The sequence below is a fragment of the Wolbachia endosymbiont (group A) of Myopa testacea genome (genome assembly GCF_964027115.1).
Classification (GTDB): Bacteria; Pseudomonadota; Alphaproteobacteria; order Rickettsiales; family Anaplasmataceae; genus Wolbachia.
Window position 1 is genome coordinate 230,687 of record NZ_OZ034729.1, and the last position, 57,671, is coordinate 288,357.

A 57,671-nucleotide genomic window follows, 5' to 3' on the forward strand; every position below is an offset into this window, starting at 1 on the left:
CCCATTTACTGATTGAACTTCATCTTCTTTGTCTTTCAACTGATCATTTAAGCTCTTTATTACATCATTTTTATCCTGTAGTTCTTTCTCTATCTTTTGTGTTAACTGCTCAATATTTTGATCCTTCCAAGCTAATTCTTGCGTCATCCTTTTCAATTCAGCTTTAAGTCTTTCAGCTTCTTCTTCCCCAGTTTGCTTTCCCTCACTTAATGCGCTTATTTGTGTATCACCTTCTTTTTCTATCTTTTGATTAAGTTCTTCTAATTTTTCGAGTTTCTCTATAAGTGACTCAATAGAAGCATCTTGTTCCTTTATTTTTTGATCTCTTTCAAATATCGCTCGCTGTTGTTCATTAACTTTATCTCTCAAGGAGTCACGTTCTAATCTTAGATCCTCAAGCTGCTTTGCCTGCGCTGCAAAATATTTAGCAAATGTTTCTTTTTCTTTCTCTAATTCCTCAATTTCGTCTACTTCACCTTTTGCTCTTTCTTGTTCATGCTCTTCTTCATCACTAGACATATCATCCTCAAATATTTCATCTTCATCACTAAATTCACTAACACTAGAGAAAGAACTTCTACGTGAAGAAGGTGTGCTAGGAGAGGAATACCCACTGCTGCTTGGTGTAGGTGACTGTGGTGATATATGTGGATCTTTTGTAAATATTTCCTCTGCTGGTACTTGCTGATCGTCTACACTCCTGGACATGTCAGTAAAAGCTTGATGCAGAGTTTTTCCATTGATAAAAACTTCTTTATTCTGCTCAACTAATTTTAATATTTTATCTTTTGTTTCCTCTGGTGTGAACTTTAAATCACCAAACTTTGGCTCACCAATGACACTTTTTATACCACCAGAATCCAATTTTACGGTCATGCTACAGTCTATGTTATTACCTTCAGAATCTTTAGCCTGACAGTTAATGGTCATTTCACATGAGCTTGAACCAGTAAAATCATAGTGCCTTTCACTGCCTTTTTTGGTCGCAGTTATTTGACTATCTTTCTCTAAAGATATGTTATAAACCTTACCTTCTCTGCTGGCTCTTAAAATATTGCTAATTTCTATTGGTTTTTCTTCATTTTCAAATCTAATTTTGAAGTCGTTATCTTTTGTTGAATACGCTAAGAAATTTTGACCAGGCAGAGACGACTTAAGTTCTTTATGCATTGTGTTTATTGATTGCTCAAATTTTTGGAACTCCTTTTCCCACTTTAAATTTATCTGTCCTGTAATGTCCTCATCTTTGCGTAAAGGACCAATAAAGTACCAGATTAAATTTTCTTCCTCCAGTCTTTTAATAAAATCCTGAAGATCGTTGCAAGATTCAATGACACTTAGAATATCATTTTTCTTCTGTTCATCTACATCTAAACTTTGACCTTCAGCTATAAATACACTTTCGTTCTCCCATGGCATAATTTTACACTTTTAGAAATATACTATAATACTAACAACTTTGATTAAAAAATCAACTAATTATGTGGGTAAATAAAGAAGAAACTTGAGCACTTGTCCACTATGCTATATAGTAGTTACTCCTTAAGCAGTGCAGTATGGACAATAGCATTATAAGAAAATACGATATTAGAGGTATAGTAGGCAAAGATTTGCAGATTAATGATGGGTACGAGATAGGCAGAAAGTTTGGCCAAACCGTAGCTAATGTTTGTGTCAGCTACGACAGCAGGATAGATTCACCAAGTATAGAAAGAGAATTAATCAGGGGCTTAACTTTATCTGGAGCAAATGTTATACGTGTTGGACTATGCTCGTCACCTATGCTCTACGCTGCAACGCAAATCACGCAGGCGGATCTTGGTATCATAATAACTGCCTCTCATAACCCCAGCGAATATAATGGCTTTAAATTTTTTAGTAATAAAAAAGTCTTCTCAGATCAAGAAATGAAGGAAATTATAAGCAGTCCAATTAAAAACAGTACAAGAATTGGAAGCTTAATTAACATAAATATATATGGTGAGTACATTCGCATATTAAAAGGTGCAGTGAAGAATAATACTACACAGAAATTAAAAATAGCCTGGGATTGTGGAAATAGTCCAGCAAGTGGAATTATAAGGTGTATTGAAAAGATCTTGCCTGGTCATACGCATATCGTAACCAATAACTCTATAGATGGGGCATTTCCACTGCATGATCCAGATCCCATAGAGGAAAAAAATCTCGCTCAATTAATTGACATTGTGAACGAATATGGATGTGATCTTGGCATTGCGCTAGATGGCGATAGCGATAGGGTGCGCTTAATTGATAATAAAGGCAACGTTGTTTCCAATGACCATTTATTTATAATTTTTGCACGTGAAGTGCTGGAGGAATATCCAGAAAGCAAAGTTATTGCCAACGTAAAAATGAGTATGAAGGTGCATGATTTTGTTAGTAAGTTAGGAGGGCAAGTTATTACCTGCGCTACTGGACATTCACTAGTTAAGAAGAAGATGGTAGAGGAAGAGGCAAAGTTTGCTGGTGAGTTAAGCGGGCACTTCTTCTTTTCTGAGCTAGGTTTTGATGATGGGCTATATTCTGCTGTTAAAGCAGTTGACATTTTGCTTAAGAAAAACCAAAGCTTATCTCAGGTGATTGAGGATTTACCGAAGTTATATATCACTCATGAAGTAAAGATTGTAGTGAAAGATGAGAAAAAATTTCAAATAATTGAATCAATAAAGAAAACACTAGAGAAGCAAAATATTGTATTTTCAGATCTTGACGGTGTTAAGGTAAATGATAACGATAATAAAGGTTGGTGGCTCCTTAGAGCATCAAATACACAAAACTGCATTACAGCAAGATGCGAAGGAGAGACTTTAGAAGGTTTTGAACTTACTAAAAAGGTTTTGTTCCATTACATTGATGAAGCAAGGTCTTTAAATTGTAGCTGCTCATAGAAAAATTAACCCTATCTCTTAAATAGAGCCACTTAGGGTGGCTGCTCCTGAAACCCGATTTCGAAGGGCCTTCCTTCATCTTCAATAAAACAAACATTACTTTGTTCGTTACTGCAGCACACCATTATTCTTAGGGTTGAAAAACTTAGAAAGAGCCATAAAAAAATTTTTAAATATATCTTTATATTATATATTCTTATTGATAATAATTTGTCATCTTTTTTGTTAACTTTACTGATGTTGCCAGAAGGAACGTTGTTGCCAAATTTTGTAAAATTTATTATCCTAAGGTTTCAAGTCCTCACAGGTTTATTGGAACTATATGTACAATGTGTTTATCAGTGAAAATCCGGAGAAAATGATGGGGGAAAAGTTAATACATTACTTTAGCCAGGGTAAATGCGAAGGCAATGCAGAAATGAAAAATCTGCTGGGAGGAAAGGGAGCAAATTTAGCAGAAATGTGCAATGTTGGCATTCCTGTTCCACCTGGTTTCACAATTTCCACCTCTGTTTGTCAGGCCTACTGTCAGGATAATGAATTGTCTAACGACCTACGTAACGAGATTAAAAACTACATGGCGATGCTCGAAAATGACATCGGTTGTAAATTCGGGGATTTAAATAACCCCTTATTAGTTTCAATACGCTCTGGTAGTGTTAGTTCAATGCCGGGCATGCTTGATACTATTTTAAATGTTGGTTTAAATGATGAAACAGTTATTGGGCTTGCAAAAAAAAGTGGAGAACGTTTTGCCTATGATAGCTACTGCCGTTTCATCATGATGTACTCCAATGTTGTACTACAGCTTGACCATCACCTATTTCAAGATGTTGTTGATAATAAGCAGCAAAAGAGTGGAGCAAAAAGCTTAGCTGATCTTGATGTTGATGTTTTAAAGAGAATTGTTAACAATTTCAAAAGGATAGTACATGAAAAAACAGGAAAACATTTTCCGCAGAACGTTGAAGAGCAATTGTTAAACTCAGTTAATGCAGTATTTACCTCTTGGAAAAATGATAGGGCTGTTTCCTATAGAAGAATACATAACATTCCTGAAAACCTTGGAACAGCGGTCAACGTGCAAGCAATGGTTTTCGGTAATTTAAATGATAATTCTGCAACTGGTGTGATATTTACACGAAATCCTTCAACTGGAGAAAAAAAGCTTTTTGGTGAGTTTTTGGTTAATGCTCAGGGTGAGGATGTGGTTTCTGGTGTTTATACTCCTATGCCAATTGACGGAGAGCAAGAAAACACCATGGAGAAGTTGCTGCCAAGTGTCTACCGAGAATTATATGTGGTATGTGAAAAACTTGAAAGGCATTATAAAGACATGCAGGATATCGAATTTACTGTGCAGGACGGTAAGTTATGGATTTTGCAGACTAGGTCTGGCAAGCGCACGGCTGAAGCTGCTATTCGCATAATAGTTGATATGGTAAACGAAGGAACGATTACAAAAGAAGAAGGAATATTGAGAATTGATCCAAAAACTTTTGACAATTTATTGCATCCAGTTCTTGACGTTAAGAGTGACCAAAAAGTAATAGGGAAGGGACTGCCGGCTTCTCCAGGGGTTGCTTCTGGATATGTAGTGTTTAGTGCAAGTGATGCTGAAAAAGCTGCAGAGCAGGGTAAAAAAGTGATTTTAGTAAGGTCAGAAACGAGTCCTGAAGATATTAATGGAATGAATGCTGCAAGTGGCATAGTAACAGCACGGGGAGGGATGACCTCGCATGCTGCTGTTGTAACCCGTGGAATGGGTAAGCCATGCATTTGCAGTGTAAGTGGACTTTATATCGATAAAGATGGAACTTTCTTTTCTGTGGGGGATACAAAAGTAAATAAAGGTGAACCAATTACCATCAACGGAGGAACAGGGGAGGTTATGCTTGGCATTCTTCCTACAATTTCACCTGAATTATCGCAAGAATTCAAAACGATAATCAACTGGATAGATGAAATCAAAACGGTCAAAGTGAGAGCGAACGCTGATACTCCAAAAGATGCAAAAATTGCAAAAGAATTCGGTGCAGAAGGTATAGGCTTATGTCGCACAGAACATATGTTTTTCGCTAGTGATAGAATCGAATTCATTCAAAAGTTGATAATAGCTGACGATGAAAATGAAAGGGCAAATGCGCTCATTAAACTGGAAGAAATGCAAAAGTCTGATTTCAAAGAAATATTTTCTATTATGGAGGGTAGGGAAGTCACTATACGGTTGCTTGATCCACCCTTACATGAATTTTTACCCAATAATCAGTCTACTATAGAAAAAATCGCCAAATCACTTAGTAAGTCAGTTGAATCAGTAAAAAATAAAATAGCACAGTTGTCAGAAAAGAACCCAATGCTTGGCCATCGAGGTTGTAGACTTGCCATTTCTCATCCTGAAATATATAGCATGCAGATTAGGGCAATACTTAGTGCTGCAAATGAGCTAAAAAAGGAAAAAAGTGTAGAAATCAAGCCTGAGATCATGATCCCTTTTATAATGAATGAGAAAGAATTTATTCTGATATGCGAGCTAGCAAAGAAAGAATCCTCTGTCATCTCAGCTGGAATCCAGACGCAGATTCCAGCGTCACGCGCTGGAATGACATCAGACAAGGCTTATTCAATTGGAACGATGATAGAACTACCAAGAGCAGCACTGATTGCTGATAAGTTAGCAAAACATGCAGAGTTTTTTAGTTTTGGCACTAATGATTTAACGCAAACAACCATGGGACTTTCAAGAGATGATTCAGTTAATTTCCTCGATTCTTATAAGGAAAGCAATATATTTGACAATGATCCATTTGAAGTGCTTGACATCGAAGGGGTAGGGGAGTTAATCAAGATAGCCATTGAAAGAGGCAAAAAAACCCGAAAAGAAATAAAACTAGGTATATGTGGAGAGCATGGAGCAGATCCAAAATCTATAGAGTTTCTCATCGAATCAGGGGTGGATTATGTTTCATGCTCACCCTATAGAGTACCGGTTGCAAAGTTAGTGGCAGCACAGTTTAGTGTAAAATCTAAGTTTGTTGGGTAAGTGAGAAATATAGCAATAATATAACCACTGGTGACTTTCCTCACTTAGACAACTGTGTCAAGCACTGGAATGACACCCTACTTAACCGTCATACCGCCGCGGTATCTCATCCGCTAACAAGTAGCGGGATGACGGTTGTCATGGTGTCATGAAAGTAGCTGACACTGGTTTCCATCCAAGAAGGTGTCATCCCAGTGCCCAGACACTGGTTCACTCTATAATGGCAGTGCCTCTATGATGTAAGGAATCCAGTTTTTATGCAATCTCATCAAGAACGTTGTGTTTTAACGTAAGGTTGGCTACTTTTACACTCACTAACTTAGCTAGATCCCAGTGTCTGGGCACTGGGATGACAAAAAAAGGAGCACTGGAATGACACCTTCCTGCCCAGTTCATGTTGCTATAAATATTAAGAAATTTACCAAGCGAAAAAAAAAGTAAAAGAAGCCCCGTGGTTATTATCCGCTTTAAAATATTGGCGTTTTTTATGTTTTAAACGCTTGACAAGCGAAATTCAGCTGCTTTTAATTGCAACTAACCTACGCTGCAAATGTTTAAGAAACTTACTAAGCAGAAAAAAAGACAAAGAATCCCCGAGTTAGCTAGTCTTTTACTATCTCTGTCGAGTATTGGCATTTTTTGATGTCTTGTAACGCTTTATAAGCGCGTTCAGCTTATTTAGATAAAAATCTAGATGTAGATGAAGTTTTGTAAAGACATACAGTATCTATATACTGCAAAAAATTAAACATAAGACGCCGATACATTAAGTAATCCTTACCTTTTAATCTGCAGATTGGCGAAAGCAAATACAATAGCTTCACTGTCATGATAAGGGGGCTGGAAGAGTTTGTCAAGTAATTCCGTTTCTTATGGGTAAAAAAAAGAGAAACTCTAAGTTGCAGCCGCACAATGTTTCTCTTTTCTGCTGTTGATGATTATTTCGCCTATTGTAACTGCCGCTAGAATAAAGCAGTAATATACCTGTGTTAATAAAGAAACAGGTGATACAGAAGCTATACTTCCTGCTAGCAATAGTTGAGAACCATAAGGTAAGATGCCTTTTGTAGCACAAGCAAAAACATCTAATAAGTATGCACTGCGGTATGGTACAATATCGTGTTTCTGTGCGAGTCTTTTTGCAATGCCACCACTTAGTAAAATAGCAATGGTATTATTGGCAACTAAGGTAGTAAACATAGACGCAATTCCTGCTATCAAAAATTCAGCTTTAGTTTTTGTGATATTGCTTTCATCGATGAGTTTATGCAACGCTTTTTGACCTTGTTTGTACATTATATGGCTCAACCCACCGATAAATAGAGCAAATATCACTATTTCGTTTACTTTTTTGAAACCGTCATACACGTCATGAGGAAATTGAACGATGGCATAATCAAAAAAAGCTATTCCTAGCACACCAGCAATAATTATGTTTACAGTTATTGTTACTAAAGTGGTGACTTCAAGCAGCCCCATGATTATTAAAGAAATATAAGGAATAATTTTTATTATAGAATAATAATCTAAATTTGATATAGAAATAATTTTTGTACTACTTGAAATCACTGCCAGATAGGTGAGTGTTATAATACCTGCAGTAAATGCAACCTTAGAGTTTATTTTAAGTTTATCTTTTGCTGAAGCTCCCTGTGAAGAAACAGATGCAATGGTGGTATCAGATATCATTGAGAGGTTGTCACCAAACACGGCACCACCTACTACAGTTGCAGTTCCTATTTCAAGGCCAAAAGCTCCACTTTTTGCCAGATTAACAGCTATAGGTACCATCAGCGCAACAACTCCCATAGATGTACCAATTGCAGTTGAAATAAAAGCAGAAGCCAAAAATACTCCAGGCAGCATTAATCTTGCTGGAAGGAAATTAAGAATTAAATTAGCAACAGTGTCTGCGCTACCAATTGATTGAGTAACCGCAGAAAATGCTCCAGAAAATAAAAAAATTAAACACATAGTAAGGGTATTTTTGTCACCCATGCCCTTGATAACAGTATCGATGTTATGCTGAATTTTATTTGTACCACGTGAGACAGCAAAAAATAGCGCTGGTAACAAGCAGATTACTGGTGAAACCTGATGAAGTGGATTATCAGTTCCGATAAAAGAAAAATAGGCACCACTTCCAAGGTACAAGATTAAAAAAATAATCAAAGGGACAAAAGCTGTCATTTTACTGTACCTCAAACTTACGACTATAACTAATTAAGTGGTTTTAAGCAAGTTTGGTTTTCACTAGTTTTGCAGGAAGTTGACAGCAGAGTTTTAAACTTCATATTTAATCTACTAAATAAATAGCACATGTAGCCGAAGGGTTTATATCTTGTGCTATACTTTATTTTATGTCATGCAAACGGTTAATATTAGCATATATCCAAATAAAGTAATGGAGAATATAAAAACCATATCAGTAAAAGACGATAACGTTAGGCTGGATAGGTACATCAGAAGAATCTTTCCTGATCTAAAGCAATCTGTAATTGAAAAATCTTTAAGGAAAGGGTTAATCAAAGTTGATGATTGCAAAGCAAAGTCTAGTGATAGAGTAAATTCTGGACAAACTATAACGCTGAAGCACTTGAATTATATTGAGAACGCTAATTCTGATCGCAAATATAATGAAAAGTTAGTGAATCTACTAAGAGAGAACATATTATATGAAGACGAATATATACTAGCTATAGACAAACCCGCAGGGGTCATCGTTCAAGGTGGCGTAAAAGTAAAGATTAGCATTAGTGATTTGCTTGACCAAATAAGAGAGGAAGAAACATTTAAAATTGTCCATAGGCTGGATAGAGATACGAGTGGAGTGATAATATTCGCACGCAATGCTAGTGTTGCCAGATACCTTATGGAGGAATTTAAAGGACGAAGGGTAAAAAAAACTTACTTGGCATTGACTTCTGGCATAACGAGCAAGGATAGTGGAACAATAGACTATCCATTGGTGAAAAAATATGTTTCAGGTCAAGAAAAAGTGGTCGTTGATGAAAATTCACCTCAGAATGCCACTACGCATTTTTCAATTATAGCAAGGTTAGAACATAATGTCGCTTATTTAAAATTACAACCAATTACCGGCAGGACCCATCAGTTACGTGCACATTTAGCTCATATAAATTGCCCTATTCTTGGTGACGGTAAATACGGTGGTAAAAAAGCTTTTATTAATGGGGTAGCAAATAAAATTCACCTTCATTCGCATTCTTTATCTTTAAAATTACCAAGCAATAAAGAAATCACTATTACTGCTCCTATCCCTAAGCACATTGAAAAGTCTATTGAAGTGCTATTTTTCGACTGAAACGATTTCACCAATCAACTTTTCTGTCTTTGGCTTTGATTTGAAGCACAGATATTAGGCTAATTAATGCGCAGGCAGTAAGATAAATACCTGCTGCAAGTTTTGTTTCGGTTTTTTCTATAAGCCACATGCATATGTATGGAGAAAGGCCACCAAAAATTCCTGCAGATATGTTATGTGCGAGGCTAAAGCCGGTGCACCTAACTTTCGTTGGAAATAACTCACAGGCAAGAGAATTATATATCCCAAAAGATGCACCTATCGGCACACTTATCAACAAAAAAGTGAGCGTTACAATATAGTGATTATCATACGATAATAGCGAAAGTACCGGCAAACCGGCGCAAGCTAGAGCTACTAATGTAGGAATCATTACATTTTTTCTTCCAACTTTATCAGACAGTATTGCAAACAGCACTGCAGACGCTCCAAATGTAATTTCAACTATAATCCTTAATACATTTTTAATATTGATGCCTGAGAGAATAAGTTCTTTTACAAATATGTTGTAAAACATGATTGCTGAATAAACGATTGCATTTTGGGCTATACCAAGTCCAATTGCTATCACAAATACTTTTTTATAGTCCCTGATTAATTCTAAAAATGGAGAATGAGATAAGCTTTTATTTTTATCGTGTGTTTTATATGCTAAGCTCTCTTCCATTATATATCTTGTTAAAAAGCCTATTATGCCCATAATGAAGCAGAAATAGAAGGGCAACCTCCAGCCCCAAATTTCATAATTTTCACCTGTAAACTTTTTGCAAACAGCTATCATTACAAAGCATGTAATAGAACCAAGAGCACCACTAAAAGCTTTCATGCTACCTAAAAAGCCTAGATTTTTTTTATCGCTTGAATGCTCTATTAAAAAAGCTGAATTGATACTTGTTTCTCCACCTGCTGCCATTCCTTGTGTTATTCTACAAAGCAGAAGCAGTATAGGAGAAAATATTCCTATTTCTTTAAAGCTTGGTATAATCGCAATTGCAGTAGATGATATCGAAGCTAATATTACGGAAGTCAGCAAAATTTTCCTTCTGCCGTATTTATCTCCAATGTAACCAAAAATAAATGCACCAAGTGGTCTAAATCCAAATCCAATTGCAAAACTACCAAGAAATTTGATTGTGCTTAAATAATCGCTTTCTGAAGGAAAAAAAACATTGCTTATTATATGTGTTAAAACTCCAAATAGAGTTAATTCATACCATATAATCATGTTGCAGATTATGCCCGATAGTATTGCCTTTTGGATGTTAGTCATAATCTTTCGATTTAACATAACCTAATATATCATTAACCGGTGCTCCTTGCTATAAGATTTTTCACTCAATGATCTGCAAAGACAACTCACGTAAATGCTTATCTTCCACCTTGGAAGGAGCACCCATTAGAACATCTTCACCTTGCTGGTTCATAGGAAAACAGATTACTTCACGAATATTTGGCTCATCAGCAAGCAGCATAACCATTCTGTCAACCCCTGGTGCTATACCGCCGTGAGGCGGCACTCCGAACCTGAATGCACGCACGAGCGCACCGAATTTTGTATCAACTTCTTCTTTGCTGTAGCCTGCAATGGCAAAGGCCTTATACATGATATCCAGCTTGTTACTACGAATCGCCCCGCTTGACAGTTCTATTCCATTGCAAACAAGATCATATTGGTAAGCAAGGATATCCAGTGGATTTTTGTCCTCTAAATCTTTCAAGCCGCCATGTGGCATGGAGAATGGGTTATGAAAGAAATCGATTTTTTTACTTTTATCTTCATATACAAAATAGGGAAAATCAATGATCCAACAAAACTTGAAGATATTATCATCTATAAGACCTAATTCTGACCCTAAAAGAGTGCGCACTTTTCCTGCAATTGTTGCTGCCTCATTCTCTTTGTCAGAAGCAAAAAACACGCTTTCTCCAGGCTTTATATCCGTTATTTCTTTTATGGAATTTAGCCTATTGTCATCGAGGAATTTAGCAATCGGTCCTTTCGCAGTTCCATCTTTATCAAACGTTATATATCCAAGACCCTTAGCACCGAATTCTCTTTGCGCATGTTCTATCTTTTTATCAAAGAAGCTGCGTGGTTCCTCTGCTGTTTTAGGTGCAGGTATGGCTCTCACTACCATACCGCGCTCAATATTGCTTTTGAAAATATTGAACCCTGAATCACGGAAAATTTCTGTAACATCGCTGATTAATAATGGATTGCGCAGATCTGGCTTATCAGAACCATATTTGAGCATTGCTTCTTTATATGTAATACGTGGAAAATCTTTATCGACAGACTTACGAGAAAATTTAGCAAACACTTTATATAAGGTAGACTCAATAATCTGAAAGATGTCTTCTTGAGTCACAAAAGACATTTCAAGATCTAGTTGATAAAACTCTCCCGGAGAACGGTCAGCCCTTGCGTCTTCGTCACGGAAACACGGTGCAATTTGAAAATATTTATCAAACCCTGAAACCATGAGCAATTGCTTAAAAATCTGTGGAGCTTGCGGCAATGCATAAAATTTACCAAGATTTAGTCTGCTTGGCACCAAATAATCACGTGCACCTTCAGGGGACGAAGCAGTAAGTATTGGAGTCTGAATTTCCAAAAACCCTTGCTCTATCATGAGCTTGCGGAGTTCTGCAATAATTTGTGAGCGCAGAATAATATTGTTGCGGGTGTTTTCTCGCCTTAAATCAAGAAAACGATATTTAAATCTCATATTTTCTGGGTATTCTTGTTCGCCAGTAATGCTCGCTAATATACTTCTTTCTTCTTTTGCTATTTCTTCATCACAGTGGAACTCAACTTCTGATTCAACGTGTAAATTGCTAACTACAACCTCAATTTTCCCGGTTGCGATAGAGCTGTTTACCGTATCTTCAGTTCTAGCTTCAACTATTCCTGTAACAGTAATTATACTCTCCAATTTTAAATTTGATGTCTCATCAAAAAAGTCTTTGTCATTATTCAATACTAGTTGAGTGATTCCATAGAAGTCTCTTAAATCAACAAAGATTAGGTTACCATGGTCGCGCTTACGGTATAACCATCCAGAGAGGGTAACTTCCTTTCCTACATCATTCTTCCTTAATTCATTGCACGTGTGAGTCTTGTAGCAGTTCATATTTGTTTTACTTCTAAATTCTTTAAGAAGTATAGAAATAAACCTTACTACATACAAGCCCATTCATTCGGGTATAGCTAAAGTAATTCAGGTTTACCTATAATTTGATAAGCGCAAAATCCTTCATTCCGCTACGTGTTAGCAGCTGAGATACCGCGGCGGTATGACGTAGGGAGACCTGATCTGTAGCTGTATTTGTCCAATTTACGAAATAGAGCAGTATTACTTTTATACTGTCTTTACCCGCAAAAAAATTGCACAATTTCTATAATTATGGTATAATAGTAAGGGTATTTTTAATGAATTAGATACAGGAAATGCCACTTACACAGATCATATTATATAGCGTAACATTACTTGCTGTAGCTGCAGTATTTCTCTTTTTGAGAAAAATATACAAAAATCGCATTAGAAAAATCATATTTCCTAGAAAAGTTTTTAAAGAAGAGTGGGAAGAAGACAGAAAATTCAATGAATTATATCAAAAAAATAAGCAAAAAGAGTTGATGAAACAACAAGAAACGCTACGCGAGAAACAAAAAGATGTGCAAGTTTATAAAGAAGATCCAGAAATAGTTGACATAGCAAAACCGGTAGGTAAATGGACAAAGATGGTTATTATGGGTAATGGTTTAATGCAGCGTTTTGCACAATTGATACATAGAGAAGGCGGAAAGAAAGGATTTTGGGAGCTGTTTGTAAAAGCTCAGGCTTCAACTCAAGGTAAACATAAGGGGAAGGGCAGATAATTCATGCTCGAATGTGAAAATTTATCCTGCGCTCGTAATAACAAAGTATTATTTAAACATCTCAGTTTTAAAGCTGAGCCAAAATCAAAGATGCTAATCACTGGTCCAAATGGTAGTGGTAAAACCAGCTTAATTAGAAGTTTATCTGGACTTTTACCGCCGTTATCAGGCAATATAAGGTACTGCGGAAAAGACATATATGATGATCCAAAATCCTATATACCTTCTATGGTCTATATAGGCCATAATAATGCCTGTAAAGATAGCTTAACTGTTGCTCAAAACATAGAATTCTGGGCAGGAATACGAAATACTAGGGAATTGATTGTGGCAGCTGTTTGTTGCTTGCAGTTGCAATCTGTACTTAATATTAGATATGGCGAACTTTCTGCAGGCTGGAAAAGAAGAGTTGCGCTTGCTCGCCTCTTGATTTCTAATGCAAACGTTTGGCTGATAGATGAACCATTTTGTAATCTTGATAGTGCAACGTGTGAATTAGTGCTGAACCTAATCTCAATACGCTCTGAGCAAAATGGTATAGTAATTATTACAGGGCATAGCTCTACAGAGCAATTGTGTGATTTTACAACGATTGATATACGCGATTTCAATAGACTTCTTGCATAGTTTTTGGCAGCACGTTAACAACCGTTAGAAACGAAAAAACTTCCTTGACAAACTCCACCAGCCCCCTTCTTATGACAATAAGGGTATTTCTGATTCAAAACTTGTTTTTGATCTGCGCAGGTTCAATGATAAAATTCAGTAAAAAACTTAGGGTATTTTTTGGCGGATTACATAAAATTATAGCGGCTGCATGTCTTTTAAATTTTTTCTACATTCAGCCAAACCGCGCTTAAACTAAGCGTCAGCACATTATTACAGCGCCAATTTAAAGTATTAGAGAGTCAAAACTCGCACCACGGGATTTCTTTGCCTTTTTTTTATTTGGTAAATTTCTTAAATATTTATGGCTAAAGTAATTTAAGAGACCGAAAATGGTGTCATTCCAGCGCATGATGCTGGTTCACTCTATGACGGTGTCATCCCAGTGCTTGAAACTGGGATGGCTTTGTTGCATCACACTTTATGAGATGGTGATTTATGGTAAATTCATGTAACTATCTCAAATTTAGCCATACCAATATCAGTGAATTTATTAAGCAAATAGCATTTGATTAGCAGTTCTTTTTCTCGATTTATCTCAGATTTATTCCTAAAACTAAATCCGAATATTTGCTTTAATCTTGAGAAAAACCCTTCAATATAAGATCTTTTCCCATAATTTACTTCTTTTTTCCATTCTTTCATGCCATCTTCACCGTATAATTTTATTAACGTAATAGCAGCATTCCTGTCAGACATATAATCTATTTCTGGATGTTCTGCCGCATTGTTTATTGGTGGAATTTTTGTCTTTATATCATATTCGTTACACAACTTATAAAACTTGTGCCTATCACATGCTCTATCTGCATATAGTGCTTTTATGGCATGCTGAAAATCAACTTCTTTTAGCAAATCACAAGCTCCATAGTGATCAGAGTAGACACCGTTACTGTATTTTACAGCTATGGCTTTTTTGTTGTTTATATTCAACATTACGTGCAATTTTCTCGTTTTCTCATAGTCACGATATTTTCTGTCAGTGCTATTTTCCTTGCTGTGTGTTGTTGTATATACTAATTCCTGTACTGTCTATAGCAATTTCGATATCTTCCATATTATTTTTATCAATTCTGCAATCATTTATCTTAATATTAAGTTTCTTTTGATGCTTGTGAATAGCTGATAACTGCCAAATCTCTTCCTATTTGTTGCAAATACCCTTTTATAAACCCGACTGTTTGTCTTAAACCAATTCTAAAGAAACTGACGATTATATGCACCAAAATCACAACTTTATCACTATAAATATAGTTGCCGCCCTGCATTTTTGGACAATTCTCGTACCAATTTTCTATGGCATCATTGATATAACAAAAAATGCTTCCTCTTTCTTGGAGAAATTTGTTATATTCATGGCAGTTACTGACTCTCATTTTTTGTGGCATATTTTTTCTTCAACAGCTAAATGGCTATTTATAATGAATTTTGTCAGTAACTGCCAGTTCTTTTTACTTGAGCGATGCAACAAAGCCATCCCAGCGTCACGCGCTGGAATGACAGGAGGTAACGCAAGAAGTCTATTGATTGTAGAAACAATAACTTTGCAAAATATTAATTGTTAGATAACATAATTAAAGTTTTTATCTTACATTCATCATGGTTAGAGCTATACAAATAAAAAAAACTGGGGGACCAGAAGTATTAGAATTTGTAGATAAGAATATAGGTGAGCCAAAAGGCGAGGAAGTCTTAATACGTCATACAACTATCGGCTTAAATCGTTATGATTTAGAGCACAGAAAAGGTACACGCAAAATTAAAAATTTACCATCAGTGCTTGGAGTGGAAGCAGTTGGGGTTATTGAAAAACTTGGTAAAAAAATCAGTGATGGATTCAAAGTTGGAGACAGAGTTGGATATTGCACAGCTCCTCCAGGGGCATATTGTGAAAAGCGCATTATACACCAGAAATATCTGATAAAAATTCCAGATGACATATCTGATGAAGTTGCTGCTGCAGTGCTGTTTAAAGGTATGACAGCTCACTATTTAGTTAATCAATCTTATAAAGTTAGGCCTGGTGCTTTCGTGCTAGTTCATGGGGCTAATGGTGGTTTAGGACAAATAATATGCCAATGGGCAAAGGATAAAAAAGGTGTAGTGATAGGTTCTGTAAGCTCTGATGAAAAAATGAAGATAGCTTTACAAAGTGGCTGCACATACGCAATAAACTACAATGATAAAGACTTCGTTTCTAAAGTTATGGAGATTACGCAAAACAGAGGAGTAGGTGCAGTGTATGACCCTATAGGTTACGCTACAAGCAAGCTTTCTTTTGAATCTTTAGGCAGGTTCGGCATATACGTTTCCTATGGGCAGATATCAGGTAACGCTCCTATTAGTTTTTCTTTACTTAGTTCACGTTCGTTATTTGCAACTGGAACCTCAATATACCATTATAAGCATGATAGATTCACATTAGTGCTTACCACAATGGAAATCTTCGAGATGATAAGAAAAAAACTTTTAACTGTACGGATCAGTAAAAAATATAAATTTGATGAAATAATTCAAGCTCATCGCGATATGGAAAATAGAAAAGCGAGTGGGTTAAATATTATCAAAATCTCTTAAATAAATTAGTAATTTAAACTAACCATTCATTAAATCATATCAACTAGAACTTCACATATTTAATTCTCCTTTTGGGGAATCAAAAGCATATAGCTAAACTGACTTAGGCTTACCAACAACCGTCATCCCGCTACTTGTTAGTGCCGCGGCGGTATGACGTCTTAGCTATAGATGCTGGTTTGTGTACTCCCAGTAATTTCAATAGAAGCTTAGTAGATAAGTTGTGTTTTAAACCAGATTCGGTATTTTAAACTGAACATTTTCAATAATACCACCTGGCATAACTGAAATTTTTACACTCAGGTTTACTTTTAGGTAGTCCATTAATTCATCAACCAATATGTCAGGAGCAGAAGCACCTGCAGTGATTCCTATCTTTTCTACGCCCTGAAACCAGCTTTTATTCACACAGCTGTAATTATCAATTAAGTAGGCTCTTTTTCCTCTGGCAGTGCACAGATCTAATAAGCGGTTTGAATTTGAGCTATTTTTACTTCCTACAACTAACACCATGTCTACAATTTCAGCTAGCTTTTTAACAGCATTTTGTCTGTTTTGCGTTGCATAGCATATGTCCTTTAAATCTGGACCTGTTATGCTTGGAAACCTGAGTTTCAGGGCAACAATAATTTCACGGGTATCGTCGATGCTTAACGTGGTTTGTGTAACATAAGATAGATTATCTGGATCTTTAACTTTTAAATTGCGTACGTCCTGTACAGTTTGCACTAAAATGATAGGATCATTTACTCTTCCTCTAATTCCCTTAACTTCTGGATGGTTTTCATGCCCAATGAGAATTAATTCTTTACCACTGTTTTCATACCTTTTTGCCTCTTTATGCACTTTGCTGACTAAAGGACATGTTGCATCAATCACTTGAATACCCTTTTTTTTTGCCTTATCTTCTATATTTTTTGATACTCCGTGCGCGCTGAAGATCAGTATTCCTCCATTATCTTCAATTTCCTCGATACTGTTCACAAAAACCACTCCTTGTCTCTTAAAGTCCTCTACTATATATTTATTGTGAACAATTTCGTGTAGCACATAAACTTTGCACTTGTTTTTGTATTTTTCTAAAGTAATAGCTAATATGTCCACAGCTCTTTTTACCCCGGCACAAAAACCTCGCGGCTCAGCTAAGATAATTTTCATTTTTGTCAAATCAAGTAAATATGCAAGCATTACTTAAAAATAAGCTCCGCTCACTGTGTTTTATAGTACCATTATTTACGTTTTATATAATAATTATTTTTCGCATATTCTCTTTAACATTTGATCAACCTACTACTTCAGAAAATTTTAGAAAAGATAATACAGTATATAAACAACCTGATATTTTAGATAGAAATGGAGTGGTAATAGCAACAAATGTGCCCACAACATCACTATATACAGATGCAACCAAAGTAAAGAATCCGGAAAGTATAACAGCACAACTGTGTTCTATTTTGAATGATCTTGAATACGAGAATTCATATAGAGTACTTACTTCAAAAAAGAAATTTGCTTGGGTAAAGCGGCACTTGACTCCAAAAGAACTGTTAGCAATAAAAAATGCCGGCGTGCCAGGAATAAACTTCTATAACGATGTAAAACGTATATATCCTCACAGTAATTTATTTTCACACGTGCTTGGTTACACTGACATAGATGGCAACGGTATTGCAGGAGTTGAGGCATATATAAGTAAAAACAAACAACATTCTGTTATCCAAGTAGCTGACACTGGGGTCCAGAAAAAAAATACGTGGATTCCAGCATTACGCGCTGGAATAACACCTTACCAGGGTATTCAACTATCCTTAGATACACGAGTGCAAAGCATAGTGCATGAAGAGCTAACTAAAGCTGTAAGCAGATATCAGGCACTCGGCGGAGTAGGAATTGTTTTAAATGTGAGAAATAGTGAAGTCATCTCAATGGTCAGTCTGCCTGATTTTAACCCCAACCTACAGAATAAGGCAGAAGACGTACAAAAGTTTAATCGCGCCAGTCTTGGGGTGTATGAGATGGGGTCGGTATTAAAATTCTTTACAATAGCCGCAGCGCTTGATGCAAACGTTGTAAAAATTGATGATTTATATGACGTGTCAAAGCCAATCACTGTTGGGAAATATAAAATTTATGATCTTCATGAATTTAAGATTCCGGAAATCACTGTGCAAGATATATTTGTGAAATCATCCAACATTGGTGCAGCAAAAATTGCAGTTAAATTAAGTATTGAAAAACAAGTAGAATACTTTAAAGCTATGAAGCTATTTTCTCCTTTGAAAATAGAAATACCAGAAAAATCTACACCGATAATCCCGGATAAATGGAGTGAAAACACTTTAATAACAGCATCTTATGGTTATGGCATAGCTGTAACTCCTATACATCTTGCACAAACTGCAGCAGCATTAATCAACAATGGGGTATTTCATAACGCAACCTTGATGTTGAATAAGAGAAGTATAGGAGAGCAAATTATCTCAAGAAGAACTTCCAGGAAAATGAGAAAATTATTACGCGCAGCAGTAACAGATGGCACTGGCAGAAAAGCAAAAATAAAGGCATATTCAATAGGGGGAAAGACTGGATCGGCGGAAAAAGTTGTAGATGGTAAATATAGCAAAGATGCAAACATAGCGTCATTTATAGGAGTGCTAACTATGCTTGACCCAAGGTATATAGTGCTAATTGCTATTGATGAACCTCAAGGGATACACCATACCGGGGGAATAATTGCTGCGCCTATAGTAAAGAACATTATAAATAGAATAGCACCTATATTAAATGTTACACCTGAGATGTAAAATTATGATTGCTTTACTATAACTTCAAATCTATCATTGCCAAAATCCTTATTAATATACCAAGAACCGTCATCTTTAGTTACAAATTCAAGACCTTTAAGATTTCTTTTCATTGTCTTTCCATTTTGACCATCGATAGCGATATTAATATCGAATGTAATAACGTCTAGATTTATCATAGCTTCTTTCCCGCTGCACGAATTTAGACTGAACTTGCCTAACATGACATCATTAAAACTCACTTCCCCTGTATAGACATCACACTGACCGTCCATACAACACGTAGTTTCAATATAGAAAAGGTCTGACATATAAAACACCTTGCGTTTATAAAAAAAGAGCTAAATATATATAGCTAGTGCAGCCCTACGCCACGCCGCTAACAAGTAATAGTCGTAAACCTAGAGCACTTTAGCTATATAACCATAATACAGCTAGGAATGTAAAATTCAACAGTTAATTGTGTAAGGAAGTCTAAATTACTACATCTTAGAGGAATGGCTGTTTAGTTTTTTTGTTAATCTTTTTTACCATGCTGTCAATCATATGCTTTATCCCTTGATATACAGAGTATATACTTTCGTCACTACGCATATAAGCAGAACAGGAAAATACATTATGTTCTTCGTCTTCTATTGATAACCCTGTATCACACTTTATGTGTTCACCACCAAGCTTCTCTATTAACTGTTCTCTGTCATCTCCTATAGTTACCTTAACCTTACTTTCTTCTTTACCTATCTTGCTACTTAAAATTGAAACAATGATGGCTGGAGATATGCATATCGCTCCTATCGGCTTTTTTGTAACAAAAAATTCTGAAACTAATCTTTCAAATTCAGGCATTACTGTCACCATGTCTTTATTTTCAGCTAAGTCAGACAAATTTTTTGCAACCCCGTATCCACCAGGTACAACTAGCATGTCAAAATTTTCAGCTTTGGCTTCTTTTAAGTCATATATTTCGCCTCTTGCGATTCTTGCTGCTTCCACAAGTACATTCCTTTTTTCTTTTGTTGCCTCTTTTGTTTTATGATTCATAACTTGTGTGATATTGATATCAGGTGCAAAGCATTTAACATCCACTTCCTGCTGATCAAGCACAAGCAAACTTAAAACCGCTTCTCTTACCTCTGCACCTTCAAGGTGACCACACCCTGATAAAACCACAGCAGCTTTTAATTTTTTTTCACCCATAAAGTACCTTAATTTCATGTAATCTAGATATTTTAATACAAATTCTATATTTGGAAAGAGGTTATTATATTAATTATCTCATATTTATTATAATATAATTAATAATTAGTATATATAATTAGGCATATTTATAATTGATAAGAATTGAATATGGTACAAGGTGGTGAAACAGATACTGGTTATTCAGAGGAGTTGATTGAAAATATAGTAAAATATATTAGCGGAAAAGAAGATTTGTTACAACAATTGGAGGAGCTATTAAAACTAAATGGCCTTCAAAAGGAAGGTGAAATTTTTGACGAATCAGCTATTAAGCACGTGTCTGAATTGCTGATGAAAGATAAATATCTTGTGAAGAATGCAATAGATATTGTAAAGGAGTATCTTGAGAAAAACAACAATGAATTAAAAATACTTCTTGAACAAGTAAATAAAGTAAAAGGCATGGAGGGAAAGCTTGAAGCTTTAGGTAATCAACTGTTAGTTCAAGGAGTGATAGGTGGAGCAGCAGTGACAACACTAACAGGTGCACTAGCAGGTTTATTAACAATAGGGGGAGTGACTGGTGCATTAATGGGTGTTGGAATAGCATTAGCAGGGTTTGTAGCACTAGTTGCTATAGCTGCTATTGGTTATGCTATATATCAGCATAGAGGTGAGATAAAAGAAGGTGCAATCGAAGCAGGGAAAGCAGTGAAAAGTTTTGTGAAAAATGTAATCGATAAATTACCTACGATTCAAGACAGAAATAAAAATTTTTATAAATTACATCAGGAATTATCTCAACTTGCCTTACAAACTGGTACAGAAGACAACAAAATAAAAAACATTCAGGATAAAGCAAAGGTAATAGAAATGCTTCAAAATGAAGAGCAACAATTGGCTATAAAGAAGTTGGTAGAAGAAGAAGTTATTCAGAATTTTTCAAAAGAAGATATGAAAAAGCTTGTGGAAAAAGGTAATAGTACTCATGAAGAAGATATGAAAGTACTTGATGATCTTATAAATAAATTTCAACCTGCAATTATGGCTATTGGTAATGATGAAATAGAGGAGGTAGAACAAAAAGTTAATGAGAAAGCTCAGGAAATAAAGCCAGATTCTCAATTAGGTAGTTCAAGTGCTGAACGAGTGAGTGAAGAAGGAATCACAGGACCGGATTGATGCATTTGAGGAGCGTTTTGACGCAAAAATTGCTATCAGAAAGTGGGGTTACGCTACTCCTTTCTATCCACTGTTTTGAGCAATCCACCTCCACATCTAACACACATCTCAGTGATTATAATATCCAATTTTTGATCATGTTTTTCTACAGGTAAATCTTTACAATATTGTTTCTCATAGGCTACACCTATAAATATTTTTCCAAGCGGCCGTAATTTTTTTATCATTGTATCATACCAACCACCGCCAAAACCTAATCTATTAAAATGATCATCAAAAGCAACAACAGGAGTAATGATTGTGTCGGGAATTACATCTTCATTTGTTTCGTTCCATCCCTCAAATCTTAGCAACTGATTTTTATCAGGAATTGCTACTTTATAACCTAAATAGAGCAAACGACACATCAAAGGGACAACATTTATTTCCCCATCCATTGGAATGTAAGCCGCAATTGTTTTGCCTTTAACGTAACTTAAGTTCTGATTAAAGAGATTAATAAGGGAACTTGCCTCATAACTGGAATAACTTTCATCAATATCTTTTCTTATAGCTCTATATTGCTCTCTTATTTCCTTTTTGTGCTGTTTAATATCTTTGAACATGATCTATCCATTTCGCAGTGAGTTTTTCTTGTAAACTATTTTGCTTTAAGCGCTCACTTAAAAAATCAAAGTCAATAAATTCCATATCCTGATCTTGATTACTGCAACTATAAACAAAACTCCTTTCTCCTGTTTCCGTATTTATATGTTGCTGAACACACTGAGCGCAGATTTCTTTCATCATACACTGCATAGGAGAATTAACTGACGATATTGCTATGTGACTTGACTTCAGATATGGCTTTAAAATTGTTTTTCTAGCTTCATTCACAGCTTTCATCATTTTATCAGAACCAATAGTGATAATTTTATCTATAGTGTTTAAATTAATACCTAATCTTCCTTGTTGATAAGAGACTATTGCATCAACTATATTACCATGAAAGGATTTATCTTGATCTCTGCTTGTTTCTATCAATCCTTCTTCACATGCCCAAACTACTGCATTTGATGCACGCTCTATCAGTGCTCGTTTAAATACATCACTTAATTTCTTATAGCCAGCAAAGTACAAAACCTTATTATTATTTTCAAGACACGCCTTCCCTATCGAAAATAATACTGCATTTCCAACTCCACCACCAATTAGCATTATATTCTTCATGTGCTATTTTAACTATATTTGTTCAAATTTTTTGAAATTTTATAGAACAAAGTCATTTTCGTACACAAAGACAGAGACAAGGACACTCTCTGACTTCAACTATACCGATAACTGACAGCTGAATTTTTACGCATATCATCTAATAACAAGTTGCTTTGTATCATAATCTTTTGTTGGTACATCTGCTGTTTAATTGCTTCTATATCCGCTGCATTACTCTTGATATCACACAACATCATTAACTTTGCAGTGCCATTTTCTCTTAATTCTACTATTTCATTCACACTTGTTTTACTAAATAAAATCTGTAAATCAGGATTTAAATCTCGCATTTTTATTTCAAACTCTTTTGCGTTTGGCAACTTAAAATCATCTGCTAATTTGTCAAAATTTAAACAATTGACCTTTTGCTCTTTAAAATTATCCAATAAACTTTCTGAACCCTCAACCACAATCTGTTTTAATTTTAAAGTGCTTTCCAGCAGTGCATAATTAAGTTGTACCTTGTCTATGACTTTTATAATAGAGTAACCTTCACTGAAACTGAATGGACCTGCTATATCGCCGGTTTCTAGTCTTTCTAAAACGCTCTTAAGTTTATCTTTGAGCTGACTTAAATTAACTGTTGCTTTACGCATCTTTATTGGAGATTCCTGGTTATTACTATTACGTAATTTTTTTACTAAATCTTCAGCTATGCAATAAACATCCTTGTCTTTTTGATCAGGAATTATAAACTCTTGGAACGTGATAAGATAATCCGGCTTTTCTGTTTGCCTTTTTACATCATCTACTTCTTTATCGCTTATATTAATAAATGGCACAATTCTTACTTCAATAATTTTGCTCCATAGTAACTGACATTTTATTTGTTTTCTTAAAATACTAAGATCTATATTATGCTTTTTTATGTATTGATCAACTTCATTAGCCTTAAGTTTAAAACTTTGGGTTAAAAATAATATGATAGCATTATCTAACTCCTCGTTGCTCAATTTTATATTCAGCCTCTGCGCTTCATTGATAATGATAATTTCGTCTATTAGCTCCCTAAGAATTTGAGGTTTTGCTTCTTTTTGATTAACACTTTGAGTGCCAAACAATGAATTTATGAAGTTGATGCGTTTTTCGATATCTAAATTTGAAATTGGCTCACCATTTACATCTGCAACAATTTCAATCTCGGTTGCAAGCAAACTAAGTGGCAACACTATCAACAGTAAAATTAGTATTTTATGCATATAAGTAAGGTTAACAACCAATTCTATAATAAATACTGAGTCAACGCTAGCCAACTTTTTAATAGCTATCTAAGCAAAGACGGAAATAAAAACCATTGCAACAAGATCAGGTACATATCTAAACAGGCTAAAAACATGCCAATATAGCGAATTCAGACCGTGCTAAAACAGTATACGGAAGGAGAGGGATTCGAACCCTCGATACGACTTTTCAATCGTATAACGGTTTAGCAAACCGCCGCCTTCAGCCGCTCAGCCACCCTTCCAAATTTAGAACCTAAAGATTATATAATACCAAGACCTCTACCGCCTGTCTAATGCTTTTAATTGCAATATTTACCCATTAAAAACAACAACATTTTTCCGAATAACTGTAATTCCAGGCTAAATCAACGTAAACTAATTTCTGCTTTTTTCAATGATTTTCTTTGCTTCTTCTATACCAACCCATTCTCCAACTGCTACCGTTTTTCCCTTTTCTAGATCTTTATAATGAGAAAAGAAATGAGCAATTTTATCTAATAGGTTTTTAGATAAGTCAGAATAGTCCTTTATATTGTCATAATAGCTATCAACACTGGAAACAGGCACAGCTAATATCTTTTCATCTTCTCCTTTTTCATCTTTAGTGAGTAATGCGCCTATTGGACGCACCGATATTAAAACACTAGATGCTAAGGGAAATTGAGTTAGGACCAAGACATCCACAGGATCACCATCACCTGCGCAGGTATTTGGTATAAACCCATAATTGCAAGGATAAGTCATTGAGGTAGACAAAAATCTGTCAACTTGTAACAACCCAAGCTCTTTATTAAATTCATACTTTACAGGCTCAGCATTTGCACTTATTTCAATTACCACATTCACCGCATTTGGTACCGCTGTTATTTTACTTAAATCCATAAATTACCTTCTTAAATTAAGAATAAGCATTATACAATATGTACTTTTAAGTTGCCACATTTATGTAGTTCTAAGCTTGTTTTGCATGGAGCGATTCTAAATTTTCATTCGTCATTCCATTGACTATTGAAAGTGGTGGTTTCTGTGATAATTGAAATAAAGTATATACTATTACAATAGTAAGCACCGCACCAACTATCAAGTTAGTAAGGTTGTCTTGTGGCAAAACATTTTTTATTGAGTTGAGCAATTTTTGCTCCATAAGGAAATAATCAGCAACATATAACCCAACAGATAATACAAACATACCCAAAATAAGTTTACAGACTGTGTTTTTATGATTTTTCTTGCTGACAATGAAATTTGGCCTACATTTATTCTCTTCTTGTGGCACTGAGTAGTATATATTTTTAGGGCTCGTTACTAATTGTTCAAATTCATCACTATTTTGGTTTTTTAACAGTTGCTCTAGGGTGTTTTTTGTATTTATACGATATAATTCGAATTTACAATGCTCTTTCAAGCCTTCCTCTTGCCGATCCACATGCTCATGGTCGATTGTATATTTGATGGTTCCATCTCTACTTGATAATCCGATCATGTGTAGTTTGCCAGCTAAGAACATTATATAGCTCTCTATTAACTGATCCTCACATATCTCTAATACTTCTCTTTTTACTATTTTGTCAGGTGACAAAGGTTCTTTATAACTACCGCTCAAAGAATATAATAGAGAAAACAATAAAGCCACATCTTTATCTACCTTTATATCTTGATGAATAGAATAGTAACAGTCGATAACAAATTTATTAAAAAAAAATTTTTTATCAGATTTTTCATTTAATAATTTTTTAACGTCAGTAAGCACTTTATTTTCAAAATCTTCTTCTGTTTTAAATATTGGTTCTCTCTTTGGATTTGCTAAGATGTTAAGTAAATCTAATTTTCTTCCATCTACTACTTCATTTATATCTCTATTTAACTCAGACTCTTTAATAATGTCATATATTTTATCTATGACATCTTTAGTATTCAGGTTGTTGTTTTTACTTAGAATGTTATAAGCTTGAGCATAAATTAAAAACAGCCCTTGTAGACTAAATTTTAAGTTAAAATAGTAATCTAATTGTTCATCTTGCTTCTGTATGAATGCAGAAAGACCTATGTGATTTCTGCAGTCCATACTAAGATCTAAGTCAGCATGTTGAAAGTCACCTAAAAAAATAAACAAAGTTTCTAATAAATTGCCCTTACCAACAATTTTTATTAGTTCTTCAACTTCCTTAACCATTGCTGAAACCTGTAGTATAATAATTACCCTTATAGTATAAAGGATATATGGTGAAATAGCAATAAATATTATTGTACGTTTACACTCTGCATTAAAGCCTTTAGTTAAGAGCATATCCATCCACCGCCAATTACTTGCTCATCTTTATACGCTACACAGGCTTGACCTGGACTGATGCCAAAGTAATCCTCGTTTAAAATGACACAGGCTTTATTTTTTTCGTCAGTTGAATGTATTGTTGCTAAACTTCCCGCATGTGATGATCTCAGCTTCACAGTTACTTCCATACCTTCCTTTGGTTGTTCTAACCAATTTAACTCCTTGATCAATATTTTTTTTTGCATTAATGCGTTGATCGGACCTACTATAACCTCATTATTTTCTGTATTAATTTTTATCACATAAAGAGGTTCATTGTGTGCGATACCCAAGCCCTTTCTTTGCCCCACTGTAAAATTTACTATGCCACTGTGCTCGCCTAGCACTTTTCCATTAACATCCACTATTTTACCTTTCTGTACAGATTGTGGAGCTAATTTAGCTATTGTTTTACTATAGCTTTCGGAAACAAAGCATATATCTTGACTGTCCGGCTTTTCAGAAATTTGTAAGCTGAAATACTTTGCTAATTTTCTTATATCACTTTTATAGAACCCACCTAGTGGAAATCGCAAAAGCTTCAACTGCTCCTTTGTTGTAGCAAATAGAAAATAGCTTTGATCTTTACTTTTATCAATGCTTCTGCACAACTTTACCTCACCATTTTTTTCTAATCTTCTCACGTAATGTCCTGTTACAAGCACATCCGCACCAAGATTTTTTGTAACTTGCAATAGATCACGAAATTTTACCGTTTGGTTACATCTTACGCATGGTATGGGAGTTTCCCCACGCATATAGGTACTTGCAAAATCCTCTATTACTTCCTTTTTGAATATTTCCTCATAGTTTAAAATATAGTGAGGAAAGCCAACACTTTCAGCCACGCGCTTAGCGTCGTAAATATCCTGTCCAGCACAACATGCACCTTTTCTTGCGTTAGCATTACCGTCGGTGCCATAGAGTTGAAGAGTCACACCTATCACCTGGTACCCAAAGTTATATAGCAGTGCTGCAGCAACGGAGCTATCAACTCCCCCGGACATTGCAACAATAGCCTTGGTCTGGTGCGGAGCTCTATCTTTTAGCAGAGGTTCAATTTTAAATTCTTTTAGCATAATCGCCTTAATTTATAAACGCAAATCTTGTGTCATTCCAACATACAACTGTGCAAACGTTTTGATTTGGGGGCAATTTACATAGTAGATGATGTCATTCCAGTGCGTGACACTGGAATCTAGTGTCTATTTATGCAAATTCATTAAAACAGCATATTTATTTGTAATCAAGTTTCCTGGATCCCAGTGTCAGCTACTCGGATGACACCCTTTCCTGCTGGAAGTTGCCTTCAAATTACTTGGTGCGTGACACTGGGATCTCATTTATATTACATAATTCCATCAAAACAATTCGATAAACTACCTTCAAAAACAATTTAATCTTGCTTGAATAAAACATGGCCAAAATAATCCATGTTTTCAAGCACTTTTCCACTACCCAAGGCAACACAACAAAGTGGGTCATCTGCAACACGAACTGGTAATTTTGTTGTTTCACTGATAACTTTGCCCAAGTTACGCAATAATCCACCACCACCGGATAAAATTATTCCTCTATCGACTATATCAGAAGAAAGTTCAGGTGGAGTGCTCTCCAGTGCAGTCCTAATAGCAGAAATTATCTGATGTACAGGCTCTATTAAACTTTCTGCAACTTGATATTCTGATAAAAGCATTTCTTTTGGCATGCCACTCACTAAATCCCTGCCTTTAATTATCATTCCCTCTTTGTTATTTTCACCTGGCAGACTGGCTGAACCTACGTTTTTCTTAATTTTTTCAGCAGTTGTTTCACCGATTAATAACTTATGATTTTCACGAATATACGATTTTATTGCTTCATCCATAATATCGCCACCTACTCTGGCAGAACGTGAATAAACAATTCCGCCTAAAGAAATAATTGCAACTTCAGTTGTACCGCCTCCTATATCAACGATCATAGAACCCTCAGGTTCAGTAACTGGGAGCCCAGCTCCGATTGCTGCAGCCATTGGTTCTTCAATCAAAAATACTTCATTTGCACCAGCACTTTCTGCTGCATCTTGTATAGCACGCCTTTCAACTGGCGTGGATCCAGATGGAACGCATATGATAATATTAGGTTTATTAACAGTGAATTTTGTGTTTGCACTGCGTATGAAATATTTTAGCATTTCTTCCGCACTTTTAAAATCAGCAATAACTCCATCCTTTAAGGGCCTTATCGCCTCTATTTCTCCAGGCGTTTTTCCAAGCATCATTTTAGCTTTTTTACCAAAAGCATAAGGAACGTAGCTTCCTTTTTCTTTTACTCTTGCTACAACTGAAGGCTCATCAAGCACTATTCCCTGATTTTTCTGATAAACTAAAGTGTTTGCAGTACCAAGGTCTATTGCAATATCGCTAGCAAACAAACCTTTGAAAGTAAAAAGGCTATAAAACTTTCCGGTTAACTTTCGAACAAAATTCATACATAACTCAAGAAAACCATTTATTGAGACAAATTATACTTTTCAGATAGGTAGTAAGTAACACACTCAACGTCTAAACCCTTGCCTGTTGCTTTTTTTAGCAGTTCCAGGCCACACTTTGCACTATATATATTTTGAGATAACCAACTGATAAGTAAACTAAAATCTCCTTTTATTATAGCACTTAATGATTCGTAATGATTCTTTTTAACGAAAGAGAAAATCTGCACAGCAGCAATTAAAGCAATAATTTTTATAGGAAAGTAGCCCATAACACCGCTTGCCCAATATTCATCTTCAACATAAGTGTCCAGCTCATTTTTAGCTTTTACTGGAATTTTATAGTGCTTCATACCTTCCAGCCACGCATCGTGCAGATCCTTAACTTCCAGTGTACCATTTATTATATCCTGTTCTAACCTAGTTCTCAACATAATATGAGCTAACAGACTAAATTCATCTGCGTTCTTTAAAGAAGAGGAAAGGTTTATTTCATTGAAAACCAAGTGCAAATTTTCAACACTGCTATTAGTTTTGCCTTTTATAGCAAATTTCTCTTTTATGTGTGGTTGAATGAACTCAATAAATTCTCTGGATGTTCCAATCATCCTTTCCATGAATAACCCTTGAGTTTCATACATAACATGTCTCGTAATTGGGCTACTTATAGAATTTTGCGCTAAACATTTTTGATAAATCGCACAACCACTATGCCGTAAAAGTGAAAATAAACCATAACAAAAATCAGATTCATCATAATCTATAGGGTAGTAATAAGAAGTACGAATCTCATTTAGTGCAATACCCATTTGCTGTAAACATAACGAGCCAAGTTCAATCTGCTTCTGAGTAGCAACTCTTTGTATATTAGTAACCTTATCCTTTTTCTGCTTTTCAATTATTTCATCCACATTTTCGCTAAAAAATTTGCCTACCTTGGGGAATACTTCCCTTATATTCTTTTCTGTGATATCAGAGTCATACTCAGCAAGCAGTGAGTCGTATTTTGAGCATTTTAATTGCTGCGATTTTATAGAAGCTACTTCGCGAATGAGTGTGATTAAATCAGTAAAACGTTCTTTTAGTTTTTCTAAGTTACTGGTTTCAGAATGAGATAGTTTCCATAAATTTTGGCACTCAACCTTAGCTTTGGATAAAGACTTTACTAAATCAATAGGAACAGCACTGTTGCTTTTATGTATTCTCTCTATTAACTTTAGCTGCTGAGTATTTGCACTTTTTTTGTTACCAAGAGCATCTGCTAATGATTCCTTTATTGCATCATGAGAGATAATTTCATGTCTGATTTCTTCTAGAAGACTCATTTGTTCAACTTTGTCCTCTATATTCAATTGGCTTTGATTTAGTACTTTTAGCGTATTTTCGATATTCTTTACCCTATATAATACTTCCTCTAAAAACTTATAAGATTTCATAATTTGTTCATTGTTTTAGAAAACATCTGTTTAATATCGTAATAGATTAATAATAAAGTTAAAAGTATATTTGCTTAAAGTACAATAAAAAATTGTACTTTTTATTCCTTTATTGGATTTTTCTACTCAGAGTCCAGCATATTATAAGAAAATTAATTGTAAGGGTGTAGAAAAAGTATTTAGTATTTTATTTCTCTTGACTATATTACAATATGGAGAGATTATTAGCTACTGAAATTAAAGTTACGCACTATTTTAAAATTTATGGAGGTTTAGTAATGTGGAGTAGACTGGTTATAATGTGCTGTTTTTGTTTACTACTTACTGGTGTAAGTTCTTGCCCAAAAAAAGGAGCAAATACAACAAATAAAATGAATTCTGTTGTTAAGCAGATAGGTGATAAAAGAGTTTTCTTTGGTTATGATGAATCTAGTATTACTGAAGTAAGCGCAGATGCATTACTTGACGTAATGGAGGTGTTACAAGATAACCCTGACGCGAAGGTTACTTTAACTGGTCATACTGACAACCGTGGTTCTCATGAATATAATCTTGCGCTAGGCGCTAGAAGGGCAGATGCAGCTAAAAAATTTATGGTTAGTTGTACACCCTACATAGAAAACAGAATAAAAACTGCTTCTAAGGGTGAAACTGAGCCTTTGGTTAATGTAAAAGATGATTCTAGAAATTCTAAATATGAAAAAGAGCATGCTAAAAATCGTAGAGTGGAATTTTCATTTTCTGGAATAAAGAAATAGTTTCTTGCATTAAAACCTGGATCCCAGTGTCAAGCACTGGGATGACAAAAGAGAGCAATTCCGCTGCTTGTTAGCGGGATCTATATATACCACAAATAAGTCGCTGTATGACGTAGATACTATCTTGCCATCAAGAAACATAATGAAATTAGAGTTATTATTTCAAAATATAGCTAATAGCTTTGCTTTCTATAACCAAATCGCAGTTGCAGTATCAGGTGGTGTAGATAGTATAGTCTTACTGTACTTAATGACTAACTGGACAAAAAAAAACAAGCTTTCACTTCCTATAGCATTAACAGTAAATCATGGGTTACGTTCAGAGTCTCAAAAAGAAGCTGATTTTGTTATAAGTTATGCAAAAGAACTTGGAGCAAAGGAATCGTTCATATTAAATTGGGAGAAGCAAAATATTAAAGGTAATATTCAATTACAGGCACGAAAAGCACGATATAAGTTACTAGCAGAGTGGTGTAAAAACAATAATGTTAAATGTTTGTTCGTTGCTCATCACAAAGATGATCAAGCAGAAACGTTCTTATTAAGATTGGAGCGAGGTAGTGGCGTAGATGGATTATCATCAATGGATTACAAATCTTTCTTAAATGGTATTTATATATTTAGGCCATTGTTAAATTTTAGTCGTAGTGAAATAGAAAAGTACGCTAAGCTTCACCGGTTAAAATGGATCGAAGATAGAAGCAACTATAACTTAAAATACAGGCGAACTTTATACCGTAGCTTACTTAAAGCAAGTGACAATCAAGAGATTTTAACAGAGCGAATATGCCTCACAGCCCTTCATATGAAAAGAGCTACAAAAGCGTTGATGCACTACACACGCCTTGCATTTAATGACTGTGTTAATGTTCATGATCTTGGTTATATTGAAATTAAACTAAGTGAATTTTATCAATTGCCAGAGGAAATAGCCTTGAGGCTTCTTCTTTACTCTATAATGGCAATTGCCAGTAAACATTATAAACCAAGGTATAATAGCCTTATTGCGATATTTAATAAAATATTGCAAAAGGATAGTAATGTTAACTGTACACTTTCTGGGTGCAAAATAAGAAAATATGGAGAAAATATCTTAATAATTAGAGAATCGTCAAAGATACAAGAAATTACCGTAAACCTACCTTTAAATGAACCTACTCAATGGGATAACAGATTTAGCTGCACAATACTCGGAAATCAAGAGTGTTCAGTTATCATCGCTCCATTAAAAAAAACACAAAAAGTTCCTGAATTTCTGAAGGATTACAACTGCTGCCCTGAAGTCTTTTATTCTTTGCCTACAGTACAAAAAGATGGAAAGGTGCTTGCTTATCCTGATGTAAATTATAACGAAAAAAATACCAATGACGATAAGGTTCAATGCATTATTAATAGCACGATAAAACAAAATTTGGTAAGCTTGATTAGTACTTAGTTAGAAATAGAAATGAAAAAATTTTTAGAAGGCTTATTGATCTGGTTAGTAATTATTGTTCTTATTTCAGTTGCTTATATTCAGTTCAGGGGAAATGTAGGTAGAAGTAAAACAACTATACCTTTTTCGGAATTTTTAACTAGACTAGAAGACAATGATGTAGAAAATATTGTCATAAAAAACCAGAGCATTGAGGGCAAGTTTAGGGATGGTTCAAGTTTCAACTCAAGCGGTGTTATATATAGCGACCTAATAAAAAATTTACATGATAGAAAAGTGAGATTCTCCTTTTCAACTGGAGATTCTGCCATGAGCGTAATTGGTGGATTACTTATCTCATGGGTCCCAACATTTATCTTTATTGGCTTTTTGCTATTCTTTCTTAAACAAACACAAGCGGGAGGCAACAGAACTATAAGCTTTGGTAAGTCAAGGGCTAGACTCATGACTAGTGGGAAAAAAGTAACATTTGATGATGTTGCCGGAATTGATGAAGCAAAAGAAGAGCTAGTAGAAATCGTTGATTTCCTTAAAGAAAGGCAAAAATTTCAAATATTAGGTGGAAAAACACCAAAAGGGTGCCTTTTAATTGGCTCTCCTGGAACTGGTAAAACTTTACTTGCTCGTGCAATTGCAGGAGAAGCTAATGTGCCATTCTTTAGCATTTCTGGATCTGATTTTGTTGAGATGTTTGTTGGTGTTGGTGCGAGCCGTGTTCGTGATATGTTTGATCAAGGCAAGAAAAATGCTCCTTGTATAATTTTTATAGATGAGATAGATGCGGTGGGTAGACATCGTGGCATTGGTCTTGGTGGTGGTAATGACGAAAGAGAACAAACATTAAATCAGTTATTAGTTGAGATGGATGGCTTTGAGTCTAATGAGGGCGTAATAATAATTGCTGCGACTAACCGTCCGGATGTCTTAGATCCAGCACTGCTTAGGCCTGGTCGTTTTGACCGCCAGATTACTATTTCTTTACCCGATATAAATGGGCGCGAGAAAATATTAAATACGCATATAAAGAAAATATCAATGGCCCCTGATGTAAATGTGAAAACAGTTGCAAGAGGAACACCTGGTTTTTCAGGGGCTGATTTAGCAAATTTAGTGAACGAATCTGCGCTTATTGCTGCAAGAAGAAACAAGAAGATTGTTACCATGGATGATTTCGAATATGCACGTGATAAAGTGATGATGGGTGTGGAAAGGCGATCTCTCATTATGACAGAAGAGGAAAAGAGACTGACTGCATACCATGAAGCTGGCCATGCGATGATTGCTGTTAATATGCCTGCTTCTGATCCTATACACAAAGCAACAATTATTCCACGCGGTAGGGCACTCGGTTTAGTTATGAGACTACCAGAAACAGATAGAGTGTCCCTCACAAGAGAAAAGATTCTAGCAGATATAACTGTTGCAATGGGTGGACGTGTGGCAGAAGAGCTAATTTTTGGCTATGATAAAGTCACAAGCGGCGCATCTTCAGATATAAAACTAGCATCAGATTTATCACGTTCTATGGTAACAAAATGGGGAATGAGCGACAAAATAGGTCCGATCTATCACAATCGCGAACAAACTATGCATGTTTCTGAGATAATTTCTGAAGATACGTTAAAACTTATAGATGAAGAAGTGAAGAAAGTTGTGTCTTCTTGCTATGAAAAAGCGAAAGACATTTTGACCAAGCATAAGAAAGGCTTAGATCTCATTGCCGAAAATCTACTGGAGTTTGAAACTTTAACAGGAGATGAAATAAAGGACATATTAAGCGGAAAAAAAATTGTTAGAGAGGAAAATGAGAAGAATGAGAAAATAAAAAAATCCTCTCTCTATTAGATCTGACCCTAGCTTAAAATGCTAATCAGCTAACGCTGCAATAAAACATTCAGAATTGTAACTGTCAATATAAATTGTATTAGAATATTCATAATGTTGCATTTTCATCACGATAATGCTATCATTCAGTTAGTATTACTGTTTAATGAGGTATGAGTAATGGTTGACGTAGCTTCTATTGGTGTAAATGCAGTCATTGATCATAAGTATAAAAAAAGAGCGCAATTAACTTTATTAGGGCTATTTTTTGTTGTATTAGCAGCAACTGCTGTCTGGTTTATCTTTCCTGTATCACAAAATGTACTAGTGCCATTTTTGCTCCCAGCCGTATTCTTGTTCTTTACTCTATCTATGGGTTATTACATGTTCATATTTAGTTGTGAAAAAAATCTTTGGTAAAGAATGTTCTTGGTATGGTTGAACCAGCTGAATCAGTAAAGAGAGTGCATTGCCAAGAAAATATTAAATCCTTATTAGCAGAAGTGAGAAGTACTACGAGAGATAGGTTTTGCAACGCGCTTGTTAATCTTTGTTTTGAAGATCGTAGTAAAGCATACAAACTTGCATTATATGTGAAAGAAATTGACGATATTGTGTCTTCAATAAAAAATCAAGACCTCTTAGACCATTTTGATCAATTTTTTACTATTACTGAAGTAAGTAATAAAAAAAATAGAAGTGAATTAATGAACCTCACAAGGGCATATAAGATAATAAGTGAAGAAGATCCAGACAAAATACAGGATTTTTTAGCTACTCAAACAAAAAGTTATCCATGTGAAATAATGTTACCTAAAATTAATAATTTTCTATCACAAGTTAAAGGTTCGGTTTAAATTAGTAGAGGTTAAATAAATATAGTTAAGTCTTTGCAATAGTGATTTTATCAATAATCTGAGTGTGTACTTGATTATCATTTTTTGTTTCAATTTCAGTGATGACATGGCACCTACCGGGCTCTTTTATGGCGATTTCTTTAAACCCTTTTCCAACTTTATTATAAAAATTAACATCCATTTCTTCATATTTATTCTTGTCTTTCGCTCTACTTAACCCAACTTTAACATCAATATCTAGAATAAATGTAATATCTGGATATCTAACTCCAACCAACCTGTGCAAATCTTCTATTAGTTTTAAATCAACTCCAAACCCATATCCTTGGTATGCAATGGTTGAATCAATAAACCGATCACAAATCACTATTTTCCCTTCTGCAAGAGCTGGTAATATTAATTTTTTCATATGTTCGTGCCTCATCGAGATAAGTAGCAAGAGTTCAGAAATAGGATCAATATTATTTGTTAACAACACTCCTCTTATCTTTTCTGCAAAATCAGTGCCACCTGGTTCTCGAGTTGACACTACATTATTTTCGCCGTGAATTTGCTTAAAATGATTTGCAAGTAGCTTAGATTGTGTTGTTTTACCAGAGCCGTCTATTCCTTCGAAAGTTATGAACATAAGTTTTATAATACTAAAAAAGAATATGCAAACAGTATACATAGAAACCGTTTGACATTTAAATAATAAGACCGTACATTACATACGGTATAATAATAGTCTATGGTTGCTCTGAATACTCCTAAAGTCGATTTTAGTTTTACTGCAAAAGATTTTAATCTTTTGGGAGTAGATAATAAATACTATACATTAAGTGACTGTTGTGGAAAAAAAGGTCTTATTGTAATGTTTATATGCAATCACTGTCCTTACGTTCAGTCAATTATTAGCAATCTGGTAAGCGATGTTGATCAATTGAAAAAAGATTATCAGGTAAACACCGTTGCAATAATGTCAAATGATGTAAATGAATATCCAGAAGATTCCTTTGAAAATATGATTAATTTTGCCAAGGAAAATAAGTTTACATTTCTATATTTAATTGATAGTACACAGAAAATAGCTAAAGAATACGGGGCTGTTTGCACTCCTGACTTTTTTGGCTTTAATTCCAATTTAAACCTTTGCTATCGTGGACGTTTTAATGACACAAAAAAAGAAAAGGTTCAAAGCTATGAAGTAGGAAGTAGTGACTTATTTCAAGCTATGAAATTTATTGCAGAAACTGGTAATTCTCCAATTGACCAAAAATCAAGTATTGGCTGCTCAATTAAATGGTCTAATTCTACAGGTTAAATATCATGCACAGTGGCTCTCAGCATTTGTTTGATATTATAATTTTACTTTCTGCTGCTGTGTTTATAGTCATAGCGTTCTGGAAAATGAATATTAGTCCAGTGCTCGGTTACTTCGTTGCAGGTGCAGTTATTGGTTCTCATGGATTTAATCTGATACACTCAGCTGAAGCAATGGATAATCTTGCAGAATTTGGTGTAGTTTTCCTATTATTCATTATAGGCCTTGAATTGACATTTGAACGCCTGATCGCTATGCGTATTCATGTATTTGGGTTCGGTTCTCTTCAAGTTATAGTTACCATGGTAGCAATATGGTGCATCGCTCTTGCTTTCGGAGTGAATACGAATATAGCAACAGTTATTGGTGGTGGGCTTGCGCTATCCTCAACAGCAATAGTGTTGCAGGTTCTGCAAGAAAAAGGTTCTCAAGCAAGTCAGGTTGGTAGGTTGTCAATAGCAGTACTATTAATGCAAGATTTTGCAGTGGTACCATTAATAGTATTGGTACCTTTACTTGCTGGCAATTCTGAGCACAGCCTGATAAGCTCATTGGCAGGTTCATTGGTGCAAGCAGCTATTGCATTAGTGCTGATATTTATAACTGGTAGATTATTGCTTAGACCTTTATTTTCGGTTATTGCTAAAATGGAAAGTAATGAGGTCTTTATATCAACAACGCTTTTAATAGTATTAGGAGCAGCATTTATTACTGAGCAATTCCATTTATCGTTGGCATTAGGTGCATTTGTCGCTGGATTGTTAGTTGCAGAAACAGAATACAGACACTCAGTAGAACACGCAGTATTGCCATTTAAAGATTTGTTTCTTGGCTTATTTTTCATGACTGTTGGTATGTCTATCAATACCGAACTTTTACTCAATAAGTTACTACTAATTACTTTATTATCGATTATCCTTATCGTTTTAAAAACATCTATCATATATATATTGTGTAGATTTTTTGGGTTTAAGAGTGCACCTGCTATACAAGCTGGGTTACTGCTTTCACAAGGCGGTGAATTTGCGTTTATTTTATTTCGCTTAGCAGATGAGCTAGATGTGCTACCAAGTGAAATTGCTCAAGTACTTATGATGGTAACTACAGTAACCATGGCTTTCACTCCTCTTTTATCGGGGCTTGGAGATTGGATAGCAAACTCATTTAGCACTGAGAAAATAATATTAGATGATGAAGCTGTTGAAACAGATACACAAGATCTTTATAACCATGTAATAGTTGCTGGATTTGGTAGAGTGGGATATATGGTAACAAAAATGCTTACTGCAGAGCATTTAAGTTACGTTGTTGTAGATATTCAATCAAAAATAGTCAAAGAAGGAAAAAGTGATAGTTTTCCTATATATCTTGGAGATGTTACAAGATGTGAAATTTTAAAATCAGTAGGAATAGAAAGAGCTCAAGCTCTCGTTATTTCAATAAAGAATGAAGTTACTATAAAAAAAGTTGTTTCCTTAGTTGCTGCAAATTTTCCGCATGTAAATATTGTAATACGCTTACCAGATCTGAGTAATGTGGAGGTTTATAGAGATCTAGGAGCTAGTAAAATTATTCCTGAAACATCTGAGATAGGATTGCAGCTAGGTGGAGCTGCACTGAGCCTCAGTGGTATTAGCGAAAGTGGAGTTACGTCTTTAAAAAGTAGATTTAGAAAAGGCAATTACAGTATGTTAAAAGACCTTGGTAGTGATAAAGATGAATGACTACTTCTCTAATTTTATGTATAGAAAGCTTCAAGCTTTATTGAGGTTTTGCCTATAGTAAATTACGCACATAATCAACCAAGTTAAGGAAAGTGCAAACCAAGTGATTGCATATTCCAAATGCTTCATTGGCCGTATAGCTAATTTGCTGCCAAAATTGTTCGGCCACAATATACACTTCTCTAGCTTAATACCTAACTCATTGGAAATTTCTTCTGTACTCAGGGTAAACCATGTATTCGAAGCAGTATCGTTCTTGATAAACCAACTTTTGCTTTTATTGCTATCGCAATATAAAGTTCCATCTGCAACTACTTTTTCAATTTTTACTTTTTCCTCTTTTTTTTCTTTAACTATTCCTTTGTTCACTAACATATAATGTCCAGTAGCAATCAGCATAGGAGATAATACATAATAGCCGTGTTGCCCTGCAAAAACATATAGTTCTATGCCACTTAGAATCCCACCAATCTTGACATGCCTATAGTTAAATTTTTCAAGGTCGTTATTGGGCAACAGATGAACAACAGGAAGATTCATATTTTTGATAATATTATTCTTCCAGTTCAATCTGAATACTTGCCATAATCCTAATAAAAAAAGGAGCAAACAAGGTACAATTAAAATAAATACTATCTTTTTTAACACTCTATATTTGTGTTCTTAAATAGTTTTCAACACCCATTAGTTCAATAAGATCGATCTGCTTCTCAATCCAATGGAAGTGCTCTTCTTCATTTTTTAACATCTCTTCTAATAACATTATACTAACAAAATCTTTTTCTTTCTCAGCGATAGAAATCGTTTCTTTGATATCCTTAATACCTTTTCCCTCTAATTTCAAATTAGCTTCTAAGATTTTTTGTATTGTATCTTTTGTAAACTTTCCATCATACTTTGAGATTCCATTTGTATCTTGAAAATTTGGGACTCCTTTAAATAACAAAATTCTTTCTGCCAACTTGTTTGCATGTTCAAGTTCTTCGTTAAGCTCATTTTTTACCTTTTCTGCAAGTCTATTAATTCCATTATTTTTGAGAACCGCAAAATGCAAAAGATACTGGCGTACAGAAGTCAGCTCATTGGTCAATAATTTATTCAAACATTTTACTATCTCTTCATTCATAATCTTCCCTGAGTTCAATTTATCAGCATAATTTATATGATAACGATAGTTATAGCAACTCATTTAATAGTTCCTTTGATAACAACCGTATTAAATAGCATGTCGTGGTATGTCTGTTTTTTCTTAGAGAAGCAAGCAACTAGATACCAATAGGTGGTGAGCAGCATTATAATTGCTCCCAGTACGATTAAGGCATTTACTAACGCGTTTTGTTCTTGGAAAAGCTCGATGAGGATAGCTATTATGTTCCTTAATAGAAAAAGAAAAAACTGAGAAATGCTTCTATCAAATGCTAAACTCAAATCTATTTTAGAACCGTCCAAACTTATGGTATGTATGTTCATTGATTGCTGACCAGGAGTTGCTTGGGCCTTTGAAGATATAAAATATGTGAAGTAACTGCAATCTACATACATATATGATAGATGTGAAATTAACGGAAAATTCTTTAACAATAGTCTGATTAATAAAGTTGGAATTAATAAAATTGCTACATCTATTAAATATGCGCAAAAGCGCCTTTGTATACTGGCAATCTCTGTAACAGCGGTCATTACCTATCTTCTAAATACTTTATTATAAAATCTGTAAGTTTATCAAAATGTTGAAAACATGACAAATCTTCATAACCGCTTATTGATTGACCGTATATAATAGGTAAACAATTGGCATTTTGTGCACACAGAACATCTGTGATGCTATCACCAACGAAAAACACATTTTCTCTATTTATAGGTAACGTACTCTCTTCTAGTGCAAATAGCAGTGGGGTTGCAGATGGTTTATCTTCTGCAGTATCGCATGACCCAACTACTCTTTCAAAGTAAGAATCTAGTTTAAAATAGGCAACTTCTTTACGTAAATTAGTATTTTTCTTATTACTTACTATTGCTAGATAAATATTGTGGCTTTTCAGTGTCTGCAACATTTTCTCTACTCCTTGATTCAGAGCAATGTTTTGCAATAGTGCATCGTCTAAATATTGTTGATATATCTGTTTCGCTTTTTTCCACTGATCGCCAAATAAATTAACCATATAGCTCTTTCTCGACTCATGGGAATTTCTATCGGCAGCTTTATTACTATACCCCATTGAGTTTATGGTATGCTTAATAGCATTAAAAATGTTATCTTGAGTGTCAACTAAGGTATTATCCCAATCGAATACTACTGCTAATTGACTATCCTTCATCTCTTATATGGTTATACATTTCAACTTAATAAGTAAATAGCATTTTAATAAAAAAAATATAAATAGAACGCTCTTGATAAACACTCTTTACCACAAGTTATGTTAACTGTTTTTTATATAATTAGCTAATATACTGGTTATATGATATGTTTTAATAGGTAGCAGGTATGGCGCAGACATCGAAAGAAAGTGTTGAAAAAAAGTTTAAAGATGTTTTTGAACGTTCTCCAGGTGCTTTTCCAGAAGGCACCTCATTAGAAGAGAAGGTTAATTATATTGCAAAAGGAACCAAGGCTCTAAAAGCTGTAAAAAGTAAGGAGCTTGAGAACAAAATAGAAAATATTGCAAAGTTAAACAAAGAACTTGAAAAACGACAAAGACAGAACGACGAAGAAATAGATAAACTTAGACGATCAACACAAGAGTTAAGGAAAGAGTTTGGTACAAGTAAAAGAAGTAGATCAGGTGCAATACTGCAAGAAGCTAGGCAAGATACGCAACTATCAAGGATTGAAGGGTTGCGTGATAATAAAGAATTTCAAGAAGTGACTAACACTCCAAGAAAAACTACAACAACAGTTAAAGACCTTGAACATAATACACAAAAAAAGACTACTGAAGCTTCTGTGCAAACAGATACACAGCCATCAAAGCACGATTCACAAATCGTTAGTCCCTCAGTGAGCAAGAGTTCTGTAAAAGAGAAGCTCAACACTGAGCCGGACAAAAAAGATAACACACCTCAATCACAAGAAAATCAAAAAGAAGAAGGTTTTTTGAGTCTTCTGAAGCGCTTTGTTAAGCAAATATTAGAAAAACTTTTAGGTGAGGATGAAAAGAGTGTGGAAAATGCTCGTGGCATAAAAGAAGATGCTCAAAGAGATACGTCAAATAACGAAGAGCAACAGAAGAGTAAGCACTTTGATAAAATTTTAAATCAGGACCAAAGTATAAGCAAGGGCTTAGAGCAAGCAACACAACTTGAAAACCCAACGATAACACCTGTTAATACTCCTGAAGTAAATACAGGTCGTGAAAGGTGATCCGCTTTCAAGCTTCATTATACCGCCACGAACCATCATACCGCCGCGGTATCTCATCCGCTAACAAGCAGCGGGATGACGATTGTCAGGGTGTCATCCCAGTGCCCTGACTACTTGGATCCAGGAAACTTAACTTTAAATAAGTGGCTGCATAATAAAGACTAGATTCCAGCGTCACGCGCTGGAATGACACCATTTTCGGTCTCTTAAATTGCTTTAGCTACAAACATTAAGAAATTTACCAAGTGAAAAAAAAGGCAAAAGAAGCCCCGTGGTTGGCTAGTTACTTACATTATACTTTCAAGTATGGCGTTTTTTTATTCTAAACGCTTAATAACCGCGATTCAGCTGCTTTTAAGCCGCAACTAATCTAAATTATAAACGTTAAGAAATTTACTGAGCGGAAAAAAAGGCAAAGGAACCCCAGGGTAGCTAGTATTCAAATTCTCCCTTGTCTATTTGACGTCTTTTACTGTCTTAAACGCTTTATAAGCGCGTTTCGGCTTGTATAGGTAGAAACCTAAAGTTTTTATAAAGACATGAGGTGCACATAGTGCAAAAAATTAAGCATGATTTACGCCAAATACATTAAATTTTTTTGTCATTAATCCACTGCAGAGATTGCGAAGATAAATAAATAGCTTCAGTGTTATGATAAGGGGGCTGGCGGAGTTTGTAAAGGAATTTTTATGCAAGAGATCCCATAAATTGGGTGTCATAATATGGCGGCTACATTAATTTTGGCGTGCGTGACCTTGAAAGATTGTAGTGCAATACTTAGATTATTAGGGTAGTAGGCAAATAATGGAGCTCAAAATGCATAACGTACAAGAAACTGAAAATTTAAAATTTGACGCTGAAGTAGGGAAAGTATTTAATATAGTGATTCATTCACTTTATACCAATAAGGACATTTTTCTGCGTGAGTTAATATCAAATGCATCGGATGCATGTGATAAATTGCGCTATGAATCTCAATCTAATTCAAATTTGCTAGATTCAAGTGATGAGTTAAAAATCACTATTAGCTCCAATAAAGATAAGAACGAGCTATATATCACTGATAATGGCATCGGAATGAACAGACAAGATTTAATAGATAACCTTGGTACAATTGCAAGCTCTGGTACGCAAAAGTTCTTAGATGCGATTAAAAATAGCAAGGATTCAAGCCAAGCTGTGGAGCTGATTGGGAAGTTTGGTGTTGGTTTTTACTCAAGCTTTATGGTTGCATCAGAAGTAATAGTAGAATCAAGAAAAGCTGGAGAGGAGGAGTCTTGGGTCTGGAAATCCAAGGGAGATGGAGAGTATTCGATAAGTAAACTAGATAATCAAATTTCTCGTGGAACTAAAATTACACTCATTATGCGTCCTGAAGAGAATGAGTTTTTAGATAAATTTCGTGTTGAAAACATTGTCACTACTTACTCTGATCACATAAATTTTCCTGTTGAATTCATAAATGAAGAAGGAAAAAGTGAAAAGTTAAACAGTAAGGCTGCAATTTGGACTAAGCCAAAAAATGATGTTACTCAAGAGGAACACAATGATTTTTTCCGCAGTGTTGCTCACGTTGGCGGGGAGCCTTGGATGATATTGCATAATAAAAATGAAGGTGCAATAGAATATACAAATTTGCTTTATGTTCCCTCTATTAAACCTTTTGATTTATTTCATCCAGATAGACGTTGCTCTGTTAAGTTATATGTAAATAAAGTATTTATCACTGAAGATAACGTACAGATCATACCGCAGTATTTACGTTTCTTGAAAGGTATTGTTGATTCACCGGACTTGCCTCTTAATATCAGCAGAGAAACGCTGCAGAATAATCGTGTTGTTGAGCAAATCAGAAAATCCTTAACTAAACGCGCGATATCAGAGCTCGGTAAAAAGGCAAAAGAGAATTTAGAGGAATATACAAAATTCTGGACCAATTTTGGTGCAGTATTAAAAGAGGGTCTTTGTGAAGCTATGCCAACTGATGAGAGAGAAGCACTACTCTCAATTTGCAGATTTCACAGTACTGGTGATGAGAAATTAGTCAGCATTGATGACTACATAAGCAGAATGAAGCCTGAGCAGGAACATATCTATTATCTCACCGGGCATAGCCTCGATTCAGTGAAAAACAGTCCGCAACTTGAGGGATTCGTCAGTAAAGGACTAGAAGTGCTCCTATTTGTTGATCCAGTTGATGATTTCTGGACTAGCGTGATTCATGAATATAAAGATCAAAAATTTAAGTCTGTGACCCGCGCTGATGTTGATTTGGAAAAATTCTCTTCAGAAGAAGATAAAAAAGATGAGGAAAATAAGCAAGATGAAGAAAAGACTGAAGAAAATACGGACTCTATACTGCAATATTTCACCAAGGTTCTTGGCAATTCAGTGAAAAGCGTGAAAATCTCAAAAAAACTGACTGACAGCCCTGTATGTCTAGCAGTTGATGAAGGTGCTATGGATCTTCGCATGGAGCGTTTTTTGCGTGAACAAAAGCAGCTAAATTACCGCACGCCAAAGGTACTGGAAATTAACACTAAGCATCCTGTAATAAAAAGCATAATGAAGTCTCACGCTGAAAATGGTGAAAACCCAACATTGGAAGACATGATTCATTTATTATTTTACCAAGCTTGTATAGTGGAAGGTGAAGAGATGGATGATGTAAGTCTGTTTGCTAAGAGAGTTAATAATTTGCTTGGCAAAATTTCTGTTTAATGCTATACTTAGTTTGGCTAGTAATTAGGGGTAAAACATATTTGGTTCCAATTTTAGAGACTTTGTATCACAGGATGTAACTTCACAGGGTCAATCAAATTCTGAAAGATTAATCAAAAGTTGGCATGGTTTTGAAAAACCAGATTCTGAAGATTCAGGTAATTGTTCAGAGGCTGAAGGAGAGTTTGAAGTTTTAGATGGCAAAAGTCAAGAGATACCAGCTAATCCATGTGATACACCCCCTGAAGATCTAAGTTGAGAGAATGCAATACTTGCAAACTTTCCTGATGGTTGTGATAGGTCGCTTACCGTAGAATTAAAAGATGAAGATTTGTATGTCATCATCCCTGAAAATTTAACTTTTGCTGAAATAACGAACATTCTAAGTAACGCAATAAACAAGAATGATTGTAAAGAGCTAAATAAGATTGTACAAAATATTGAAAATTATGAAGGCCGATCTATTACACTAGATAATGAAAATCTCAAAAATTTCTGCTTAGACCAACTTAATTTGGATTTACGAAGTAGAAGCGATCACCAATATATATACTCAAATATACTATCACGGTATAATTTTGATCAGAAGAATTTCAAGTGTGATTATTCAGTAAAAGAATTGGTATTATTAGCAATCGTAGCTAATAACAAACTGACAGAAAAATACCAGGACATACTTTTTATTGAAGAAAATTTGAGTCTTTTACCTTTACTTGTTGGTAATCAAAAATATATTGAAGCTTTTATAGAAAAATTCCATGGTACCGATGGAATTTATGGAAGATTAAAAGATCAAGCTATACAACTTGTCGAACCTAATAAGATTGACTTTTTCTCAGTTATAGCACTAAGAAAAGAGCAAGAATTATTAAATGCAGTTTTTGTCGAATACGTTTTAAGAGATTTTGGACAGGTGTTAAAAACAAGTAAACCTGATCCTTTGTATGGTGTGCTTGAAACAGCGTCTCTGATCAAAAATGAAGAATTCATCCCGATAGTGCTAGGTGCGTTTGAAAGATATATTAATGAACCAACTAAAAAAGCCTCAACAGAAGAGTTATTAAAAAAGAGCTTTGCTACCTTGTTAAGAAACTGTGATAAGTCAAGAACACATATCTGTTGTTGAATACTTGTGCAAACGATACACTAATAGTACAGGTCATGCCATTTACGATGTATATGAACAAGCATTTGCAGATGATAAAGTTATTACAATACTAAGGCAACAAATCCTGAAAAACATAGGAGCTCGTGGCAGAAAAGAAATTTATGATTTAATTCTGAAAACTGCATTGGATGCTGGCAATATTGCATTTATTGAGCACCTATGCAAAGAATGTGCTGAGTGCAGCAATGATGTTATCGGCTATCTCAATCAAAAATTTAAAAATAACGAATTTGATAACATACACGAATCAATCCTCATTGCATTGTCTAATGTTGAATACACAAACACAGACGTTATAGTCGAGGTGCTTTTTTACACTAAAGAAATCCATCAAAACGTATCACATAATGAGCAAGTGATTAGGCAGGTCATACAGAATATACTGAAAAATGCAACACACTACTCAATAGGCCAAGAAGATTACTCCTTAGTCAAGGGAGTATGTTACTTATGCACAGAAATTGATGCAATTAACATAATTTTTCGAGAGGAGTGTGGGATTTTTAAATCTAGCATAGAAAAGCGCATAGAAGATCTGGAAAAGGAAAACAAATTATTACAATCTGAAGCTTTACGTGAATATAATTACAGCTACTTGCCAGGTATTGTAAATGGATTAGCTCAGACTGCTTACATAGCATATGATGAATACACTAAAGATCCAAAAGACAATAAACGTCAAGAGAATACTGATCTTATATTCAGTTTAATGCAAATTAGAAATATTCTGCAATTTTCTATTGATGTGCAAAAATATTCCTGTCATGAACGTCAAGATTTGTGGGATGAAATGTACCAAACTCCTGGAACTTTTATAATACGGAAAAGAAGTAATAACGTTGCAGATGAATTAGAAATTCCAGTTATAACAAGTGACATTCTATCAGAAAATCCAGCACCTAAGAATCAACAGCCACAAGAAAATGTGGACAGACGAGAAAATATCATGAATAATGAAGAGGCTTCAATAGAAGAAGCTATAGGTAATGATTATAGGAGGGGTAAAATGGGTAAAAGAAGCAAACAAAAAGATGGTAGGCTACTTGCTAGTCCTGTTAAGAAAAAGATTAGGGAAATTATAGGAACAGGTAATGATAACTTAAACTTAGAAGAGGAATTTAAAAATATCCTGACGCTTGACAATCATGATCCTGTACTAAGATACGTGAAAAGTCAAGAAGGTTCCTTTAAGAATAAAGTAGTAGCTTTTTTAACCCTACTAAAAAATAAGAAAAATGGTGCTCAAATCAATGGCAAGCAATCTACTAATCCAAGCAATACTGTACCACCTGTTCAACCAACTACACCTGAAACGCCTAATGCTTCTTCAAGTGAGAATAGTTTCCAGCTTGGTGATCAAGATACACAACCACTTTTACTACAGAGTTCTGTGAGTGGTGATGAGCATAGTGGCACTCCTTCAAACCCTAGCAGCGAATATGTTATAATTCCTTCAGGTTCTGGCAGCAGCTTTCCAATTCAGGATATAGTTAATGAAGAAGAGCTTGTAGTAATTACAACAAGACAGCCAAATGATGGTGAGCATGATAAAAACGTGTCTAAAGAGCACCAAGATGATGCACTAGAAAAAGATTTAATAGATTTTTCAAGTGATAATGGCAATAGTCTTCTAGGAGATCCAGTACCTACATCAACTAACGAAATCCCTGAACAAGAAGATGGTACTCAAACTACCACCAAGCAGCAAGAACCGAATCCAATTCCAACACCTACGCCAGCGCCAACACCGAATCTAACACCAACACTGAAGCCAACACTAATACCTTCAATAGCTAACAACAAATCTGAGCAGGTGAATGATACTCAAACCAATGGCAAGCTGCCTAATAATCCAGGAAATGGAAGTATTACTGCAACACAAAATACGCAAAAGAGTAATTGGCCTACCGTAGCTACATGGACGTTCGCAGTAGCTGGGATACTTGCAGGGGCTGCTGCACCGGCTGCATATTTTTCTTTTAGTGTTAGCTTGCTGACAACAGGAATAATAGCAGGTGTTGGAGCTTGTTGTTTAGTTGCTGCTGTAATCATATATTGCTGTAACAGACCTTCAAGTTCATTTAAGGGTAGTAATGTTGAACTTATAGCTGATAAAGAGCTTGCTGCAACAGTAAGTTGAAAAATAAATATTGTAGTTTACCATTTAATAATTTATTATAATTGTATTAATTATTAGTGAATAAAAACTTGGTAAACTACGAAGAAATATTCTTAAACAAAATCAAAGATATAAAAGATGAGGGGCGCTACCGTGAATTTACGCACTTTGCGTCATTGCCAGGTAGGCTCCCCCACATTATGGACTATGAAAGAAATAGGGAAGTAATAGTCTGGTGCAGTAATAACTATTTAGGAATGTCACAAAATGAGAAAGTTATTGCCGCTATTCAAAATTTATCAATTGGTGCGGGGGGAACAAGAAATATATCTGGTACAACAAAAGAGGTTGTCGAACTGGAAAAATCCTTAGCTTGTTTGCATAAAAAAGAGGCTGCTTTAACTTTTGCTTGTGGCTACCTTGCTAACCAGACAACACTTAGCACTTTATCGTCTATTATCCCAAATGTAGTAATTTTTTCAGACGAGAAGAACCATTCTTCAATGATAGAAGGCATAAAATCAGGAAAAAGACCAAAACATATATTTAAACACAATGATGTTGATCACTTAGAGCAGTTGTTAAAGTCCGTAGACATAAAAACACCAAAGATAATAGCACTTGAATCCGTATATTCAATGGATGGCGATATAGCGCCGCTTGAAGCGATATGCGATCTTGCAGATCAACATAATGCAATCACCTATTTGGACGAGGTGCACGCAGTTGGCATGTATGGTTCACATGGTGGCGGAATTGCAGAAAGAGAAGGCCTGATGGATAGAATAACCGTCATTCAAGGTACACTATCGAAGGCTTTTGGAGTGATGGGTGGGTATATAGCGTCTTCAAAGAGCTTGGTAGATGTAATAAGAAGTTCCGCTCCAGGATTTATTTTCACCACTGCTATGTCGCCTGTTTTAGCAGCGGCAGCAAAGGCAAGCGTTGAACACCTAAAATCGAGCAACATTGAAAGGGAAAAGCAAAAGCAAGTCGTTGAAAAAGTAAAAAACTCACTGAGAAATACAGGAATTAACTTCATTCCAACAGAAACTCATATAATTCCAATAATAATTGGCGACCCAGAGTTATCCAAAGGAGCATCAAAATTATTATTTGATGAGCATGGAATATACGTTCAACATATAAATTATCCAACAGTGCCAAGAGGAACTGAGCGTTTCCGTATTACCCCTACACCTTATCATACTGATGAAATGATAGAACATTTAACAGAATCTCTTATAAAAGTTTTCGAAAAGTTGTCTATCTCTGTAGCCTGTTTATCCTAATTTAATATCGCCAGCAATAATCAATCCGTTGTCTTCCGTTATCCTTCCACCGCTTTCTTGCAGAAAAAGTCTACCGAGCAAGGCTTTATATTTGTTAACTCCAGAGTAAACTGCTCCTCTGTGCCTTCCTGCTGCAAGGTACGCAAAGCCTAAAATTGTTGAACCGATGGAGCGTACATTACTATTGCCAGGCAGCAATTTATTTAATAAATTACCACTTACATCTATTAGACCCCCTTCACGGCTTTTCACCCGCATTTTTATATGACGAGATCTAAAATCCTCAAGAAGAGCACCTTTCTTTTCTTCTGCCCAAAAAGTTTCTCTAAGAGCCGGAGCATCAATTACAGCTGCCACAACTTTATTTTTATGAATGAGACAGACTGATACTGCAAAATAAACCATGCAACTAGAAAAGTTCTCCCTGCCCTCTATAGGCATAATAAACCAAGTGTAACCGTTATCTTTTATTTCTTGGTCAGTATCATCTTCGGAAATAAACCCATAGTCTCGTTTGTAGTCGTGCAAGCAATCGTATATGGTTTGCTTGGATTTTGAATAAGTTTTATTAATGAAGTCTGCTGATTTAACATTAGAAATTTGCAATTCATTAAAATCGCGCATAAGCTGCCTGGAAGCACTACGCACAGAATCAAGCATCACATTAATTCGTGGTGATGAGATGGACATTCTTCCTTTTACTTTTTCACTCTTTCATAATAGCTGTCATCTGGAGTATATACTACAATTTTATCCTCTTCTTTTATAAACTGAGGCACGTTAACGCGCATTCCGTTTTCTAAAATTGCAGGCTTATAAGAAGCAGTGGCAGTTTGTCCTTTAATAACAGACTCTGTTTCTTTCACAGCAAGTGTAACATAATCAGGCACATGCGCAGAAATTATTTTGTCTTGATAAGTTACTATTTTAACTTTCATATTATCCTGTAGATAAATCTTTTTTTCTCCCAATAAGTCCAAATTTATAGTGATTTGCTCGTAATTACTTGGATGCATAAGATTTACAATGTTTCCTTCAGTGAAAAGGTAAACATACTCCTCTTCATCTAAAATTGCCCTTCTGATTGTTGCATCAGAGCGAAATCTTTCATAGTGTTTTGCTCCGGTTTTGATGTTTTTCATTTCGGCTTGTATGTATGCACCACCTTTACCAGGTTGAGTATGCATAATACCTACAACCAAAAATAATCCGCCGTTATGTTCCAACACCTGACCTGGTCTGATATCGTTAGCTCTTTCTGCCATAATTACATTTTCAGTTCGATCTTACAATTATAAATAGCTTTATATAAATATCAAAGTCTTTATTAGTCAATAAATTCTGGCATATTGAGCACCATATACCTCTCCTTCATGTTTATGTGTGGAAACATTTCTTTGGTAAAAGACAGCATAATGCGTTTTTTTGTGCTGATAACTAAAATTTCTAATATATCCCCTGAGCCGAAATTATATATAGATTTTACATTGCCATATAATTCATTACTTTCCAGCCTTACTTCCATATCTACAAGGTCACTTTGATAAAATTCATTCTCATCATTTAGCTTCGGTAGCTTGCTTCTTTCTATATACAGCTTCTTATTCCTTAAAAGCTCTGCTTCATTACGGGAATTTACTCCGCTGATTGTAGCTATTACTAGATTATCACCTATGACGGATACTAAGTCTATTTTATAATTCTCATCACCACTTATTAGCTCACCATATAAGGAGATATTTTCAGGTTTTTCGGTAAAAGTTTTTAATTTAACAGCTCCTTTAATTCCGTGAGGAGAAGTAATCATTCCGAGGCATACCAGATTGTCGTTCATATTAAGATGATAACTAATGTTGGATTTTTTGTCTATAAGGCATAAAATACCTAAAAATGTTTGTTGTAATTCTATCAATACAATGTATTATGAAATACATTGTATTGATAGTGGGAAGATATGAGTCAATGTATTACTAATCAAATAAAAGAGCTTATCCCTCATTTAAAGGAAGTTAATAGTAAGCTACAAGGTGAATCTATAAAGCTCTTCAGTGACAAAGAATCTATAATAGTAGAACGTCGTAAACCTGTTGTTGAAGAGATGCTAAAGCATCTAGAAAGTTCTTCCATCACTAACTGTAATACTATGATTGATGCAGAAACTGGGTTTGGCAAGACTTATGATATTGGATTGTGGAGTCATGCGCTAGCTCAAGCAGGATATCACCATTTAGTTGCAGTGCCAAATGGTAATTTAGTTGAACAAGCTAAGAAAATGATAGATGGTGCATTTACTGTAGATGTTAAAACACCTAAAACTGTGCAAGAAATTAAAGATGCGCTGAAAGTCACTGAACCTACAACAATTATAGTAACACATGATCTGCTTTTACAGCAAGAGAATGATCGAAAATTTGAAAAGCAAAACGGTGAAAAGCCTAAATTGTGGGTTAATGTTGATGAAGCAGATAGCATTAACAAGCAGCAGGCCTTTGAAAATATGTGCAAACTTGATGCGGAATATCCTACGACTTACCTAACCGCAACACCAAAGAAAAGGATCTTAAACAGATGTGGAAAAATTATCAGTCCTACCAGATCAAGTAGACGCTGCATTGCAAACACTATCAAAACAGTAAATGTTATTGCAAAAACTAATGAAAGAGAAAAATTCAACCGAGCATTCGTGGTGAATGTTGCTGCTACCATAATACCTTTAATTACATTATTCCCTATTATAAATAGTAATGTTGCTGCAATAATTGGTCTAACTTCAGATCATTGGCTGTATTCCGCTTTAATTGAGAATCTATATTGTATAGTTTCTATGTTTATATTTAGTATAGTAATGTTGCCAATTTGGTGGGTGTTGACCAAAATAACTGGAGTAGAATCAAAAGAACTGTTCCTTAGGTTTGCTGCTAACGTGCGCAGCTTATTTACTAGGGAAAAGTCTAGTCCAGCTCATGAATATGTTGAAGAATGTGAAGAAGTTTTTAATTACAATAAACTTGTTGACTATGATAATCTGCTGGAATCTGTAAGGTGGAACGTACAAAGCCCAATTGGGGAAAATGCTCTTATTCTAGTTGATGATGTGAATAGCATAATTAACCTTAGCTTTGCATTGCAAGGTAAGAATAATTTGGTATATGAAGATGGTACGCGTTATGAAGTTTATAATAAATTTCAGCCTGAAGGGATGTCGTACCAAGATTACAGACTCAAATTACGTCAATCAAACTTTATAAACTGCGTTAAAAAGCAACACCCTGGTCTAACGGAAAAACAGATATCTAAATTGAAAGACAAGGTAGATTTTAGCAATACTGCTAAGTATCTAGAATACAGAGTAATGCACTCAATGATTGATCTTACACTTTCGTATTTAGTGGAATGCGATAACACCGCTTTGGATAAACAAAGAAGAAAAGATTTAGGTGGATTAATAGAAGAGGTTAAAAATAAGGTTAGTACTGCTAATGATAGCAGCATTACAGATTTTCTAAAGAAAAAAGGTTTTAGTGAGAAGTTCGCTAAGGATGAGCTTTTACCACAGATAAAGACAGTAATTAAAGCATTGAGTAAAAGCAATGATAAACAACGCAGTCTAATAGTTGATAACTGGCACTTAAGTAAAGAGCTGCATAATCTCATGGAAAGAAGAGAAGATGTACTACGTAGTTTCTATAGAGAAAACAAATGTATTTTTGCAGGACTTGGAAAAAATGATCTTGGTATTGAGACAAATAAACCTTTTTTTGAAATAACACGTAATGACGCAGGTAAATATGGAGCTGACTATTGTAATTATGACCAAGGCGATTTAAGCACATTAGCTAAATATGCGTTGACAACAATTATAGACGAGTCAAAAGGCCGTGGTTTCGATAGTGAGTATAATCACGTTGCATCAATATTTACAGATTCAACTAGTCAGTTCAACAATCCAGCAGAAGCTTTGCAGAATTTGGGAAGAAATAGAGAACGCAATCCTAACAGGCAACCTTGGTTTTTTGCTGCTGGAGGTGAAAAAATTGAGTTATTTGTAGATAAAGTTTTAGCAAAATTAAAAAGCGCACCGCAGGATTTTTGTCAAAAGGTTTTATTTCCAGCCACTGATAGGTACAATAAACTAATAAAAAATAGAATGGGAATAGAGCTTGGAGAAAAAATAGAGATCTATATTAGCGAAAACATGGATGCACTAGGAAATATCGATGACGCAGCTCTGAAAAAATTTTCAAAGGATTTGATAAAAGAGGTGTATGAAAAAGTACATGATATAAATGATTTTGACGTAGGAAAGACAGAAGAAGATTTACGTGAGATTTTAAAAAGCACAGAAAAATATCTTTGTTCATATGAAGACAGAATTAAAAACAACGGTAAATTATCTTACACACGCTCAGTTCTATTTTCTGTGGGAAGTGCTATTGTAAAGTCCATGTATTATCTATGGGCAGGATTTGACTATTTAGTCTTTTTAGCTAAAGCGTATAATGTAGGTAAGTCTGAAAATGCTGATGCAAAGGCATATGTGCACATAATCAGAAACTGCTACTTTGAAAGTAGTGTGAAGGCTAAAAATGTATTAGGTCATGTATTAAAAATTGCCGAAGAAAATGACGATAGTTTTACACAAAATAGTTTGTACGAAGACAATGGAGATAGGTGTAAAGAAAAAATCATCTCATACTTTCAATCTAAACAATATATATATGCATTAGATAAAACGATTTCTCGCATTGAAAATGAGCATTTAGCAACAGTTTTGAAAGCCGTAGGTTGCAGAGATGATGCTAATAAAACAGCACAAGAAATTAAAGACTTTTTGTACGATTTAAAGAATTTAAGCTGCGCAGACTTTAGAAAAAAGCATTATTGTGGATGTTCATATAAAATGAGCAATGTATACAAGATCAATAATCAAATTAGTATGGTAATTGATGAAGTTATAGATTGCCATAAATGGCGTCATGGAGTAATTTCAGAGCGGGACAATCTTTTGAGAGGTTTTTTTCCAGAGTTGGAAGAAAATTTTGGTTTAGAACTTAAATTAAAAACTAACCATAATATTTTTAAAGTAAAAGTTAACAATAACTTTTCTGAATTATATCGCAAGAACTGGAAAGAACATTCTAGACAAAGGATGGTCTTGGGTACAGCTATGCTATTCATCGGACTTATAGTTTCAGCGAATCTTATATATGAAATATCATTAGGCCATACTATGCTATTGCCATCACTTTGCGGTTTTATAGCATTTGGACCGCTAGCATTTTTGTGTGGTGCATTATTATGTGGAATAACGACCTATTTAGTGAAAGGGACATTTTTTCTTTTTGGAATACCAATCCTGTTAGGGGAATTATCGAAATGCGTTTTTAGAAATGATTTAGTACAGGATTTATCAGAAACGATATTATCATTTGGTAATAGCGTTTTCTTCCAGGCTCCAAAAAGCATCTTACAATCATTTATATTTGAAGATGCAACAAAGTTTGACTCACTAAGTGATATAAATGGACTTACATTGATAAAAGAGCAAGATAAGGTAAAATGCATGAATGAAGTAGCTACTACTATAATTTCGGTACAAACAACAGTTGGTAAACAGCCAGATCTTACGTGTGTATTTGCTTGATTTCACTAGAAGATTTCTCAGATAAATATTGAGTCAAAATCTCGATGCCTTCATCAATCTCTTTTTCAGTGATAATTAGTGGAGGTAAAATTCTCACAATGTTATCTGATGTTACCCCAACAGTAAGCAAGCCGCGATAACTTAGCTCTTCTGCAAACTTTTTATTGTTTGCTTTCACCTTTATTCCAAGCATTAACCCTTTCCCTCTCACTTCTTCTATTATTGGAAATTTACTTGCTAAGTCTTCTAATTTATTTTTTAAATACTTACCTCTAATTTCAACATTTTTCAAAAAGCCAGGACTGAGCAATTCTTCGAGCACAGCATTACCTACTGAGGTTGCAAGCGGATTGCCACCAAAAGTGGAACCGTGCATACCGACCGCCATATACTTAGCAGCCCTTGCAGTTGCAAGACAAGCCCCTAGCGGAAAGCCTCCTCCTATTCCCTTTGCAAGAGCACATATATCAGGTTCCACTCCTATATGTTCGTATGCGAATAATTTTCCTGTCCTACCAGCACCGCATTGTACGCAATCAAAAAATAACAATATGTCATTTTCATCACACAGCTTTCTTAGTTCTTTCATAAAGACTTCATTCATTACTTTGATACCACCTTGCCCTTGTATTGGTTCTATTAATATAACGCCTATACCACTTGAAATTGCTTTCTTTACACTCTCAATATTGGGCTCGATATTATCACACCAATCAATACATGGACTCAGTAATTCAGAAAATTTCTGTTTATCGTTTGCAGCACAAGTTAGGAAGGTTCTTCCATGAAATGCACCATGGAATGTTAAAATTCTGTGACGGTTTTTATTGCCTTTTCCGTTTTGATAGACCCTAGCAATCTTAAGCCCACATTCTACTGCCTCTGATCCAGAATTTGAGAAAAATACAGTGTCAGCGAAACTGTTGTTTATTAATTTTTCTGCAAAATTATTAGCAGCAGGTATATTATAGGTATTTGATATATGCCATAATTCTTCTCCTTGCGATTTTAGAGCACTAATTAATCGCGAATTAGTGTGACCTAAGCTACTAACGGCTATTCCAGAGTGAAAATCTACGTAGCGCTTACCGTCAATATCATACAAGTAAATACCTTTACCATAAGAAAAATTTATGTTAACAGGCGAATAAACTGGCAAAATAGGAGAAATTGTCATAAAATATTATATGCTAAATTTTATTATTAATAACATAAAAACCGTTGTTTCACAATAAGAAGAATATGTATAAGCTAGGTAAATCAATGTTTTCTGTGCTGGAGAAAAACAAATACACAAAAGTTATTGCATTACTCTCATCGATCTTTATGATTTTATTCAGTGTGATATATTGTAATTATTTACTAAGGAGTAATTTCCTTTCTTCTTACCGTGACTCAAGTGTAAACTTAAAAAGTATACTGGAAAATGGCATAATAAAAAAATACCATTATTTACTAATAGAAAAGCATCACATTAAATACAAAAATTTTGACTACATAAACCAACTGGTAAAACTGCGTGCTGAATTATTACAATCAGTGAGCAAAGTAAAGGATTTCAGCTTAATACTGTATGATCAAAACAGCAGAATAATATTCAGTAATTTTAACACTCAAGATTATGATTATGAACAGTTACTTACAAACGATGAAATTGATAAACTATTAAGTAACCAAGAAATATTTTATACTACAGGAAATACATTAACTTCTATTTTTCCTATATTCCATGAAAATAGCGTTAAACCTTCGTTTTTTTTGAAGATTCTTCGAAACTACAATAATTCTTATGTTATAGCATATGGCCTATTTTTAACATTTTTGGGCTTAATATTAATAATTTTAATATTAATAATGTTCTATTTGCACTTTTCTAATACCCAAATGCTAGCCAAGCAACATAAAACTAACATTGAATTACAGCAGATAAAAGAGGCATTAGAGCAAGAAAATGCAAATAAGCTAAAATTTTTTGCAAGCGTTACACATGAATTACGCACACCTCTTAATGCTATTATTGGATTTGCGGAGTTGATCAAAAATGAAACTTTAGGTTCAATGGATAACTCTCAATACAAGGAGTATGCAGACGATATATATAATGCAGGAACACACTTACTTACCTTAATTAATGATGTGTTAGATTTTTCAAAAGCTGAATCAAGTAGTTTAACAGTAGAAAAAGTGAAGTTTAACCTGAACAAAATAATAGATTCATGCGTAAATATGCTATTACCTAAATTAAAAGAAGCCGGGATTAATTTAAAAAAAGAGACGACTAATAAACAATTATTAGTCATTGCAGATCCTAAGAGAATGAAACAAGTTATAATAAATTTATTATCAAACTCAATCAAGTTTACTCCCAAAGATGGTTTAATAAGAATGGTGATAAAAGAAAATATAGAAAAAAACTTATTAACTATTGAGTTTCATGACAATGGAATAGGAATAATGCAGCAGGATATATATAAAGTTATGTCTGTTTTTGGCCAAGCAGCTTCGGGATATAGAAATGAAGGTACGGGCATCGGATTACCGCTAAGCAAGAAATTAGTAGAGTTAATGGGTGGAACTTTCGACATTAAAAGTGAAGCAAAACTTGGTACTACGATAACATTGAACTTCTTTTATGAAGAACAAACATGTGAAGATTCGATTGATTTTTAATAGGATCTATTTGATATGGTCTTGAAAACCACACTTTATCAAAAGCAGCAAGCCGAGAAGGTAGATACCATCTGGCTAGTCAACAAGAAAATTATAAAAATTGAATCTCAAGCTGTATTGTAAAATCAAAAAATACTTCTAACTGTGTAGCGGTATACAGATTATAGTTAGTGGATATGTTGATAAGTAAATTAGTTATACCAATTCCCGCTATACAAGTAACGGATAGACAATAATGGAAAAAAAGCCATACTGGAGTAAGTAAAATAGCGAGGTTTAAATGGCATTAAGATCAAAATTATTGGATGAAAAAGTGAGCAAAAGAAATGCTGAAGAAAGTAAGAAATAATGCATATGTTGCAAAAAAACTAAATGCTGTAATTGCAGCAAAAAAGCATAGTATAACAGCCGTAGCAAAAATATGTTGCATTTCAAGAAAGGCACTTACTGCATGACCTAAAATTTGGCAGAGAAGAAAAATTATTTGCTCCACCTCAACGCCGTAGAAAAACTATATTGAACCAAAGTCA

49 protein-coding genes, 1 tRNA gene and 1 pseudogene (2 of these 51 running past the window's edge) are annotated in these 57,671 nt (G+C 34.8%); 24 read left to right on the plus strand and 27 right to left on the minus strand.

The window, feature by feature from the left end; genetic code table 11:
* Positions 1–1,419: the 5' portion of a hypothetical protein gene (locus AAGD91_RS01095; RefSeq protein ID WP_341821184.1), read on the minus strand. It extends 915 nt beyond the left edge of the window; 1,419 of the gene's 2,334 nt are visible here — the first part of the coding sequence; the start codon lies at positions 1,417–1,419; the stop codon falls past the left edge of the window.
* A 137-nt stretch (positions 1,420–1,556) separates the two neighbouring features.
* Here AAGD91_RS01095 and AAGD91_RS01100 point away from each other — a divergent pair, with 137 nt between their 5' ends.
* Complete coding sequence (locus tag AAGD91_RS01100; RefSeq protein ID WP_341821185.1) at positions 1,557–2,912, plus strand: phosphomannomutase/phosphoglucomutase; 1,356 nt, start codon at positions 1,557–1,559, stop codon at positions 2,910–2,912.
* Positions 2,913–3,273: 361 nt separating this feature from the next.
* Positions 3,274–5,955: a pyruvate, phosphate dikinase gene (ppdK, locus tag AAGD91_RS01105; protein ID WP_341821478.1), complete on the plus strand. Its 2,682-nt coding sequence runs from the start codon at positions 3,274–3,276 to the stop codon at positions 5,953–5,955.
* Between the two features lie 894 nt (positions 5,956–6,849).
* On the opposite strand, the gene AAGD91_RS01110 is transcribed toward ppdK, so the two are convergent.
* A complete protein-coding gene (locus tag AAGD91_RS01110) occupies positions 6,850–8,145 on the minus strand; it encodes a Na+/H+ antiporter NhaC family protein (protein ID WP_341821186.1) in 1,296 nt (431 codons plus the stop codon).
* Between the two features lie 214 nt (positions 8,146–8,359).
* Here AAGD91_RS01110 and AAGD91_RS01115 point away from each other — a divergent pair, with 214 nt between their 5' ends.
* On the plus strand, positions 8,360–9,280 hold the full coding sequence (locus AAGD91_RS01115) for an RluA family pseudouridine synthase (RefSeq protein WP_341821187.1): 921 nt from the start codon (positions 8,360–8,362) through the stop codon (positions 9,278–9,280).
* A gap of 7 nt (positions 9,281–9,287) precedes the next feature.
* On the opposite strand, the gene AAGD91_RS01120 is transcribed toward AAGD91_RS01115, so the two are convergent.
* Positions 9,288–10,550 carry an MFS transporter gene (locus tag AAGD91_RS01120; protein ID WP_341821188.1) on the minus strand — a complete coding sequence of 421 codons (1,263 nt, stop codon included), beginning with the start codon at positions 10,548–10,550 and terminating at the stop codon, positions 9,288–9,290.
* Positions 10,551–10,611: 61 nt separating this feature from the next.
* Entirely contained in the window at positions 10,612–12,414 is a 1,803-nt protein-coding gene (aspS, locus tag AAGD91_RS01125; protein ID WP_341821479.1) for an aspartate--tRNA ligase, read from the minus strand.
* A gap of 317 nt (positions 12,415–12,731) precedes the next feature.
* On the opposite strand from aspS, the gene AAGD91_RS01130 reads away from it, so the two are divergent.
* Entirely contained in the window at positions 12,732–13,163 is a 432-nt protein-coding gene (locus AAGD91_RS01130; RefSeq protein WP_341821189.1) for a hypothetical protein, read from the plus strand.
* A 3-nt stretch (positions 13,164–13,166) separates the two neighbouring features.
* Positions 13,167–13,790 (plus strand): heme ABC exporter ATP-binding protein CcmA, encoded by a 624-nt coding sequence (gene ccmA, locus AAGD91_RS01135; RefSeq protein ID WP_341821190.1) that lies wholly within the window; start codon positions 13,167–13,169, stop codon positions 13,788–13,790.
* Positions 13,791–14,276: 486 nt separating this feature from the next.
* On the opposite strand, the gene AAGD91_RS01140 is transcribed toward ccmA, so the two are convergent.
* Both AAGD91_RS01140 and AAGD91_RS01145 read right to left on the minus strand, forming a co-directional pair.
* Positions 14,277–14,765 carry a transposase gene (locus tag AAGD91_RS01140; protein ID WP_341820774.1) on the minus strand — a complete coding sequence of 163 codons (489 nt, stop codon included), beginning with the start codon at positions 14,763–14,765 and terminating at the stop codon, positions 14,277–14,279.
* 158 nt (positions 14,766–14,923) lie between these two features.
* On the minus strand, positions 14,924–15,217 hold the full coding sequence (locus AAGD91_RS01145) for a transposase (RefSeq protein WP_253309376.1): 294 nt from the start codon (positions 15,215–15,217) through the stop codon (positions 14,924–14,926).
* Between the two features lie 33 nt (positions 15,218–15,250).
* Between AAGD91_RS01145 and AAGD91_RS01150 the strand changes: the two genes are divergently transcribed.
* A complete protein-coding gene (locus tag AAGD91_RS01150; protein ID WP_341821192.1) occupies positions 15,251–15,394 on the plus strand; it encodes a hypothetical protein in 144 nt (47 codons plus the stop codon).
* A gap of 34 nt (positions 15,395–15,428) precedes the next feature.
* Complete coding sequence (locus AAGD91_RS01155; RefSeq protein ID WP_341821193.1) at positions 15,429–16,406, plus strand: quinone oxidoreductase; 978 nt, start codon at positions 15,429–15,431, stop codon at positions 16,404–16,406.
* A 228-nt stretch (positions 16,407–16,634) separates the two neighbouring features.
* Here AAGD91_RS01155 and ispH read toward each other — a convergent pair whose 3' ends face one another.
* A complete protein-coding gene (ispH, locus tag AAGD91_RS01160) occupies positions 16,635–17,564 on the minus strand; it encodes a 4-hydroxy-3-methylbut-2-enyl diphosphate reductase (protein ID WP_341821480.1) in 930 nt (309 codons plus the stop codon).
* Between the two features lie 20 nt (positions 17,565–17,584).
* Here ispH and AAGD91_RS01165 point away from each other — a divergent pair, with 20 nt between their 5' ends.
* A complete protein-coding gene (locus AAGD91_RS01165) occupies positions 17,585–19,210 on the plus strand; it encodes a penicillin-binding protein 2 (protein ID WP_341821194.1) in 1,626 nt (541 codons plus the stop codon).
* 2 nt (positions 19,211–19,212) lie between these two features.
* Here the strand turns inward: AAGD91_RS01165 and AAGD91_RS01170 are convergent, their stop codons facing one another.
* Complete coding sequence (locus tag AAGD91_RS01170; protein ID WP_341821195.1) at positions 19,213–19,521, minus strand: hypothetical protein; 309 nt, start codon at positions 19,519–19,521, stop codon at positions 19,213–19,215.
* Between the two features lie 178 nt (positions 19,522–19,699).
* On the minus strand, positions 19,700–20,407 hold the full coding sequence (gene elbB, locus AAGD91_RS01175; protein WP_341821197.1) for an isoprenoid biosynthesis glyoxalase ElbB: 708 nt from the start codon (positions 20,405–20,407) through the stop codon (positions 19,700–19,702).
* Positions 20,408–20,557: 150 nt separating this feature from the next.
* On the opposite strand from elbB, the gene AAGD91_RS01180 reads away from it, so the two are divergent.
* The gene (locus AAGD91_RS01180; RefSeq protein ID WP_341821198.1) at positions 20,558–21,571 is read left to right on the plus strand and encodes a glycine zipper family protein; all 1,014 of its coding nucleotides are present in this window, start codon (positions 20,558–20,560) and stop codon (positions 21,569–21,571) included.
* A gap of 53 nt (positions 21,572–21,624) precedes the next feature.
* On the opposite strand, the gene AAGD91_RS01185 is transcribed toward AAGD91_RS01180, so the two are convergent.
* The 9 genes from AAGD91_RS01185 to AAGD91_RS01225 form a co-directional block, all read right to left on the minus strand.
* A complete protein-coding gene (locus AAGD91_RS01185) occupies positions 21,625–22,176 on the minus strand; it encodes a 5-formyltetrahydrofolate cyclo-ligase (protein ID WP_341821199.1) in 552 nt (183 codons plus the stop codon).
* Complete coding sequence (locus tag AAGD91_RS01190; RefSeq protein ID WP_253309835.1) at positions 22,160–22,780, minus strand: oxidoreductase; 621 nt, start codon at positions 22,778–22,780, stop codon at positions 22,160–22,162. The genes AAGD91_RS01185 and AAGD91_RS01190 overlap by 17 nt, the downstream gene beginning before the upstream one ends.
* Before the next feature lie 95 nt (positions 22,781–22,875).
* A complete protein-coding gene (locus tag AAGD91_RS01195; RefSeq protein ID WP_341821200.1) occupies positions 22,876–24,021 on the minus strand; it encodes a SurA N-terminal domain-containing protein in 1,146 nt (381 codons plus the stop codon).
* A gap of 175 nt (positions 24,022–24,196) precedes the next feature.
* Positions 24,197–24,287: transfer RNA gene (locus AAGD91_RS01200), tRNA-Ser, on the minus strand.
* A gap of 133 nt (positions 24,288–24,420) precedes the next feature.
* Entirely contained in the window at positions 24,421–24,927 is a 507-nt protein-coding gene (gene ppa / locus AAGD91_RS01205; RefSeq protein ID WP_341821201.1) for an inorganic diphosphatase, read from the minus strand.
* Positions 24,928–24,997: 70 nt separating this feature from the next.
* Positions 24,998–26,332: a hypothetical protein gene (locus AAGD91_RS01210; protein ID WP_341821202.1), complete on the minus strand. Its 1,335-nt coding sequence runs from the start codon at positions 26,330–26,332 to the stop codon at positions 24,998–25,000.
* Positions 26,323–27,435, minus strand: coding sequence for a tRNA 2-thiouridine(34) synthase MnmA (gene mnmA, locus AAGD91_RS01215; RefSeq protein WP_341821203.1), 1,113 nt, complete (start codon positions 27,433–27,435; stop codon positions 26,323–26,325). The genes AAGD91_RS01210 and mnmA overlap by 10 nt, the downstream gene beginning before the upstream one ends.
* A gap of 317 nt (positions 27,436–27,752) precedes the next feature.
* Positions 27,753–28,829, minus strand: a complete 1,077-nt coding sequence (locus AAGD91_RS01220; RefSeq protein WP_253309829.1) for a rod shape-determining protein — start codon at positions 28,827–28,829, stop codon at positions 27,753–27,755.
* Positions 28,830–28,849: 20 nt separating this feature from the next.
* On the minus strand, positions 28,850–30,265 hold the full coding sequence (locus AAGD91_RS01225; protein ID WP_341821204.1) for a carboxypeptidase: 1,416 nt from the start codon (positions 30,263–30,265) through the stop codon (positions 28,850–28,852).
* A 278-nt stretch (positions 30,266–30,543) separates the two neighbouring features.
* On the opposite strand from AAGD91_RS01225, the gene AAGD91_RS01230 reads away from it, so the two are divergent.
* The 5 genes from AAGD91_RS01230 (at position 30,544) to AAGD91_RS01250 (ending at position 35,139) form a co-directional block, all read left to right on the plus strand.
* Positions 30,544–31,023 (plus strand): OmpA family protein, encoded by a 480-nt coding sequence (locus AAGD91_RS01230; protein ID WP_182183727.1) that lies wholly within the window; start codon positions 30,544–30,546, stop codon positions 31,021–31,023.
* Positions 31,024–31,165: 142 nt separating this feature from the next.
* On the plus strand, positions 31,166–32,458 hold the full coding sequence (gene tilS, locus AAGD91_RS01235) for a tRNA lysidine(34) synthetase TilS (protein WP_341821205.1): 1,293 nt from the start codon (positions 31,166–31,168) through the stop codon (positions 32,456–32,458).
* 12 nt (positions 32,459–32,470) lie between these two features.
* Complete coding sequence (gene ftsH / locus AAGD91_RS01240; RefSeq protein WP_341821206.1) at positions 32,471–34,303, plus strand: ATP-dependent zinc metalloprotease FtsH; 1,833 nt, start codon at positions 32,471–32,473, stop codon at positions 34,301–34,303.
* A gap of 159 nt (positions 34,304–34,462) precedes the next feature.
* Positions 34,463–34,702 carry a hypothetical protein gene (locus AAGD91_RS01245; protein WP_341821207.1) on the plus strand — a complete coding sequence of 80 codons (240 nt, stop codon included), beginning with the start codon at positions 34,463–34,465 and terminating at the stop codon, positions 34,700–34,702.
* A gap of 14 nt (positions 34,703–34,716) precedes the next feature.
* Complete coding sequence (locus AAGD91_RS01250; RefSeq protein ID WP_341821208.1) at positions 34,717–35,139, plus strand: hypothetical protein; 423 nt, start codon at positions 34,717–34,719, stop codon at positions 35,137–35,139.
* Between the two features lie 25 nt (positions 35,140–35,164).
* Here the strand turns inward: AAGD91_RS01250 and tmk are convergent, their stop codons facing one another.
* Positions 35,165–35,767: a dTMP kinase gene (tmk, locus tag AAGD91_RS01255; RefSeq protein ID WP_341821209.1), complete on the minus strand. Its 603-nt coding sequence runs from the start codon at positions 35,765–35,767 to the stop codon at positions 35,165–35,167.
* Positions 35,768–35,869: 102 nt separating this feature from the next.
* On the opposite strand from tmk, the gene AAGD91_RS01260 reads away from it, so the two are divergent.
* Together AAGD91_RS01260 and AAGD91_RS01265 are read left to right on the plus strand one after the other, a co-directional pair.
* Complete coding sequence (locus tag AAGD91_RS01260) at positions 35,870–36,442, plus strand: thioredoxin family protein (RefSeq protein ID WP_341821210.1); 573 nt, start codon at positions 35,870–35,872, stop codon at positions 36,440–36,442.
* 5 nt (positions 36,443–36,447) lie between these two features.
* Positions 36,448–38,166, plus strand: a complete 1,719-nt coding sequence (locus AAGD91_RS01265) for a monovalent cation:proton antiporter-2 (CPA2) family protein (RefSeq protein ID WP_341821211.1) — start codon at positions 36,448–36,450, stop codon at positions 38,164–38,166.
* A 30-nt stretch (positions 38,167–38,196) separates the two neighbouring features.
* On the opposite strand, the gene AAGD91_RS01270 is transcribed toward AAGD91_RS01265, so the two are convergent.
* The 4 genes from AAGD91_RS01270 to AAGD91_RS01285 are packed head-to-tail and all read right to left on the minus strand — an operon-like array spanning position 38,197 to position 40,484.
* A complete protein-coding gene (locus AAGD91_RS01270) occupies positions 38,197–38,814 on the minus strand; it encodes an SURF1 family protein (RefSeq protein WP_341821212.1) in 618 nt (205 codons plus the stop codon).
* Position 38,815: 1 nt separating this feature from the next.
* A complete protein-coding gene (bfr, locus tag AAGD91_RS01275; RefSeq protein ID WP_341821213.1) occupies positions 38,816–39,292 on the minus strand; it encodes a bacterioferritin in 477 nt (158 codons plus the stop codon).
* A 59-nt stretch (positions 39,293–39,351) separates the two neighbouring features.
* A complete protein-coding gene (locus tag AAGD91_RS01280) occupies positions 39,352–39,846 on the minus strand; it encodes an RDD family protein (protein WP_341821214.1) in 495 nt (164 codons plus the stop codon).
* Positions 39,846–40,484 carry an HAD-IA family hydrolase gene (locus tag AAGD91_RS01285; protein ID WP_341821215.1) on the minus strand — a complete coding sequence of 213 codons (639 nt, stop codon included), beginning with the start codon at positions 40,482–40,484 and terminating at the stop codon, positions 39,846–39,848. The genes AAGD91_RS01280 and AAGD91_RS01285 overlap by 1 nt, the downstream gene beginning before the upstream one ends.
* A gap of 167 nt (positions 40,485–40,651) precedes the next feature.
* Here AAGD91_RS01285 and AAGD91_RS01290 point away from each other — a divergent pair, with 167 nt between their 5' ends.
* The 5 genes from AAGD91_RS01290 (at position 40,652) to hemA (ending at position 48,827) form a co-directional block, all read left to right on the plus strand.
* Positions 40,652–41,527 (plus strand): hypothetical protein, encoded by an 876-nt coding sequence (locus AAGD91_RS01290; protein WP_341821216.1) that lies wholly within the window; start codon positions 40,652–40,654, stop codon positions 41,525–41,527.
* An 816-nt stretch (positions 41,528–42,343) separates the two neighbouring features.
* A complete protein-coding gene (gene htpG, locus AAGD91_RS01295; RefSeq protein WP_341821217.1) occupies positions 42,344–44,248 on the plus strand; it encodes a molecular chaperone HtpG in 1,905 nt (634 codons plus the stop codon).
* A gap of 331 nt (positions 44,249–44,579) precedes the next feature.
* Entirely contained in the window at positions 44,580–45,374 is a 795-nt protein-coding gene (locus AAGD91_RS01300; protein ID WP_341821218.1) for a hypothetical protein, read from the plus strand.
* Positions 45,343–47,556, plus strand: a complete 2,214-nt coding sequence (locus tag AAGD91_RS01305; RefSeq protein WP_341821219.1) for a hypothetical protein — start codon at positions 45,343–45,345, stop codon at positions 47,554–47,556. Before AAGD91_RS01300 ends, AAGD91_RS01305 begins: the two co-directional genes overlap by 32 nt.
* 68 nt (positions 47,557–47,624) lie before the next feature.
* The gene (hemA, locus tag AAGD91_RS01310; RefSeq protein ID WP_341821481.1) at positions 47,625–48,827 is read left to right on the plus strand and encodes a 5-aminolevulinate synthase; all 1,203 of its coding nucleotides are present in this window, start codon (positions 47,625–47,627) and stop codon (positions 48,825–48,827) included.
* Here hemA and AAGD91_RS01315 read toward each other — a convergent pair.
* From AAGD91_RS01315 to rimM, 3 genes are all read right to left on the minus strand, one after another.
* Positions 48,819–49,517 carry an inositol monophosphatase family protein gene (locus tag AAGD91_RS01315; RefSeq protein WP_341821220.1) on the minus strand — a complete coding sequence of 233 codons (699 nt, stop codon included), beginning with the start codon at positions 49,515–49,517 and terminating at the stop codon, positions 48,819–48,821. The two genes, hemA and AAGD91_RS01315, sit on opposite strands and share 9 nt — an antisense overlap.
* An 8-nt stretch (positions 49,518–49,525) precedes the next feature.
* Complete coding sequence (gene efp / locus AAGD91_RS01320) at positions 49,526–50,092, minus strand: elongation factor P (protein ID WP_341821221.1); 567 nt, start codon at positions 50,090–50,092, stop codon at positions 49,526–49,528.
* 62 nt (positions 50,093–50,154) lie between these two features.
* Entirely contained in the window at positions 50,155–50,661 is a 507-nt protein-coding gene (gene rimM / locus AAGD91_RS01325; protein ID WP_253307237.1) for a ribosome maturation factor RimM, read from the minus strand.
* Between the two features lie 120 nt (positions 50,662–50,781).
* On the opposite strand from rimM, the gene AAGD91_RS01330 reads away from it, so the two are divergent.
* Entirely contained in the window at positions 50,782–54,471 is a 3,690-nt protein-coding gene (locus tag AAGD91_RS01330; RefSeq protein WP_341821222.1) for a DEAD/DEAH box helicase family protein, read from the plus strand.
* On the opposite strand, the gene AAGD91_RS01335 is transcribed toward AAGD91_RS01330, so the two are convergent.
* Positions 54,452–55,648, minus strand: a complete 1,197-nt coding sequence (locus AAGD91_RS01335; protein ID WP_341821223.1) for an aspartate aminotransferase family protein — start codon at positions 55,646–55,648, stop codon at positions 54,452–54,454. The genes AAGD91_RS01330 and AAGD91_RS01335 overlap by 20 nt on opposite strands.
* A gap of 65 nt (positions 55,649–55,713) precedes the next feature.
* Between AAGD91_RS01335 and AAGD91_RS01340 the strand changes: the two genes are divergently transcribed.
* Complete coding sequence (locus AAGD91_RS01340) at positions 55,714–57,141, plus strand: HAMP domain-containing sensor histidine kinase (RefSeq protein ID WP_341821224.1); 1,428 nt, start codon at positions 55,714–55,716, stop codon at positions 57,139–57,141.
* 280 nt (positions 57,142–57,421) lie between these two features.
* Positions 57,422–57,671 (plus strand): annotated as a pseudogene (locus AAGD91_RS01345) (winged helix-turn-helix domain-containing protein); its annotated part runs 331 nt beyond the window's last position; the annotation flags it as partial.

Excerpts from the sequence above, each read along its gene's own strand:
- AAGD91_RS01210 (WP_341821202.1), bottom strand. The coding sequence starts at position 26,332 with ATGCTCTTAACTAAAGGCTTTAATGCAGAGTGTAAACGTACAATAATA.
- AAGD91_RS01330 (WP_341821222.1), top strand. The coding sequence starts at position 50,782 with ATGAGTCAATGTATTACTAATCAAATAAAAGAGCTTATCCCTCATTTA.
- AAGD91_RS01180 (WP_341821198.1), top strand. The coding sequence starts at position 20,558 with ATGGTACAAGGTGGTGAAACAGATACTGGTTATTCAGAGGAGTTGATT.
- AAGD91_RS01220 (WP_253309829.1), bottom strand. The coding sequence starts at position 28,829 with ATGAATTTTGTTCGAAAGTTAACCGGAAAGTTTTATAGCCTTTTTACT.
- AAGD91_RS01280 (WP_341821214.1), bottom strand. The coding sequence starts at position 39,846 with ATGACCGCTGTTACAGAGATTGCCAGTATACAAAGGCGCTTTTGCGCA.
- AAGD91_RS01290 (WP_341821216.1), top strand. The coding sequence starts at position 40,652 with ATGGCGCAGACATCGAAAGAAAGTGTTGAAAAAAAGTTTAAAGATGTT.
- bfr (WP_341821213.1), bottom strand. The coding sequence starts at position 39,292 with ATGAATGAAGAGATAGTAAAATGTTTGAATAAATTATTGACCAATGAG.
- AAGD91_RS01260 (WP_341821210.1), top strand. The coding sequence starts at position 35,870 with ATGGTTGCTCTGAATACTCCTAAAGTCGATTTTAGTTTTACTGCAAAA.
- AAGD91_RS01335 (WP_341821223.1), bottom strand. The coding sequence starts at position 55,648 with ATGACAATTTCTCCTATTTTGCCAGTTTATTCGCCTGTTAACATAAAT.
- AAGD91_RS01100 (WP_341821185.1), top strand. The coding sequence starts at position 1,557 with ATGGACAATAGCATTATAAGAAAATACGATATTAGAGGTATAGTAGGC.
- AAGD91_RS01185 (WP_341821199.1), bottom strand. The coding sequence starts at position 22,176 with ATGTTCAAAGATATTAAACAGCACAAAAAGGAAATAAGAGAGCAATAT.
- AAGD91_RS01115 (WP_341821187.1), top strand. The coding sequence starts at position 8,360 with ATGGAGAATATAAAAACCATATCAGTAAAAGACGATAACGTTAGGCTG.
- AAGD91_RS01315 (WP_341821220.1), bottom strand. The coding sequence starts at position 49,517 with ATGTCCATCTCATCACCACGAATTAATGTGATGCTTGATTCTGTGCGT.
- AAGD91_RS01195 (WP_341821200.1), bottom strand. The coding sequence starts at position 24,021 with ATGCATAAAATACTAATTTTACTGTTGATAGTGTTGCCACTTAGTTTG.
- AAGD91_RS01120 (WP_341821188.1), bottom strand. The coding sequence starts at position 10,550 with ATGACTAACATCCAAAAGGCAATACTATCGGGCATAATCTGCAACATG.
- rimM (WP_253307237.1), bottom strand. The coding sequence starts at position 50,661 with ATGAACGACAATCTGGTATGCCTCGGAATGATTACTTCTCCTCACGGA.
- AAGD91_RS01170 (WP_341821195.1), bottom strand. The coding sequence starts at position 19,521 with ATGTCAGACCTTTTCTATATTGAAACTACGTGTTGTATGGACGGTCAG.
- tilS (WP_341821205.1), top strand. The coding sequence starts at position 31,166 with ATGAAATTAGAGTTATTATTTCAAAATATAGCTAATAGCTTTGCTTTC.
- ftsH (WP_341821206.1), top strand. The coding sequence starts at position 32,471 with ATGAAAAAATTTTTAGAAGGCTTATTGATCTGGTTAGTAATTATTGTT.
- AAGD91_RS01140 (WP_341820774.1), bottom strand. The coding sequence starts at position 14,765 with ATGTTGAATATAAACAACAAAAAAGCCATAGCTGTAAAATACAGTAAC.
- AAGD91_RS01150 (WP_341821192.1), top strand. The coding sequence starts at position 15,251 with ATGAATTTTGTCAGTAACTGCCAGTTCTTTTTACTTGAGCGATGCAAC.
- elbB (WP_341821197.1), bottom strand. The coding sequence starts at position 20,407 with ATGGGTGAAAAAAAATTAAAAGCTGCTGTGGTTTTATCAGGGTGTGGT.
- ispH (WP_341821480.1), bottom strand. The coding sequence starts at position 17,564 with ATGAAAATTATCTTAGCTGAGCCGCGAGGTTTTTGTGCCGGGGTAAAA.
- AAGD91_RS01230 (WP_182183727.1), top strand. The coding sequence starts at position 30,544 with ATGTGGAGTAGACTGGTTATAATGTGCTGTTTTTGTTTACTACTTACT.
- AAGD91_RS01245 (WP_341821207.1), top strand. The coding sequence starts at position 34,463 with ATGGTTGACGTAGCTTCTATTGGTGTAAATGCAGTCATTGATCATAAG.
- AAGD91_RS01130 (WP_341821189.1), top strand. The coding sequence starts at position 12,732 with ATGCCACTTACACAGATCATATTATATAGCGTAACATTACTTGCTGTA.
- ppa (WP_341821201.1), bottom strand. The coding sequence starts at position 24,927 with ATGGATTTAAGTAAAATAACAGCGGTACCAAATGCGGTGAATGTGGTA.
- htpG (WP_341821217.1), top strand. The coding sequence starts at position 42,344 with ATGCATAACGTACAAGAAACTGAAAATTTAAAATTTGACGCTGAAGTA.
- mnmA (WP_341821203.1), bottom strand. The coding sequence starts at position 27,435 with ATGCTAAAAGAATTTAAAATTGAACCTCTGCTAAAAGATAGAGCTCCG.
- AAGD91_RS01225 (WP_341821204.1), bottom strand. The coding sequence starts at position 30,265 with ATGAAATCTTATAAGTTTTTAGAGGAAGTATTATATAGGGTAAAGAAT.
- AAGD91_RS01145 (WP_253309376.1), bottom strand. The coding sequence starts at position 15,217 with ATGCCACAAAAAATGAGAGTCAGTAACTGCCATGAATATAACAAATTT.
- AAGD91_RS01165 (WP_341821194.1), top strand. The coding sequence starts at position 17,585 with ATGCAAGCATTACTTAAAAATAAGCTCCGCTCACTGTGTTTTATAGTA.
- AAGD91_RS01265 (WP_341821211.1), top strand. The coding sequence starts at position 36,448 with ATGCACAGTGGCTCTCAGCATTTGTTTGATATTATAATTTTACTTTCT.
- AAGD91_RS01285 (WP_341821215.1), bottom strand. The coding sequence starts at position 40,484 with ATGAAGGATAGTCAATTAGCAGTAGTATTCGATTGGGATAATACCTTA.
- AAGD91_RS01190 (WP_253309835.1), bottom strand. The coding sequence starts at position 22,780 with ATGAAGAATATAATGCTAATTGGTGGTGGAGTTGGAAATGCAGTATTA.
- efp (WP_341821221.1), bottom strand. The coding sequence starts at position 50,092 with ATGGCAGAAAGAGCTAACGATATCAGACCAGGTCAGGTGTTGGAACAT.
- ccmA (WP_341821190.1), top strand. The coding sequence starts at position 13,167 with ATGCTCGAATGTGAAAATTTATCCTGCGCTCGTAATAACAAAGTATTA.
- AAGD91_RS01340 (WP_341821224.1), top strand. The coding sequence starts at position 55,714 with ATGTATAAGCTAGGTAAATCAATGTTTTCTGTGCTGGAGAAAAACAAA.
- AAGD91_RS01250 (WP_341821208.1), top strand. The coding sequence starts at position 34,717 with ATGGTTGAACCAGCTGAATCAGTAAAGAGAGTGCATTGCCAAGAAAAT.
- aspS (WP_341821479.1), bottom strand. The coding sequence starts at position 12,414 with ATGAACTGCTACAAGACTCACACGTGCAATGAATTAAGGAAGAATGAT.
- ppdK (WP_341821478.1), top strand. The coding sequence starts at position 3,274 with ATGGGGGAAAAGTTAATACATTACTTTAGCCAGGGTAAATGCGAAGGC.
- AAGD91_RS01110 (WP_341821186.1), bottom strand. The coding sequence starts at position 8,145 with ATGACAGCTTTTGTCCCTTTGATTATTTTTTTAATCTTGTACCTTGGA.
- AAGD91_RS01155 (WP_341821193.1), top strand. The coding sequence starts at position 15,429 with ATGGTTAGAGCTATACAAATAAAAAAAACTGGGGGACCAGAAGTATTA.
- tmk (WP_341821209.1), bottom strand. The coding sequence starts at position 35,767 with ATGTTCATAACTTTCGAAGGAATAGACGGCTCTGGTAAAACAACACAA.